Annotated in this window: 47 protein-coding genes and 1 riboswitch (2 of these 48 only partly in view); of the genes, 32 read left to right on the forward strand and 15 right to left on the reverse strand. The window is 69.0% G+C overall.

Features of this window, described 5'->3' with window-relative positions; translation table 11 throughout:
• The 4 genes from K8940_RS10430 to araD1 all read right to left on the reverse strand — a co-directional run.
• A protein-coding gene (locus K8940_RS10430; protein ID WP_223395311.1) for a TonB-dependent receptor crosses the window boundary here: on the reverse strand, window positions 1-331 show its 5' portion. It extends 2,066 nt beyond the left edge of the window; 331 of the gene's 2,397 nt are visible here — the first part of the coding sequence; it begins with the start codon at window positions 329-331; its stop codon lies beyond the left edge, outside the window.
• Between the two features lie 385 nt (window positions 332-716).
• Window positions 717-806: riboswitch (glycine riboswitch) on the reverse strand.
• A 110-nt stretch (window positions 807-916) separates the two neighbouring features.
• The gene (locus K8940_RS10435) at window positions 917-2,071 is read right to left on the reverse strand and encodes an aldose epimerase family protein (protein WP_223395312.1); all 1,155 of its coding nucleotides are present in this window, start codon (window positions 2,069-2,071) and stop codon (window positions 917-919) included.
• Between the two features lie 37 nt (window positions 2,072-2,108).
• Window positions 2,109-3,035, reverse strand: coding sequence for a Gfo/Idh/MocA family protein (locus K8940_RS10440; protein ID WP_223395313.1), 927 nt, complete (start codon window positions 3,033-3,035; stop codon window positions 2,109-2,111).
• Window positions 3,032-4,027 carry an AraD1 family protein gene (araD1, locus tag K8940_RS10445; RefSeq protein WP_223395314.1) on the reverse strand — a complete coding sequence of 332 codons (996 nt, stop codon included), beginning with the start codon at window positions 4,025-4,027 and terminating at the stop codon, window positions 3,032-3,034. The genes K8940_RS10440 and araD1 overlap by 4 nt, the downstream gene beginning before the upstream one ends.
• Before the next feature lie 302 nt (window positions 4,028-4,329).
• Here araD1 and K8940_RS10450 point away from each other — a divergent pair, with 302 nt between their 5' ends.
• Entirely contained in the window at window positions 4,330-5,088 is a 759-nt protein-coding gene (locus tag K8940_RS10450) for a FadR/GntR family transcriptional regulator (protein ID WP_223395315.1), read from the forward strand.
• A gap of 228 nt (window positions 5,089-5,316) precedes the next feature.
• Window positions 5,317-7,119 carry an IlvD/Edd family dehydratase gene (locus K8940_RS10455; protein ID WP_223395316.1) on the forward strand — a complete coding sequence of 601 codons (1,803 nt, stop codon included), beginning with the start codon at window positions 5,317-5,319 and terminating at the stop codon, window positions 7,117-7,119.
• Between the two features lie 17 nt (window positions 7,120-7,136).
• Here K8940_RS10455 and K8940_RS10460 read toward each other — a convergent pair whose 3' ends face one another.
• Together K8940_RS10460 and K8940_RS10465 are read right to left on the reverse strand one after the other, a co-directional pair.
• Window positions 7,137-9,452, reverse strand: a complete 2,316-nt coding sequence (locus K8940_RS10460; RefSeq protein WP_223395317.1) for a glycoside hydrolase family 127 protein — start codon at window positions 9,450-9,452, stop codon at window positions 7,137-7,139.
• 10 nt (window positions 9,453-9,462) lie between these two features.
• The gene (locus tag K8940_RS10465) at window positions 9,463-10,767 is read right to left on the reverse strand and encodes a sugar MFS transporter (protein ID WP_223395319.1); all 1,305 of its coding nucleotides are present in this window, start codon (window positions 10,765-10,767) and stop codon (window positions 9,463-9,465) included.
• Window positions 10,768-10,994: 227 nt separating this feature from the next.
• Between K8940_RS10465 and K8940_RS10470 the strand changes: the two genes are divergently transcribed.
• The 10 genes from K8940_RS10470 to K8940_RS10515 all read left to right on the forward strand — a co-directional run bounded on the left by K8940_RS10470 (window position 10,995) and on the right by K8940_RS10515 (window position 20,277).
• Window positions 10,995-12,560: an alpha-N-arabinofuranosidase gene (locus K8940_RS10470; RefSeq protein ID WP_223395321.1), complete on the forward strand. Its 1,566-nt coding sequence runs from the start codon at window positions 10,995-10,997 to the stop codon at window positions 12,558-12,560.
• 117 nt (window positions 12,561-12,677) lie between these two features.
• Window positions 12,678-13,979: an L-fucose:H+ symporter permease gene (gene fucP / locus K8940_RS10475; RefSeq protein WP_223395323.1), complete on the forward strand. Its 1,302-nt coding sequence runs from the start codon at window positions 12,678-12,680 to the stop codon at window positions 13,977-13,979.
• A 2-nt stretch (window positions 13,980-13,981) separates the two neighbouring features.
• Complete coding sequence (locus tag K8940_RS10480) at window positions 13,982-14,995, forward strand: zinc-binding alcohol dehydrogenase family protein (RefSeq protein ID WP_223395325.1); 1,014 nt, start codon at window positions 13,982-13,984, stop codon at window positions 14,993-14,995.
• Window positions 14,989-15,801 carry an amidohydrolase family protein gene (locus tag K8940_RS10485; protein ID WP_223395327.1) on the forward strand — a complete coding sequence of 271 codons (813 nt, stop codon included), beginning with the start codon at window positions 14,989-14,991 and terminating at the stop codon, window positions 15,799-15,801. The genes K8940_RS10480 and K8940_RS10485 overlap by 7 nt, the downstream gene beginning before the upstream one ends.
• Window positions 15,802-15,808: 7 nt before the next feature.
• The gene (locus K8940_RS10490; RefSeq protein ID WP_223395329.1) at window positions 15,809-16,576 is read left to right on the forward strand and encodes an IclR family transcriptional regulator; all 768 of its coding nucleotides are present in this window, start codon (window positions 15,809-15,811) and stop codon (window positions 16,574-16,576) included.
• Window positions 16,577-16,712: 136 nt separating this feature from the next.
• Window positions 16,713-17,687, forward strand: a complete 975-nt coding sequence (locus tag K8940_RS10495; RefSeq protein ID WP_223395331.1) for an aldo/keto reductase — start codon at window positions 16,713-16,715, stop codon at window positions 17,685-17,687.
• The gene (locus K8940_RS10500; protein ID WP_223395333.1) at window positions 17,684-17,989 is read left to right on the forward strand and encodes a UxaA family hydrolase; all 306 of its coding nucleotides are present in this window, start codon (window positions 17,684-17,686) and stop codon (window positions 17,987-17,989) included. The genes K8940_RS10495 and K8940_RS10500 overlap by 4 nt, the downstream gene beginning before the upstream one ends.
• On the forward strand, window positions 17,986-19,191 hold the full coding sequence (locus K8940_RS10505) for a UxaA family hydrolase (RefSeq protein ID WP_223395335.1): 1,206 nt from the start codon (window positions 17,986-17,988) through the stop codon (window positions 19,189-19,191). Before K8940_RS10500 ends, K8940_RS10505 begins: the two co-directional genes overlap by 4 nt.
• Window positions 19,192-19,202: 11 nt before the next feature.
• Entirely contained in the window at window positions 19,203-19,931 is a 729-nt protein-coding gene (locus tag K8940_RS10510) for an SDR family oxidoreductase (protein ID WP_223395337.1), read from the forward strand.
• A 1-nt stretch (window position 19,932) separates the two neighbouring features.
• Window positions 19,933-20,277: an L-rhamnose mutarotase gene (locus K8940_RS10515; RefSeq protein ID WP_223395339.1), complete on the forward strand. Its 345-nt coding sequence runs from the start codon at window positions 19,933-19,935 to the stop codon at window positions 20,275-20,277.
• Here K8940_RS10515 and K8940_RS10520 read toward each other — a convergent pair.
• Genes K8940_RS10520 through K8940_RS10530 form a run of 3 tightly spaced genes read right to left on the reverse strand, consistent with a single transcriptional unit; the run spans window position 20,274 to window position 24,929 of the window.
• Entirely contained in the window at window positions 20,274-23,366 is a 3,093-nt protein-coding gene (locus K8940_RS10520; protein WP_223395342.1) for a TonB-dependent receptor, read from the reverse strand. The genes K8940_RS10515 and K8940_RS10520 overlap by 4 nt on opposite strands.
• Entirely contained in the window at window positions 23,363-24,289 is a 927-nt protein-coding gene (locus K8940_RS10525) for a FecR family protein (RefSeq protein ID WP_223395343.1), read from the reverse strand. Before K8940_RS10525 ends, K8940_RS10520 begins: the two co-directional genes overlap by 4 nt.
• The gene (locus tag K8940_RS10530) at window positions 24,267-24,929 is read right to left on the reverse strand and encodes an RNA polymerase sigma factor (RefSeq protein ID WP_223395344.1); all 663 of its coding nucleotides are present in this window, start codon (window positions 24,927-24,929) and stop codon (window positions 24,267-24,269) included. The genes K8940_RS10525 and K8940_RS10530 overlap by 23 nt, the downstream gene beginning before the upstream one ends.
• A 414-nt stretch (window positions 24,930-25,343) precedes the next feature.
• On the opposite strand from K8940_RS10530, the gene K8940_RS10535 reads away from it, so the two are divergent.
• Genes K8940_RS10535 through K8940_RS10560 form a run of 6 tightly spaced genes read left to right on the forward strand, consistent with a single transcriptional unit; the run spans window position 25,344 to window position 35,600 of the window.
• The gene (locus tag K8940_RS10535) at window positions 25,344-26,213 is read left to right on the forward strand and encodes a rhamnogalacturonan acetylesterase (RefSeq protein WP_223395345.1); all 870 of its coding nucleotides are present in this window, start codon (window positions 25,344-25,346) and stop codon (window positions 26,211-26,213) included.
• Between the two features lie 14 nt (window positions 26,214-26,227).
• Entirely contained in the window at window positions 26,228-28,573 is a 2,346-nt protein-coding gene (locus K8940_RS10540; protein ID WP_223395346.1) for a glycosyl hydrolase family 95 catalytic domain-containing protein, read from the forward strand.
• Window positions 28,570-29,529 (forward strand): pectinesterase family protein, encoded by a 960-nt coding sequence (locus K8940_RS10545; RefSeq protein WP_223395347.1) that lies wholly within the window; start codon window positions 28,570-28,572, stop codon window positions 29,527-29,529. Before K8940_RS10540 ends, K8940_RS10545 begins: the two co-directional genes overlap by 4 nt.
• 13 nt (window positions 29,530-29,542) lie before the next feature.
• On the forward strand, window positions 29,543-32,662 hold the full coding sequence (locus K8940_RS10550; RefSeq protein WP_223395348.1) for a sugar-binding domain-containing protein: 3,120 nt from the start codon (window positions 29,543-29,545) through the stop codon (window positions 32,660-32,662).
• Between the two features lie 26 nt (window positions 32,663-32,688).
• Window positions 32,689-33,918 carry a polysaccharide lyase family 1 protein gene (locus K8940_RS10555; protein WP_223395349.1) on the forward strand — a complete coding sequence of 410 codons (1,230 nt, stop codon included), beginning with the start codon at window positions 32,689-32,691 and terminating at the stop codon, window positions 33,916-33,918.
• A 44-nt stretch (window positions 33,919-33,962) separates the two neighbouring features.
• The gene (locus K8940_RS10560; protein WP_223395350.1) at window positions 33,963-35,600 is read left to right on the forward strand and encodes an NAD(P)/FAD-dependent oxidoreductase; all 1,638 of its coding nucleotides are present in this window, start codon (window positions 33,963-33,965) and stop codon (window positions 35,598-35,600) included.
• 18 nt (window positions 35,601-35,618) lie between these two features.
• On the opposite strand, the gene K8940_RS10565 is transcribed toward K8940_RS10560, so the two are convergent.
• Window positions 35,619-36,692 (reverse strand): alkene reductase, encoded by a 1,074-nt coding sequence (locus tag K8940_RS10565; RefSeq protein ID WP_223395351.1) that lies wholly within the window; start codon window positions 36,690-36,692, stop codon window positions 35,619-35,621.
• Window positions 36,693-37,153: 461 nt separating this feature from the next.
• Between K8940_RS10565 and K8940_RS10570 the strand changes: the two genes are divergently transcribed.
• Genes K8940_RS10570 through K8940_RS10585 form a run of 4 tightly spaced genes read left to right on the forward strand, consistent with a single transcriptional unit; the run spans window position 37,154 to window position 41,565 of the window.
• Window positions 37,154-38,554, forward strand: a complete 1,401-nt coding sequence (locus K8940_RS10570; RefSeq protein ID WP_223395353.1) for an alginate export family protein — start codon at window positions 37,154-37,156, stop codon at window positions 38,552-38,554.
• 12 nt (window positions 38,555-38,566) lie between these two features.
• A complete protein-coding gene (locus tag K8940_RS10575) occupies window positions 38,567-39,859 on the forward strand; it encodes a CmpA/NrtA family ABC transporter substrate-binding protein (RefSeq protein ID WP_223395355.1) in 1,293 nt (430 codons plus the stop codon).
• A 14-nt stretch (window positions 39,860-39,873) separates the two neighbouring features.
• Window positions 39,874-40,767, forward strand: a complete 894-nt coding sequence (ntrB, locus tag K8940_RS10580) for a nitrate ABC transporter permease (protein ID WP_223395356.1) — start codon at window positions 39,874-39,876, stop codon at window positions 40,765-40,767.
• Between the two features lie 12 nt (window positions 40,768-40,779).
• Entirely contained in the window at window positions 40,780-41,565 is a 786-nt protein-coding gene (locus K8940_RS10585) for an ABC transporter ATP-binding protein (RefSeq protein ID WP_223395357.1), read from the forward strand.
• Here the strand turns inward: K8940_RS10585 and K8940_RS10590 are convergent.
• Complete coding sequence (locus K8940_RS10590; RefSeq protein WP_223395358.1) at window positions 41,562-42,944, reverse strand: FAD-containing oxidoreductase; 1,383 nt, start codon at window positions 42,942-42,944, stop codon at window positions 41,562-41,564. The genes K8940_RS10585 and K8940_RS10590 overlap by 4 nt on opposite strands.
• Window positions 42,941-43,405, reverse strand: a complete 465-nt coding sequence (locus tag K8940_RS10595; protein WP_223395359.1) for a DUF4126 family protein — start codon at window positions 43,403-43,405, stop codon at window positions 42,941-42,943. Before K8940_RS10595 ends, K8940_RS10590 begins: the two co-directional genes overlap by 4 nt.
• Before the next feature lie 307 nt (window positions 43,406-43,712).
• Between K8940_RS10595 and K8940_RS10600 the strand changes: the two genes are divergently transcribed.
• From K8940_RS10600 to K8940_RS10640, 9 genes are all read left to right on the forward strand, one after another.
• Window positions 43,713-44,285 carry an ANTAR domain-containing response regulator gene (locus tag K8940_RS10600; protein WP_223395360.1) on the forward strand — a complete coding sequence of 191 codons (573 nt, stop codon included), beginning with the start codon at window positions 43,713-43,715 and terminating at the stop codon, window positions 44,283-44,285.
• Complete coding sequence (locus K8940_RS10605; protein WP_223395361.1) at window positions 44,282-45,427, forward strand: CmpA/NrtA family ABC transporter substrate-binding protein; 1,146 nt, start codon at window positions 44,282-44,284, stop codon at window positions 45,425-45,427. Before K8940_RS10600 ends, K8940_RS10605 begins: the two co-directional genes overlap by 4 nt.
• Before the next feature lie 235 nt (window positions 45,428-45,662).
• Window positions 45,663-46,883 carry a nitrate/nitrite transporter gene (locus K8940_RS10610; protein ID WP_223395362.1) on the forward strand — a complete coding sequence of 407 codons (1,221 nt, stop codon included), beginning with the start codon at window positions 45,663-45,665 and terminating at the stop codon, window positions 46,881-46,883.
• A gap of 28 nt (window positions 46,884-46,911) precedes the next feature.
• Window positions 46,912-49,392, forward strand: coding sequence for a nitrite reductase large subunit NirB (nirB, locus tag K8940_RS10615; protein ID WP_223395364.1), 2,481 nt, complete (start codon window positions 46,912-46,914; stop codon window positions 49,390-49,392).
• Window positions 49,389-49,739 (forward strand): nitrite reductase small subunit NirD, encoded by a 351-nt coding sequence (nirD, locus tag K8940_RS10620; protein WP_223395366.1) that lies wholly within the window; start codon window positions 49,389-49,391, stop codon window positions 49,737-49,739. The genes nirB and nirD overlap by 4 nt, the downstream gene beginning before the upstream one ends.
• Window positions 49,739-52,420 (forward strand): nitrate reductase, encoded by a 2,682-nt coding sequence (locus tag K8940_RS10625; RefSeq protein ID WP_223395368.1) that lies wholly within the window; start codon window positions 49,739-49,741, stop codon window positions 52,418-52,420. The genes nirD and K8940_RS10625 overlap by 1 nt, the downstream gene beginning before the upstream one ends.
• The gene (gene cobA / locus K8940_RS10630) at window positions 52,410-53,180 is read left to right on the forward strand and encodes a uroporphyrinogen-III C-methyltransferase (protein WP_223395370.1); all 771 of its coding nucleotides are present in this window, start codon (window positions 52,410-52,412) and stop codon (window positions 53,178-53,180) included. The genes K8940_RS10625 and cobA overlap by 11 nt, the downstream gene beginning before the upstream one ends.
• Before the next feature lie 88 nt (window positions 53,181-53,268).
• Window positions 53,269-53,676, forward strand: coding sequence for a GFA family protein (locus K8940_RS10635; RefSeq protein WP_223395372.1), 408 nt, complete (start codon window positions 53,269-53,271; stop codon window positions 53,674-53,676).
• Between the two features lie 7 nt (window positions 53,677-53,683).
• On the forward strand, window positions 53,684-54,202 hold the full coding sequence (locus K8940_RS10640) for a DUF1905 domain-containing protein (protein WP_223395374.1): 519 nt from the start codon (window positions 53,684-53,686) through the stop codon (window positions 54,200-54,202).
• On the opposite strand, the gene metC is transcribed toward K8940_RS10640, so the two are convergent.
• Window positions 54,199-55,347 (reverse strand): cystathionine beta-lyase, encoded by a 1,149-nt coding sequence (metC, locus tag K8940_RS10645; RefSeq protein WP_223395376.1) that lies wholly within the window; start codon window positions 55,345-55,347, stop codon window positions 54,199-54,201. The two genes, K8940_RS10640 and metC, sit on opposite strands and share 4 nt — an antisense overlap.
• 74 nt (window positions 55,348-55,421) lie before the next feature.
• Here metC and K8940_RS10650 point away from each other — a divergent pair, with 74 nt between their 5' ends.
• On the forward strand, window positions 55,422-56,504 hold the full coding sequence (locus tag K8940_RS10650; RefSeq protein WP_223395378.1) for an amino acid ABC transporter substrate-binding protein: 1,083 nt from the start codon (window positions 55,422-55,424) through the stop codon (window positions 56,502-56,504).
• Here the strand turns inward: K8940_RS10650 and sseA are convergent, their stop codons facing one another.
• The gene (gene sseA / locus K8940_RS10655) at window positions 56,505-57,362 is read right to left on the reverse strand and encodes a 3-mercaptopyruvate sulfurtransferase (RefSeq protein ID WP_223395380.1); all 858 of its coding nucleotides are present in this window, start codon (window positions 57,360-57,362) and stop codon (window positions 56,505-56,507) included.
• Between the two features lie 73 nt (window positions 57,363-57,435).
• Window positions 57,436-57,671, reverse strand: the 3' portion of a protein-coding gene (locus K8940_RS10660) for a cysteine synthase A (protein WP_223395382.1). 775 nt of this gene lie beyond the right edge of the window; 236 of the gene's 1,011 nt are visible here — the last part of the coding sequence; the start codon falls outside the window, past its right edge; it ends in the stop codon at window positions 57,436-57,438.

The following is a 57,671-nucleotide window of genomic DNA, read 5'->3' on the forward strand; positions in this document are numbered from 1 at the left end:
TGCCGAACTCGTACATGCCCAGCGCGTCGTTGGCCTGGACGTTGAAGCCGGGGAGGGACTCCAGCATCTTCAGGCCGGTGATGCCCGCCGGAGCCGACAGCAGCGCCTCGCGGGTGATCGAGACCGTGGCGGTGGCGTGGTCGGTGCCGATCGCCACGCTGGCTTCGGACAGGCGCTTGCCGGTCACGACGACGGTGTCGACCTCGGAAACCTTGTCGGCCTCCTGCGCCAGGACGGGCGTCGCGCCTCCCAGAATCGAAGCGGTGAGAAGAAGCGCTCGCAGGCGGTGAGCCCCGCGCGACGGGTTACGAAAGGTCATCATTATCCCCAATCACTTTTTGACTGGGGGTAGCGTCGCCATGTGTCCCGTTCGGGTAAATTCAGAATTTCTCAGTCGGTGACGATATAATGACTAAGTCGAGATGCTGCGCAGACTTGTTCAATATATGAACAATGGAAATATAGATATGCTCATAAGCAGCATTTATTTCGCGAAAGTCTGATCGACGATCGCGTTCTCGGCTTTCTGGTCGAGAGGGATGGGCCGAGTTTGGTCAGTCTTGCATGAGCACGCGGGAGCTGGGCGCGCCGGTATGGCTCGCCTACGCACCCCCGCTGTCCTTGGCGCCTGAGAGATTCAGCGGCCCCCATCGCGTTGGCGGGGCGCGCCTTGCTCCTTCGGCGAGGGCGTCTGGCGCCCTGCTTTCCAGCGTTCAGAAGCCCGCGCGGTCCTTTTGCTTGAGCGTTTCCGGGGCGGTTTCGCCTTCAGCGTCGGGCCGGGGCCCGATCTCTCCCGCGAGAGCCAGGACAGCAAGCGACAGCAAGAACCCCGGGTCAAACGGATTGACCCGGGGTTCCTGGAGTTCGTAGCGATTGCGAACGAACGCGGCGCGCCTTGCCCGCGAAGGAGGCGCGGCTACTTCGCGACGGTCAGCCTGAAGACCATCGTATTGCTGTACTTCTGGCCCGGATCCAGGCGGACCGGCGCGAACTGCGGCTTGTTCGGCGCGTCGGGGAAGTGCTGCGGCTCCAGCGCGATGCCGTCGCCCTGGCGATAGATCTTGCCGCTCTTGCTGATGGTCGTGCCGTCGATGAAGTTGCCGGCGTAGAACTGGATGCCGGGCTGGTCGCTCAGGATTTCCAGCACGCGGCCGCTCTTCGGGTCGGCCAGGCGCGCGGCCAGACGCGGGGCGCCACCGGCCTTGCCGTTCAGGACGTAGTTGTGGTCGTAGCCGCGGCCGACCACCAGCTGCGGGTCGCTGGCGTCGCGGATGCGGTCGCCGACGGCCGTGGGCTTGCGGAAGTCGAAGGCCGTGCCGGCCACCGGCGTGATGGTCCCAGTCGGGATCAGCTCACCGTCGACCGGGGTGTAGCCGTCGGCCGGAAGGGTCAGGACGTTGCCCATCGCGCCCTCGGCGACGCCTTCGCCGGCGACGTTGAACAGGGCGTGGTTGGTCATGTTGACGATGGTCGGCTTGTCGGTCGTCGCGCCGTAGGTGATCGTCAGGTTGTTCTGCTCGTCCAGGGCGTAGGTCGCCGTGGCGGTCAGGGTTCCGGGATAGCCTTCGTCGCCGTCGGGGCTGACATGGCCGAAGGTCACCGACGCGGTCGGGCCCGACTTGGCGTCCAGCACCTTCCAGACGACCTTGTCGAAGCCCTTCACGCCGCCGTGCAGGGCGGCGACCTTGTTATTGTTCAGGGCCAGTTGATAGGTCTTGCCGTCCAGCGTGAAGCGGCCCTTGCCGATGCGGTTGGCGAAACGCCCGACCGAGGCGCCGAAATAGCTCGCGTTCTTTTCGTAGGTGGCGGCGTCGGCGTAGCCGAGGGCGATGTCGGCCTTCTTGCCCGCGCGGTCAGGCGCGATGAGCGACTGCAAGGTCGCGCCGTAGGTGATGATCGTTGCGCTGACGCCCTTGGCGTTCGTGAGGGTGATGGCTTCGACGGCCTCTCCGGATGCGATGGCCCCGAACGGCTTGCGCGACAGTTCCGCCGCGTTGGCCGATGCGGCGGCGACCAGGGCGAGCGCGCCGCCCGCCAAAAGCGAGTAGGGGGCGATGGTTTGCAGCTTCATGGTGTCTCTCCCTTTGTCGTTCTTTCTGGCCGTCGTTCTATTCGACGAAGGCCGGGGCCGCGACCCGCTCGCTAAGCAGGAACGCGTCGGCCACATGGCGCAGCGGGCTGACGTCGACGTCGCTGGCTCCGTCGGCGATCAGCCTGGCGAAGGCGTCGTAGAGGCCTGGATATTCGCGGTCGGGGCCTTCCTGGATCAGCTGGCCGTCGATGTAGAGCTTGGCGCCGCCGTTGGTCAGCTTCAGTTGGCCGTCGTCGGTGTCGACCTCGATGTCCCAGCTCTGCGGGCCCGTCTGCAGGAAGTCGAGCTCGGCGCGGATCGGGGCGCCGGCCGCGTCGCGGAAGTCGAGTTCGGCCTGGATCGGCGACTGCCGGTTCTCAGGTACGTGCAGCACGCCCTTCGACAGGAAGAAGGGGCGCGGCAGGATGCGGGTGACGATCGACAGGGCGTTGATGGCCGGGTCGAAGACGCCCAGGCCGCCGGCTTCCCAGATCCAGTCCTGGCCGGGGTGCCAGACGCGCACGTCTTCCTTCCAGTTGATCCGCACCGCCTTGATGGCGCGCTCGGCCAGCCATTCGCGGGCCGGTTCGACCCCGACGGCGTAGCGCGAGTGCCAGGTGGTCTGCAGGGTCAGGCTCCGGGCCGCGGCGGCCAGGCGAAGGTCCTCGACCTCGCTGAGCGTCGCGCCGGGCGGCTTTTCCAGCATCACGTGCTTGCCGGCGGCCAGGGCCAGGTGAGCCAGGGCGTGGCGCGGCTGGGGCGGGGTGCACAGGGCCACCGCGTCCACCGCCACGTCGCTGGCCAGGAGGTCGGCGAGAGCGGTGAAGTGCGCCACGCCGTCCAGCTCGGCGTTGCGGCTGACGATGGCGACCAGCGTAAAGCGCGGATCGGCGGCGATAGACGGCAGGTGCTGGTCGCGGGCGATCTTGCCCAAGCCGACCAGGGCGAGACGGATCGACGTCACAGCGATTTCACCGCGACCGGGCGTTCGGCCGCCTGGGCCAGCGGATTGCGCACCGGATAGCGGAACGGAGCGGCCTCAATCTCGAACACGTCGCCGACCTTGGTCTGGAAGCCTTCAGAGAACGACAGGGTGGCCGTACCGAAGAAGTGGACGTGCACGTCGCCCGGGCGGCGGAAGATGTCGTACTTGAAGTGGTGGTGCTCGAGGTTGGCGATGGTGTGGGACATGTTCGCCTCGCCCGACAGGAACGGCTTTTCCCAGACGGTGGCGCCATCGCGGACGATCCGGCTGGCGCCGCGCACGTCGGCCGGCAGCTCGCCCGTCAGCAGCTCGGGGCCCAGGGCCGCCTGGCGCAGCTTGGAATGGGCCAGCCACAGATAGTTGCCGCGCTCGATCACGTGGTCCGAGAACTCGTTGGCCAGGCAGAAGCCCAGGCGGTGCGGCGTCCCGTCGGGACCAATCAGGTAGACGCCGGCGATCTCGGGCTCCTCGCCGCCGTCCTTGGCGAAGCTGGGCGAGGTGAGGGGCTGGCCGGGCGCGGCCAGCTGGCCGCCGTCGCCCTTGTAGAACCATTCCGGCTGCACGCCTTCCTGGCCCGGCGCGGGCTTGCCGCCCTCGACGCCCATCAGGAACATGCGCATCGAGTCAGTCAGCTGCTCGCCGGATTGGGCGGCCTTGTGCATCTTGTCGCGACCCTCGGCCGAGCCGAGGTGGGTCAGGCCCGTGCCGGTCATCTGCAGGTGGGCGGGATCGGGATGGTCGATCGGGGCCAGCACGCGGCCCTCGGACAGGGCGGCGGCGATGTCGATGTCCTCGCCGAGCGGGCGGGCTTGGGCGGCCTCGGCCAGGGTCGCGTCCACCTTCAGGGCCACCTGGGCCAGGTCGTAGAGGGTGTCAGCGACCTCGACCTTGCGGGCGCGGCCCGAGTCGTCGACCGCGGCCAGCTGTCGGGCGCCGCCCGAGGTCTTCAATTGCACGAACCGGAACACCACGGCGGACGACCTTCTGAAGCTTTATAATAGTCTGACAAATAGCGTGGAGTGACGTCCTGTCAAACGGCGTTTCGCAATGACGAGGATCAAGCCGCCCCGGAAAATCGCGCCGTGATGAGCATGAGGCGTCTTTCTCCCGCTTCGGACGCGCGAATTCATCGTACTTATAGGGTGGTGTCGCGTTCCTGAGCGTCGCCGCCGCCCAGGCGAATTCGCTTGTTCTCCGACAATTGGTCTCGCTAGAGTCGCCGGTGGGGCATTCGACGTCGCCTCGATGGATTTGCAGCGGGAGCGAAGGACGCGTGTCGAGGGCCAAGGAAGCGGGCGGGGGCGCCGATACCGCGCACGAAGAGGGCTTTTCCGGCCGCATCCACGGATCGATCGCGCGGGCGCTCGGGATTGCTATCGTTTCGGGCCAGCACCAGCCCGGCGACGTCCTGAACAATGAGATCGACGCCAGCGAGCAACTTCAGGTCTCGCGCAGCGCCTATCGCGAGGCCATCCGGATCCTGGCCGCCAAGGGGCTGGTTGAGAGCCGTCCGAAGACCGGCACCCGGGTCAGTCCGCGCACGCGCTGGAGTCTGCTGGATCCCGAAGTCCTGGCCTGGTTCTTCGAATCGGAACCCAGCGAGGCGTTCCTGCGTGAGCTCTACGAACTGCGGATGATCGTCGAGCCGGCCGCTGCGGCCCTGGCCGCCGAGCGCCGCAACGACGCCCAGCTGGAGCGCATGCGCGCGGCCCTGGTGGCCATGCAGCACGAGACCCTGGCGACCGAAGCCGGGCAGGCCGCCGACCGCGACTTCCATGACACCGTGCTGGAGGCCACCGGCAACGCGCCGCTGTTCACGTTGAGCAGCAGCATCGGCGCGGCCGTGCGCTGGACGACGATCTTCAAGCAGCGCGACCGCGAGCTGCCGCGCGACCCCGTGCCCGACCACTGGAAGGTGTTCGACGCCATCGCCGCCGGCCGCGCCGACCAGGCGCGACAGGCCATGGAGCGGCTGGTCAATCTGGCGCTCGACGACACTCGCGCGGCGATGGAACGTCGCGCTGAGCGGTAGGCGCAATCATCGGACAATCGTTTGCCGGCGGACGAGGGGCGAGCGCAGAGAAGTCTCGGCTTTTGTGACGCACTCTCAATGCGGCCCGTCCTGATTGACGCTCCCTACGGCGCGGTATAGTCAGACAAATAAGATTTAAGCGAAGCCGCGAACGGGCGAGCGCGCAATTCCGCGCCTGGCCTGGAGGTTCGTCGGCGCTCGCGCCTCCCGTCGTCGCCAAGGATTGTCATGAGCGTTCCTCCCGTTTCGCCCCGCGCCCTGCGTTCGCGCGCCTGGTTCGACAATCCGGACAACATCGATATGACGGCGCTTTATCTGGAGCGCTATCTGAACTTCGGCCTGACGCTGGAGGAGCTGCAGTCGGGTCGGCCGATCATCGGCATCGCCCAGACGGGTTCGGACCTGTCGCCGTGCAACCGCCATCACCTGGTGCTGGCCGAGCGCGTGCGCGAGGGCATCCGCAGCGCCGGCGGCATCGTGCTGGAGTTCCCGGTCCACCCGATCCAGGAGACCGGCAAGCGTCCGACGGCGGGTCTGGATCGCAACCTGTCGTACCTGGGTCTGGTCGAACTCTTGTACGGCTATCCGCTGGACGGCGTGGTGCTGACCATCGGCTGCGACAAGACCACGCCGGCCTGCCTGATGGCGGCGGCGACCGTGAACATCCCGGCTATCGCCCTGTCGGTGGGCCCGATGCTGAACGGCTGGCACAAGGGCCAGCGCACCGGCTCGGGCACCATCGTCTGGAAAGCCCGCGAACTGCTGGCGGCCGGCGAGATCGACAACGCCGGCTTCATCAAGCTGGTGGCCAGTTCGGCCCCGTCGACCGGCTACTGCAACACCATGGGCACGGCCACGACCATGAACTCGCTGACCGAGGCGCTGGGCATGTCGCTGCCCGGCTCGGCGGCGATCCCCGCGCCGTACCGCGACCGCCAGGAGAACGCCTACCGCACGGGCCTGCGCATCGTCGACATGGTGCATGAGGACCTCAAGCCCTCGGACATCCTGACCCGCGAGGCGTTCCTCAACGCCATCGTCGTCAACTCGGCCATCGGCGGCTCGACCAACGCCCCGATCCACCTGAACGCCCTGGCCCGCCACATCGGCGTCGAGCTGTCCATCGACGATTGGCAGCAGAAGGGCGAGAACGTGCCGCTGCTGGTCAACCTGCAGCCGGCCGGCGAGTATCTGGGCGAGGATTACTACCGCGCCGGCGGCGTGCCGGCGGTGTTTGGCCAGCTGATCGAGCAGGACCTGATCCACGAGGACGTCAAGACCGTCTCGGGCCAGACCATCGGCGAGCAGTATCGCGGGGCCCAGATCGAGGACGAGGACGTCATCCGTCCGTTCTTGCGACCGCTGGTCGAGCGGGCCGGCTTCGTGGTCATGCGCGGCAACCTGTTCAACTCGGCGATCATGAAGACCAGCGTGATCAGCCAGGAGTTCCGCGACCGCTATCTGTCTAACCCCGACGATCCGGACGCCTTCGAGGGCGACGCCATCGTGTTCGACGGGCCCGAGGACTACCACCACCGCATCGACGATCCGTCGGTGGGCATTACGTCCAACTCGATCCTGTTCATGCGCGGCGCCGGCCCGGTCGGCTATCCGGGCGCGGCCGAGGTGGTGAACATGCGGGCCCCCAACTACCTGATCAAGCAGGGGATCCATCAGCTGCCGTGCATCGGCGACGGGCGCCAGTCGGGCACCTCCGGCTCGCCGTCGATCCTCAACGCCTCGCCCGAAGCGGCCGCGGGCGGCGGCCTGGCCCTGCTCAAGAGCGGCGACAAGGTGCGCTTCGACCTGCGCAAGTCGCGCGTCGACGTGCTGGTCTCGCCCAGCGAGATCGTCGAGCGCCGCAAGGCCCTGGAAGCCGCCGGCGGCTTTGCCTATCCCGAAAGCCAGACGCCCTGGCAGGAACTCCAGCGCGCCGTCGTCGGCCAGATGGAGACCGGCGCGGTTCTCGAACCCGCCGTCAAATACCAGCGCATCGCCCAGACCAAGGGCCTGCCGCGCGACAACCACTAGGGGGAGGGGCGGCGCGTCTAGCGCGCCGCCTTGAACACCCGGGCCTCGAAGAGCGCCGCCCACTGGTTGGCGGCCATCTCGAAGCTGACCGTCACCTTGTCTTTCCCGTCGGTCAGGGCTTGGGGCAGGGGATAGGTCTTCACGTTCAGCGTCGAGGCGCGCTCGCCGGGCAAGGTCTCGCGCGCCACCTCCTGGCCATCGACCAGGATCCGGAAATCCTTGTTCCTGGGCGAGCCGTCATAGCTCACTTGCAGGACGAGCGGTCCCGGCGCGGTCGCCATCTGGAACGCGATAGAACCCTTGTTCAGTATGCGGCTGCGGACCGTCAGGTTGCCGGTGTCCTGGGTGCCGGGACTGGCCTTCAGCGCGTGGTCGATCTCGGGCTGCTGCTCGCCGAAACGGAGGATGTCGACGGTGCGGTCGCGGATGTCGGCGCGAACCTTGGCCTCGGCCGTCAGGCGCGGCTCGGCCTCGGCCCATTGCGCCGGCGTCAGGCGGCGGAAATAGACCGCCGTGCGATTGTGGTGCTGCTCGAAATAGGGCCGCAGGGCCAGGTTGGTCGGGCGTCCGTGGTCGGCCAGGCTGAACCGCTGCGGCGCGCCGCCTGGTTTCAGCGAGGCGTCGCCGATCACCACCGGATCGAAGTCGTCCCAGGGCGGGTCGGCCGGGCCGAGGTCGGCGGCCAGCACCAGCGGGCCGTTCAGGAAGGCGATCAGGTCCGGGGCGTCCGGCATGCTCTCGGTCCGCACCGACATCGGCAGGGTCAAGGTCACCTTGTCGCCGGCGCGCAGGGTGAGGTCGATATAGCCGTTCTTGGCGGTTACGGACTGGACGCGGCCGTTGATCTTCACCGACGGCTTGCCGGACCAGCCGGGAACGCGCAGGGCGACCGGTGTCGGCGACCTAGCCTTGCTCAGCGTCAGGGTGACCTGGTCGCTGTAGGGGAAATCGGTGTCGATCTCGAACTTCGCGCCCTTCTCGGTCCAGTCCAGGGTCGACGGATAATAGAGATTGACCCGCACCCGCTCGCCGTCGCGCCAGAAGATGCTGTCGCCCAGCTTGGCGTAGTTCTCCATCCCCGTACCCACGCAGCACCAGAACGAGTCTGTCGGCGTCGAATGGCCCCGCGCATAGCCCGAGGCCAGGGGCGAGAAGTAGGTGAACATCCCGGTGTCGGGATCCTGCTGCGACAGGATGTGGTTCAGATGGGCGCGTTCGTGGAAGTCGAAGTAGCGGCTCTCGCCGGACCAGGCGTGCAGATGCCGGGTCAGCTTCAGCATGTTGTAGCTGTTGCAGCACTCGCAGGTCTGCTGGCCCAGGCGAGCCGACAGCTGGCGTGGCTTGCCGAAGTGCTCGAACTCGGAATTGCCGCCGATGACGTAGGAATGGTCGTGGACGACCGTCTCCCAGAAGAACATCGCGGCCTTGGCGGCGTTCGTGTCGCCGCCGGTCTCGTAAAGCCGGGCTTCGCCGATCAGCTTGGGGATCTGGGTGTTGGCGTGCTTGCCGGCCAGGTCGTCGCGACCGGAGACCAGGGGATCGATGACGTCGTCGTGCTGGACGCGCCGCGCCAGGTCCAGCCAGCGTGGCTGGCCGGTGCGGGCGTGGAGTTCGGCGTAGCTCTCGACGATGCCGCCGTGTTCGACGCGCAGCACGGTCTGGACCTGCTGGGCGTCCAGCGCCTCGAACATCTTGCCCAGGTAGTCGCCGAGACCGATGGCGACGGCCAGGGCCTTGGGATCGCCGCAGTAGAGGTGAGCGTCCAGCGCCCCTGCCAGGACCTTGTGATAGGTGTAGATCGGCACCCAGCCGTCGTTGAGGCCGCCCGAGGTGTCGATCCTGCCCGCGCGAATCTCCTCGTAGACGACCTTGCCGTCGACGGTCTTGCCGCCGCGCTCGACCGTCGTGCCGCCCGCGTAACCGTCGCCGTTCGCGGCCTGGCAGGCGGCCAGTTCCTCGACGATGTAGGCGGCGCGTTGCTTGAACGCCGGATCGCCGGTCTGGGCCCACATCAACGAGACCGCCGACAGGTAGTGGCCCAGGCTGTGGCCGGCGATGCCCGCCGCTTCCCAGCCGCCATAGACCGCGCCCTTGGGTTCGAGGCCCGCGCCAGCGCGGAAGTTGTGCAGCAGGCGGTCGGGCTCCAGCGACAGCAGGTAGCGCTGATTGGTCTGCTGGGCGGTCAGGAACCGCGAGGGCTTCAGTCGCACCTGCGATAGCGGGAAGGGTTCCAGCTTGGTCTTGACCGCGTGGGCGAAAGCGGGGGAGGCCAGGGCCGCCGCGCCGAGCGCGGCCCCGGTCTTGAGCGCTGAGCGGCGCGACGGTCCGGTCATGGCGCGGTTCCTATTCGACGTGCTGGTCGGGCAGGGCGTTCGTCGGTTTCGAGCCCCACAGCGCGTAGAAGAGCACATAGATCTCGCAGGCTGCCGTCAGCAGGAACGACCACTGCAGGCCGAAGGTGTCGGCCAGCCAGCCCTGCACGATCACCAGGGCCCCGCCGGCGATGGCCATGATCAACAGGCCCGAGCCTTCCTCGGTCAGCGGGCCCAGGCCCTTGATGCCCAGGGTGAAGATGGTCGGGAACATGATCGAGTGGAAGAAGCCGACCGCGATCAGCGACCACATGGCCACCGGGCCGTGGGCGAAGGTGGTGATCAGCATCACCGCGAAGGCGCCGATCGAGAAGGCGGCCAGCACGTGCTCGGCCGGGAAGCGGCGCATCAGCACGCTGCCCAGGAAGCGGCCCACCATCATGCCGCCCCACAGGATGGCCAGGTAGCGCGAGGCCTCCTCGTGTGTGATGGCGGCGATGTTCGGCTGCGAGACGAAATTGATGAACAGGTTGGCCACCCCGATCTCGGCGATCAGATAGATGAAGATGGCCGGCACGCCGAAGACCAGATTGCGGTGCGACCACAGCGACAGGCTCTTGCGGGCCTCGCGCGAGGTGCGCTGGGTGGCCTGTCCGATGGCCGGCAGCTTCACCCGGCCCATGACCAGGGCCAGCAAAACGAGGGCGATGGCGACGATCACATAGGGCAGGATCACCGACTGGGCGTCGGCGTAGCGCTCGGCCTGGGTCAGCACGACGTCGGTTCCCGCCGTTCCGCTCTTGGAGCGACCCAGGATAAGGTAGCCGGCGAACAGCGGCGCCAGGGTGGTGCCCAGGGAATTGAAGGCCTGCACCAGGTTCAGGCGCGCCGAGCCGGTCTCGGGTGGGCCGATCACGGCGACATAGGGGTTGGCCGCTACCTGCAGCAGGGTGATGCCGCTGGCGATCACGAACAGCGCAGTCAGCACCAGGGCGTAGGAGGTCAGGATCGCGGCGGGAACCATCATCGCCGCGCCGACCGCCATGCCCAGAAGGCCGACGACGATGGCCTTCTGGTAGCCGATCCGCTCGATCAGCTTGGCCGAGGGGATCGAGGCCACGAAATAGGCGATGAACCACACCGACTCGATCAGGGTCGTGCGGGTGTAGTCCAGCACGAACACGCTGCGCAGGTGCGGCAACAGCGTGTTGTTGATGACCGTGATGAAGCCCCACATGAAGAACAGGCTGGCCAGCAGGCTCAGGGCCGAGCCGTATCGCTGTCGCGGGGCGTCGGCGGGCGCCGCGGGCGGCGCGCTTTGGGGAATGGCGGGCATCGTTTCCTCTTTCGTCGACGCGGACTTCGGCGGCTGCTCGCCGCTCTGGATGTTTTGTCCGAGTATATTGTCGCCGACAAGTCGTCAACGCACGAGCCATGGCTAACGCTTCAAGCTGACATCGCTAGAAACGTTGCCGGTTATTGTAGGACAAAAATAAGCCTGCTACCAAGCTGCCGACGATTTCCAGGGAGCGGCGTACAGCTCCCATCGATAGGGAGAAGAGCATGGCGAAGAGGTTCCTGGGCGCGGCGGTCGCGCTCCTGGCGATGGCGGCGGCGAGCGTCCCCGCAGGCGTTCAGGCCGCTGAATTGGCCGCCACGGCGACGCTGAAGGCCGACCAGCCCGGCACCCCGATCTCCCGCTATATCTACGGCCAGTTCTCCGAACATCTGGGCGCGGGCATCTATGACGGCGTCTGGGTCGGGCCCGACTCGAAGATCCCCAATGTGCGCGGCATCCGCACCGACGTGGTCACGGCCTTGAAGGACATCCACGTCCCGGTGATCCGCTGGCCGGGCGGCTGCTTCGCCGACGAGTACCGCTGGCGCGACGGCATCGGCCCGCGCGCCAAGCGCCCGTCGCGCAAGAACAACTGGTGGGGCGGCTCGCCCGAGACCAACGCCTTCGGCACCCACGAATTCATGGACTTCGCCGAACAGGTCGGCGCCGACCCCTACGTCTCGATCAATGTCGGCTCGTCCGATCCGACCGAGATGCGCGAGTGGATCGAGTACATGACCTCGCCGGGCGACGACACCTTGGCCCAGGAGCGCCGCGCCAACGGCCGCGACAAGCCGTTCAAGGTGCCGTTCATCGGCATCGGCAACGAGAGCTGGGGCTGCGGCGGCGAGATGACGCCGGAGTACTACGCCAACGAATACCGCCGCTTCTCGGCGTTCTTCCACAAGAACGACGACAACCCCGCGGTCCGGGTCGGCTCGGGCGCCAATGCGTTCAACACCAACTGGACCGACGTGGTGACCAAGAACGCCGGACGGTTCATGGACGCCATCTCGCTGCACTACTACACGCTGCCGACCGGCGACTGGAAGACGAAGGGCGCGGCCACCGGCTTCGACAAGGCCGCCTGGGGCAAGACCATGGCCCAGACGCTGCGCATGGACGACCTGATCAAGCAGCACATCGTGGTCATGGATAAGAACGACCCGACCAAGCGGATCGGTCTTTATGTCGATGAATGGGGCACCTGGTACGACGTCGAGCCGGGCACCAATCCGGGCCACCTCTACCAGTTGAACACCCTGCGCGACGGCGTCGTGGCGGCGGCCAATTTCAACATCTTCCACCGCTATACTGACCGGGTGAAGATGACGAACATCGCCCAGACCATCAACGTTCTGCAGGCGATGATCCTGACCCAGGGCGACAAGATCGTCCTGACGCCGACCTACTACGCCTACAAGATGTACGTGCCCTTCCAGGACTCGACGGCCATTCCGCTGGACGTCACCGCGCCCGAGATCGACGTGGCGGGAACCAAGATCCCGGCCTTCAACGCCTCGGCCGCCAAGGGCAAGGACGGCAAGACCTATATCGCCGTGGCCAACATGTCGCCGGACGACGGCGTGAAGCTGTCGGTCGCGCTGGGGTCGCTGAAGGCCAAGGCCGTGTCGGGCCAGGTGCTGACCGCCGACAAGATGGACGCGATGAACGCCTTCGGCGCCAAGCCGGCCGTCGCCCCGGTCGCGTTCAAGGGCGCCAAGCTGGCGGGCGACAAGCTGACCTTGGACGTCCCGTCCAAGTCGGTGGTCGTGGTCGCGGTCGAATAGGCCCTGCGGGAGCGCCGTCGCCGGCGGCGCTCCCATGATTTCATATTTGACGATCTAATTCATATATGATGTCCATTCCTCAGGCGCTCCGTCAGAGAGCCGCCGGAGGAAACATCCATGTCTCAAGGCTCGAGCCAGCGTACGGGCTGGGCGCCGCTGGTGCTCATCGTCGCCCTGTTCTTTCTCTGGGGCGTCGCCAACAACCTCAACGACGTTCTGATCCCCCACCTGAAGAAGGCCTTCTTCCTGACCGACCTGCAGTCGGGCCTGGTGCAGTCGGCGTTCTATCTGGGCTACTTCTTCCTGGCTCTGCCGGCCGGCCTGCTGATGCGTCGCTATGGCTACAAGGCCGCGGTGATCGTGGGGCTGGCGCTGTTCGCCGTCGGGGCGCTGCTGTTCTGGCCCGCGGCCGAGCTGCGCCGCTACGAGTTCTTCCTCTCGGCCCTGTTCGTCATCGCCTCGGGCCTGGCGTTCCTTGAGACCTCGGCCAATCCGCTGATCACCGTGCTGGGCGATCCGGCCAAGGCCGAGCAGCGGCTGAACCTGGCCCAGGCCTTCAACCCGCTGGGCGCGATCACCGCCGTGGTCGTCGGCCGCCAGTTCATCCTGTCGGGCGTCGAGCCCACGAAGGCGCAGTTCGCGGCCATGTCCCCGGCCCAGCTGTCGGCCTTCCAGGCGGCCGAGGCCAAGTCGACCCAGCTGCCGTACCTGATCATCGCCGCCGTGGTGCTGCTGTGGGTGGTGCTGGTGGCGATCACCAAGTTCCCGCCCCAGGCCAGCCGTCCTTCCGCCGAGGATCAGCACCAGGAGCGCGTCGAAAAGCCGATCCTGGGCCTGTTCGCGCGTCCGCGCTTCCTGTTCGGCGTGGCCGCCCAGTTCTTCTATGTCGGCGCCCAGGTGGGGGTGTGGAGCTACATGATCCGCTACGCCCAGGACCAGGTCCCGGGCATGGGCGAGAAGACCGCCGCCGCGTACCTGTCGTGGTCGCTGGTTGGCTTCATGGCCGGACGCTTCGCCGGGACCGCCCTGATGAGCCGCGTCGATCCCTCGCGCCTGATGGCCGCGTTCGCCACGGCCAATGTCGGCCTGACCCTGGTCGCTGTCGTGGTGGGCGGACATCTGGGCCTGCTGGCTCTGGCCGCGACCAGCTTCTTCATGTCCATCATGTTCCCGACCATCTTCGCCAGCTCGCTGAAGGGGCTGGGTCCGCTGACCAAGACCGGCTCGTCGTTCCTGGTCATGAGCATCATCGGCGGGGCGATCCTGACGGCGGTGATGGGCGCGGTGTCGGACGCCAGCGCCATCCGCTTCGCCATCCTGGTGCCGTGCGCCTGCTTCGCCATGGTCGGCCTCTTCGCCCTGACCGCCAAGCGGCGCGAGGTCACCGCCCACGACGCGGTGCTGGCCGGGGGGCACTGAAGATGATGGACGTGCTGGTCTGCGCCGCGCCAGGCGACCTGCGGGTCGAGCGCCGGCCCGCGCCCGAGCCCGGTCCGGGCGAGGTGCTGCTGCGCGTTCGCCGGGTCGGCATCTGCGGCACCGACATGCACATCTATCGCGGCACTCAGCCCTATCTCAGCTATCCGCGCGTGATGGGGCACGAACTGTCGGGCGAGGTGGTCTCGGCGCCCGAGGACAGTGGGCTGGAAGAGGGCGACCACGCCTATGTCATGCCCTATCTGTCGTGCGGGACGTGCCGGGCCTGCGCCAAGGGCAAGCCCAACTGCTGCATGAACATCCGCGTGCTGGGCGTGCACATAGATGGCGGGCTGTGCGAGTACCTGGCCGTGCCGGCCGGCTTCGTGCGCAAGGTCGAGGGCGTCGGCCTGGACGAGGCGGCCATGGTCGAGTTCCTGGCCATCGGCGCCCACGCCGTCCGCCGCGCCCGGATCGAGCCCGGACAGTCGGTGCTGGTCGTCGGCGCCGGGCCGATCGGCATCGCCGCCACCCTGTTCGCCAAGCTGGCGGGCGCCGAGGTGACCGTGCTGGACCCACGAGCCGACCGGCTGGCGTTCTGCCGCCAGCACCTGGGCGCAGATCGCATCATCGCGCTCTCCGACGAGACGCCGCGCGCGCTTTCGGACGTGACCGAGGGGGTGTTCTTCGACGCGGTGTTCGACGCCACGGGCAGCCCAGCGGCCATGCAACAGGGGTTCGCCTATGTCGCTCATGGCGGGACCTATGTGCTGATCTCGGTCGTCTCGGCCGACATCACCTTCTCGGACCCCGAGTTCCACAAGCGCGAGATGTCGCTGCTGGCCAGCCGCAACGCCACGATCGAGGACTTCGACCACGTGCTGTCGGCCATCAAGGCCGGCCAGGTGCCAACGGCGGCGCTCAACACCCATAAGGCGGCGCTGAAGGATCTCTCCGAGGCCCTGCCGGGCTGGATGGAGCCGTCGGCGGGAGTCATCAAGGCCATCGTCGCGTGCTGATCGACGCCCACTGCCACGTCTGGCGGATCGGCGAGAACGACCACGCGTGGCCGACGCCGGACCTGACGGCGATCCATCGGAACTTCGACCTGAGCGACCTGGCGCGCGCGGCGGGCGATGCGGGATTATCCGGCGTGGTCCTCGTCCAGTCGCAACCGAGCGCGCGCGACACCGAATGGTTGCTAAGCTTGGCGGCCGCCGAGCCGCTAGCCCTCGGCGTCGTCGGCTGGGCGGACCTGACCGCGCCGGACGCGCCGGAGCGGATCGCGGCCCTGGCGCGTGATCCCTGGCTCAAGGGGCTGCGGCCCATGCTGCAGGACCTGGCCGACGACTGGATCCTCGACCCCAGGCTCGACGGCGCGATCGCGGGGATGGCCGAGGCGGACCTGGCGTTCGACGCCCTGGTCCGGCCGCGTCACCTGCCGTCCATCCTGGCGTTCGTCCGCCGCTGGCCCGCGGTGCGCCTGGTGATCGACCACGGGGCCAAACCGCTGATCGCGACCGGTGAACTGGATCCTTGGCGCGAACAGATGGCGGCGCTGGCCGCCGAGCCCGGCGTCCATTGCAAGCTGTCGGGTCTGCTGACCGAGGCCGGCGAGACCCCGACCGCCGAGGCCGTCGCGCCCTATGCGGCGCACCTGATCGAGACTTTCGCGCCCGATCGCCTGATGTGGGGGAGCGACTGGCCGGTGCTGAACCTGGCCGGCGACTACGGCGCCTGGCGCGCGACGTGCGCGGCCTGGGTCCCGCCGGAACGCCAGGCGGCGCTATTCGGCGAGACGGCGCGCCGATTCTACCGCTTATAGAGAGGCCATGTCCGACGTGCCCGCCAAGAAGCGAGAATACCGCGCGCCCGCCCTGGAAAAGGGTCTCGACGTGCTGGAGCTGCTGGCCGCCCATCGCGGCGGCCTGACCCTGGCCCAGATCTCGAACGCCCTGGACCGTTCGTCCAGCGAGCTGTTCCGCATGGTCCAGGTGCTGGAGGCGCGGGGCTATGTCGGCCGCGCCGCCGACGAGGACGGCCTCGTCCTGACCAACAGGTTGTTCGCCCTGGGCATGACGCGCGCGCCGGCCAAGGACCTGCTGGAGGCGGCCCTGCCGGCCATGCGGGCGGTCGCCCAGCGGATCGGTCAGTCCTGCCACCTGGCGGTGGCCAGCGGCGACCAGATGGTCGTCGTCGCCCGCATCGAGGCGCCGGGCGACCAGGGCTTCTCGGTCCGGGTCGGCTATCGCCGCAAGATCGTCGAGGCGACCTCCGGCCTGGTGCTCTACGCGTTCCAGCCGGAAGGCGTTCGCCAGCGCTGGGCCGAGATGCTGAAGCCCGAGGCCTCGGCGGTGGCCTGGAAGACCTTTGAGGCCAACGCCGCCCAGGCTCGCAAGGACGGTTTCGTGCGGGCGGGCAGCTACGTGACCAAGGCCGTAATCGATCTCTCCGTGCCGATCTACGGCCCCGAGGGCGTGGCGGCGGCGCTGACCTGTCCCTATGTCGACATGCCCAACGCCATTTCGATGGATGATACGGTCGCCGACCTGCGGCGGGCCGCCGCCGAGATCACCAGCGAGATCCGTCCGACCGCCTAGAGGGCTGGAGGCCGGCGGCGGTCGATTGACTTGCTGTGATTGGAATGGAATTTTATCAGCAACATCGATTTTATAAATAAATGGGATGGAAGCGAGAATGGCAGGCGGCGAAAGGCGGTCGGAGACCTTGGCGCGCTTGCCGCGACTGGGGTTCGGCGGCGCGTCCGTCGGCAATCTCTACGCGCCCGTGTCCGACGCTGACGCCCGCGCTGTCATCGACGCCGCCCTGGCCGCCGGGATCACCTATTTCGACACCGCGCCGCACTACGGGTTCGGTCTCAGCGAGACGCGTCTGGGCGAAGCGCTGGCCGGACGGAACGTGATCATCTCGACCAAGGTCGGCCGTCGCCTCGAGCCGATCGCGACGATACAGCGTGAGCGCCACGGCTTCGTCGACGCCGCGCCCTTCGAGCCGACGTTCGACTACACCCACGACGGCGTCATGCGGTCGTTTGAGGACAGCCTGCGCCGCCTGAAGCGCGATCGGATCGACGTGCTGCTGGCCCATGACCTGGGCCGGATGACCCATGGCGAGGCGAACGCCGGCCATATGCGCGACTTCCTGGATGGCGGCTACCGCGCCATGCGCGCGCTGAAGGACGCCGGCGCGGTCGGGGCGATCGGCCTGGGCGTCAACGAGCAGGCGGTCTGCGAGGAGGTCCTGGATCACGCGGATGTCGACGGCTTCCTGCTGGCCGGCCGCTATACGCTGCTGGAGCAGACCGCGCTGGAGGACTTCCTGCCGCGCTGCGTGGCGCGGGGTGTCGGGATCATCATCGGCGGGCCATTCAATTCCGGCGCCTTGGTCGAGACCGGCGAGACGCTGCACTACAACTACGCGGCCGCGCCGGCCGGGATCGTCGAGCGGGTGGGGCGCTTGCGCCGGGTCTGCGCCGCCCACGGCGTCCCGCTGGCCGCGGCCGCCCTGCGATTTCCGCTGGCGCATCCGGCGGTGCTGAGCGTCATTCCGGGCATGGCGACGCGAGATCAAGTCGTCGAGGCGACCCGCTGGTTCGAGTTCGCCATTCCGGACGCCCTCTGGTCCGACCTGCGCGCCGAGGGGCTGATCCGCGCCGACGCCCCGACGCCCGCCACGCGAGCCGCCGCATGAAGCCGATCCTGCTGCATCCCGACGACAATGTCCTGGTGCTGGCCGAGCCGATCAGGGCCGGCCAGACGATCGAGATCGACGGCCAGGCGCTGGTCGCGCCCGGCGACGTCGCCGTCGGCCACAAGATCGCCCGCCGCGCGCTGGTCGCCGGCGAGAAGATCCTGAAGTATGGCGCGCCGATCGGCTCGATGACCGCCGCCGCCGAGGCTGGCGCGCATGTCCACATGCACAACATGAAGAGCGACTACATCGCCAGCCACACCCGGCAGGTGGTCGGCGGAACCACGGGTGAGGCCCAATGAGCATCCAGGGCTATCTGCGCGCCGATGGCCGCAAGGGCATCCGCAACGTCGTGGCCGTGGCCTATCTGGTCGAGTGCGCCCACCATGTGGCCCGGGCCATCGTCACGAAGAGCGATGATCCAGACGTCCACCTGATCGGCTTTCCCGGCTGCTATCCGAACGCCTACGCCCTGAAGGTCATGGAGGCGATCGGGACCCATCCGAACATCGGCGGCGTGCTGTTGATCTCGCTAGGCTGCGAGAGCTTCAACCGCGAGGCCCTGCGCGCGGCCGTCGCCGCCAGCGGCCGGCCGGTCGAGACCCTGGTGATCCAGGACAGCGGCGGCACCGCCGAGACCATCCGCAAGGGCGTCGAGGCCGTGGCGCGGCTGAAGGCGATCGCCGACCGGACGCCGCGCGTTCCGATGGATGTCTCGGAACTGGTCATCGGCACCATCTGCGGCGGGTCGGACGGCACGTCGGGCATCACCGCCAATCCCGCCGTCGGCCGCGCCTTCGACCGCCTGGGCGCGGCCGGGGCGGCCTGCGTCTTCGAGGAGACCGGCGAACTGGTCGGCTGCGAGAAGATCATGGCCAGCCGGGCGATCACGCCGGAATTGGGCGAGGCGCTGGAAGCCAGCGTCCGCAAGGCCGAGGCCTACTATACGGTCATGGGCTACGGCAGCTTCGCGCCCGGCAACGCCGAGGGTGGGCTGACGACCCAGGAAGAAAAGTCGATGGGGGCCTATTCCAAGTCGGGCTCGGCCCCGATCGTCGGCATCCTCAAGCCCGGCGACTTGCCGCCCTCCGGCGGGCTCTACCTGCTGGATGTGGTGCCGGACGGCGAGGTGCGGTTCGGCTTCCCCAACATCTCCGACAACGCCGAGATCGTCGAGCTGATCGCCTGCGGGGCGCATCTGACGCTGTTCACCACCGGGCGCGGTTCGGTGGTCGGTTCGGCCGTCTCGCCGGTGATCAAGGTCTGCGCCAATCCCGAGACCTACCGCAAGCTCGCCGGCGACATGGACGTCGACGCCGGCCGGATCATGGAAGGTCGGGGCACGCTGGACGAGGTCGGCGACGAGATCTTCGACCTGGTCCTGGCCGTCGCCGGCGGCCAGCGGACGGTGTCCGAGGCTTTGGGCCACCAGGAATTCATCCTCACCTACAAGGCCTTCGACCCGATCGGTCCGGCCTGCCTGCCGCTGCGGCGCGCGAGTTAAGGGGCGTATCCATGGGTAGACTTTCGGGCAAGACCGCCCTGGTGACGGCGGCGGCGCAGGGCATCGGCAAGGCCAGCGCCGAGCTGTTCGCCCGCGAGGGCGCGCGCGTCATCGCCACCGACCTCAACATGGACCTGCTGGCCAAGGTCGAAGGCTGCGAGGCCCGTCGGCTGGACGTGCTGGACCCGGGCGCCATCACCGCCCTGGCCGCCGAGCTGGGTGCGATCGACGTGCTGTTCAACTGCGCCGGCTACGTCCACGCCGGCACGATCCTGGACTGTGACGAAAAGGCCTGGGCATTCTCGAACGACATCAATGTCACGGCCCAGTACCGCACGATCCGCGCTTTCCTGCCGGCCATGCTGGCGGCGGGGAAGGGTTCGATCGTCAACATGTCTTCCGTCGCCAGCTCGATCAAAGGGGTTCCCAACCGCTTTGCCTACGGGGCCACCAAGGCGGCCGTGATCGGTCTGACCAAGGCCGTGGCCGCCGACTTCGTGGGGCAGGGAATCCGCTGCAACGCGATCTGCCCGGGCACGGTCGACACGCCGTCGCTGAACCAGCGCCTGGCCGAAACCGGCGACTACGAGGCCGCCCGCAAGGCCTTCACCGCCCGCCAGCCGATGGGCCGCCTGGGCAAGCCGGAGGAACTGGCCCAACTGGCCCTGTACCTGGCCAGTGACGAGTCGGCCTTCACCACCGGCCAGATCCACATCATCGACGGCGGCTGGATCAACTGACGTGCGCCACTGCCTGGCCCTGGACCTCAAGGATGATCCGGCGCTGATCGAACGCTACGAGGCCTGGCACGCGCCGGGCGCCGTGCCGCCGGCGGTGATCGCCTCGATCCGCGCCGCCGACATCCGCGACATGCAGATCTGGCGGCTGGGGACGCGGCTGTTCATGATCATGGAGACCGGGCCGGACTTCTCGCCCGAGGCCAAGGCCGCCGCCGACCTGGCGTCCGAGGACGTCCAGGCCTGGGAACGCCTGATGTGGGAGTTCCAGCAGCCGCTGCCCGACGCAGTCGACGACGAGAAGTGGCTGCCGATGCGCCGGATCTTCGCCCTCGACGAGCAGCCCTAGAGGTAGCGGTAGCGCAGGCCCAGCCGGAACTCGCGTCCCGTGCGGTGCTGGTAGTTGGGGATCTGGCTGCGGTCGATGAACTGACGCGACACCCTGTCCGTCAGGTTGGCGCCGTCCGCCGTCAGGGTCAGTTGCGGGGACAGCCGATAGCGCACCGAGACGTCCACCGTGGTCAGGGCGCCGAAGCCGTCGGCGTCCCCGCCGGTCTGGGCGGGAACCGAGGCCAGGTAGCGGCCTCGGTGACTGATGGCGGCGCGCGCGTCGAGGCGACGGCCGGCGTAGACCAGCGCCAGATTGCCGACCAGGCGGGGGCCACCCAGGGAGTCCTCGATGGCCTGGATCTGGCCGTCGGGCATCCGGTAACGGACGCTCGAGCGGGTGTAGGCCGCAGACCCCTGCAGTCGCCAGGGCGCCAGGGCCGAACCCGGCGCGCCCAGCGGCGTGACCGCCGAGATCTCCAGGCCGTTCAGCCTGCCCTTGCCGGTGTTGGCGGGGCGGATGAACTGCCAGATGGGTAGGGCCGGATCGCAGCCCACTGCGCCGCCGCAGGCCAGGACCGCGACGCTGTCGGGCAGGCCGTACGGGTTGGCCGAGAATGGCGCGGGCTGGGTGATCGTCTGCTGGACCACCGACTGGATCGACTTGTGATAGGCCGCGATCGTGACCGCGCCGCCGTTCGGGACGAGCCATTCGACGGCCAGGTCCAGGTTCGTCGCGCGCGTCGGCGTGAGGTCCGGATCCCCCGCCGAGACCATCTTCAGGCTGGTGGTCGCGATGGTGAAGCCCGGCCGCAGGCTGCGCAGGTCGGGGCGCACCATCACCCGCGCCGCACCGAAGCGGACGGTCAGGTCGTCGGCAGGCTCCCAGACCAGGTTCGCCGACGGCAGGACGTCGCCATAGTCGCGGCGCACGCGGACGGGCTTCAGCGCGCCGTCGGCCTGGAGCTGCGAGCCGGTCGAATCCTGGCCCGTGCGGGCCAGGCGAAGTCCGACGTCGCCCCAGAGCTGTCGCCCGGCCTGGCGCGGACGGGAGATCAGCACATAGGCCGCGTCGTCCTGTTCGGTGATCGCGTAGTTGGTGCCGGCCACCGGCTCGGGACCCAGGCGGAAGGCGTCGCAGCCTGTTCGGGCGCAGGCCTGGCGCAGCAGCGTCAAGCCGCGCGTGACGTCCGGCGTCAGCCACCCGGCGGGCGGATCGACGACGCCGAACGCGGCGCCCCCGCCGACCATGCGCACATAGTCGGCGACCGGTATGGCGGCCAACGCCGCCGGCAGCACGCCATTGAGGTTGGCGATCGCGCCGTTCGATCGCGACAGGGTGACGGCCTCCGTGCGGTAGTCCTTGTGCAGCACCCCCGCGCGCCACTCGACGCCGCCCGTCTCGCCCTTCAGGTCGAGGCCGGCGGTCTTGAAGCTGTTGTCGACCCAGTTCGGATCGTCGCGGAACTCCGACAGCGTCCAGGCCGAGGCTCGATCCAGGACGGCGTCGCCATAGCCGACGAAGGGATGGGCGCGGTCGCGAAAGTCGTAGGCGAAGCCGTTCACGCCGTACTGGTCCAGGTGCAGGGTGTTCTGCACCGGGTTGCTGAAGTCCGAGCGCGAGAAGCCCAGCAAGGCCGTGGCCTCGACGCCGCCTGGGAGCCGGCGGCTGGCCGACAGGGTCGCCTGGCGGAAGATGGTGTCGAGCTCGTCGTAGCGGGCCTCGGACTTGACGTCGACGCCGTCGAACCGGCCCGCGATCAGCACGGCGGGGCCCTGGCCCGTACGGATCACCGGATCGATCGCGGTCACGGCGTTCAGGCCGCAGGCCGGCGCGGCGGCGGGGCCGCAGGCGCCGGCCGTGCGGAAGGTGAAGCTCTCCAGCAGGAACTCGTTCCGCTTGGACCTCAGGGTCGCGTACAGCAGGTCCAGCGCCACGCGCGTCCCGTCCGCCGGTCGCCATTCCAGCGCGGCGGTCAGGCCAAGGCGCGACTGCTCGGCGGTCATCAGTTCCAGGCGCGGGATGCGGGCGTGCAGGGCGGCGTTGACCTCGGCCAGGCTGGCGCCGCCCGTGGTCGCGCCGAAACCCGGAGAGATCGCGTCGCCCGATTGCCAGCCGCCGGCCGTGCTGCCCGCGTCGACGGCGTAGCGGCGGGAATAGGCGGCCGAGACCAGGACGCCCAGCCGGTCGTCGGCGAGGCGTCGCGACAGCACGATCGAGCCGCGCGGCGACAGGCGATCGGCGCGGCTGTTCCAGGTCTGCTCGCCGTACAGGAGGATGCTCTTGTCGCGCAGGTCGAACGGCGAGCGGGTCGATATGTCGATCGTAGCTCCCAACGAACCCTCGTCGACATCGGCCGTCGCGGTCTTCTGCAGGCGGATCTGCCGGAAGAGGTCGGCGGCGAATACGTTGTAGTCGAAGGCCCGGCCCCGGTTGGTGCCGCCGCCGGCGTTGGCCCCGCCGAACGTCGCCAAGGTCTCCATGCCGTTGATGCGCACGCGGGTGAAGCGGCTGGCCACGCCCCGGACGGCGATCTGGCGCGTCTCGCCGCCGTCATTGACCGCTGCGGCGCCAGGCAAGTCGCGCAGGGCGTCGCCCAGGCTGAGCGCGCCGGAGCGCGCGATCTCGTCCTCGGTCAGGATGTCGATGGGCGAGGGCGTGCGGCGCTTCAACAGAGCCGGCTGACCGGCCAGGGGCGCGGCGGTCACCCTGATTGAGGCCACCTCGGCCGGGGTCTCGTCGACCCGACGCGGCGGCGGGAGCGGCAAGGGACGGGCTCGGGACGTCGGCCGGGCGTTCGACGGCGCCGGCGCGATGGTGACCACGCCGTCCGCGCCGATCACGAAGCTCAGGCGCGCGCCGGCCAGCAACGTCCCCAGCGCGGCCGGCAGCGACATGGTCCCGCGCAGCGCCGGGGCCGGGCGCCCCGCCACCAGCGGCGCGGGGGCCAGCACCACCGCGCCCGTCCGCTCCGACAGGGCCAGCAGCGCGCTGGCTAGGGGCTGGGCGGGCTGATCGAAGGCGAAGACGGCCGGACGCTGGGCCGCCAGGGCCGGAGCGCCCGCTAGCATCAGGGCCAGAGCCGTGGCCGAGACGAGGGCCGGTCTCATCGCGCGCGGATCAGCAGGCCGCCGTCGGCTTCGCGGGCCACCGTGACCGGCAGCGCGCGCGGCAGGCCGGCGACGAAGGGGGCCGCCTGATCCGGGCGCAGGCCCGCCGTCACCTTCAAGCGCGCGGCGCCGGGCGTGACCCTGGCCCGAAGACCGTAGCGGTTCAGATCGGCGACCACCTCGCTCAGTGGCGCGGCGGCGTAGGCCAGGCGCCCGGCGCGCCAGGCGCCGACGTCCTCAGTCCGCGCCAGGGGAGCGGCGCGAACGCCCGAGGCGTCAGCCAGGGCGCGCTGGCCAGCGCTGACACGCGCCACCAAGGCGCCGCCGGCATGGGCCCGCGAGACCTCGACCAGGCCTTGCTCGACCTCGACCCGCACGCGGTCGTCCGGCGCGCGGTGGACGTCGAAACGGGTCCCCAGCACGCGGACCTTGGCCGAGCCGGCGGCGACGGTGAACGGATGGGCCGGGTCGTGGGTGACGGCGAAGAAGGCCTCGCCGCGTTGCAGGACATAGGCCCGACGCGACCATCGCCAGCGGGGCCGCAGGCTGGACCCGGGGGCCAGGGTTACGGGACTGCCGTCAGCGAGGACGACCGCGCGCGTCTGGCCCGGGGCCGACTGGAGCGCCGGCGGTGGCGTGGCCAGCACGGCGGCGACCAGGCCGGCGGCGATGGCGAGGCCGGGCCACATCCAGCGGCGCGGCCAGGGGGCGGGGAGAGCCACGATCGGTGCGGCGAGGGCCTGGTCCAACAGCAGCAGCGTATGCTCGGCCTGCTCGTAGGCTTGCGCGTGGCGCGGGTCGGCCTTCAGCCAGGCTTCCAGCTGGGCCGAGCGCGCGGGCGGGAAATCCTCGCCGCTCACCGCCAGGACCCAGTCGCGGGCGCTGACGCCGATCGCCGAGTCAGGATCGACGGGTGCGTTCACGCGACAGGCCTCGATAGTCGATGGTTCCGCGCGCGATGGCGCGCTGGCAGACGGCGGCGGCTTCGTCCACGGTCTTGCGAACGAGGGACTCGGAGACGCCATGGCGGCGGCCGATCTCGGCGAAGCTCAGGCCGTCCACGCGGTTGGCGGTCAGATACTGGCGATGCCGCTCGGGCAGGCCGGCCAGCACCTTCTGGAGCAGGCGCACCTGCTGCTTGGCGATCAGGGCGCGCTCAAGATCGGGGTCCGCGTCGGCGGCCAGGCCAGCGCCGTCGCCCAGGGCCGCCGAGGCGCGCCGCAGCTGGCGACGAGCGTCGTGCATCAGGTTGATGGCGATACGGAAGACGAAGGCGCGGGGGCTTTCCAGCTGGCGGTTCGCGGTCTGCTCGCCCAGCTTGAAGAAGGCCTGCTGGGCGACGTCCTCGCAGTCGGGCGGGCCAGGGCCGAACCGGGCGCGCAGGAATGCGCAGAGGTCCCGCCACTCCTTGGCGTAGACGGCCGGGTAGGCCGGGTGATCACGCCAAACCTCCTCCCGGACGATTCGAAGCTTCGGCCGCTCCGCCTGGGACACCGCCACTCCCCGATTGTTCTCGGCATCCTCGTTGGGCGCGACGATGCGGTCGAACGCCGTGTCGATCAATGGCGCGTCGGGATTTTCGGGCGATCCGGAACTTTTTCGTGCGGATCGGCGGGCGGAAATCGTCGTTATGGCCAAGCTCCTCCGGGGTGGGGAAAATCCAGGGATTTCCGAAAGTTACCGGTAACTTTCCGCTTTTGTCAGCTCCCTGGGCATGCTTATCTCAAATGACACCGGTGACAGCAATCCGGTGAAAGACGGTCCCAAGGGCCGCGGAAAAATGGGGAGGTCACGATGTTCACGCCGTCGAGTCGCGCCGCGAAAGGCGCATCCGGTGAGACGATCATCGTCGACGCTCCAGCCACCTTCTCCTTGAACAATTCGCCGCTCTAGGCGCCAGGACCGTCTCCCCCGAGACGCCAAACTGGGCGGCGCTGGTCCTTTCCCCGCGTCGCCCATCCTTCTTCGGAGTCGCGCATGCGTTTGAAGGCCCTGACCCTGGCGACCGCCCTGGCGCTGACGCCGTTGGCGGCGCACGCCCAGACGGCGGAGCCCGCGCCGGCGAAGTTCAAGGCCATCAAGATCGTGCTGGTCGGCGACTCCACCACGGCCGTGCTGGGCGGCTGGGGCCCCAGCTTCTGCGGCTGGCACGTGACCTCGTTCGCCGCCTGCATCAACCTGGCGCGCGGCGGGCGCTCCAGCGGCAACTACCGCGCCGAGGGCTCGTGGGCGCTGGCCATGGACGAGATCAAGTCCGGCGGCTTCACCGACACCTACGTGCTGATCCAGTTCGGCCATAACGACCAACCGGGCAAGCCCGGCCGCTCGACGGACCTGGCCACCGAGTTTCCGGCCAACATGAAGCGCTATGTCGAGGAGGTGCGGGCGGCCGGCGGCAAGCCGGTCCTTGTCACGCCCCTGACGCGCCGCCAGTTCAAGGATGGCAAGCTGATCGACGATCTGGGACCGTGGGCCGAGGCCGTGCGCAAGGTCGCCGTCGAGACCGGTACGCCGCTGGTCGACCTGCACGCCCGCAGCCAGGCGGCCGTCCAGGCCATGGGACCGGTCGAGGCCATGCAGTTCGCCCAGCGTCCGCCGTCGGCCGAGGTGGTCGAGGCCGCGACCAAGACCGGCACGACCATCGCCGCCAGCACGGGCGTCCCGGTCGCGCCCGGCGCGCCGGCGCAGAACCAGCAGAACAACGCCGCCGTCGAGCCGATGGGCCAGGCCAGGCTGTCGTTCGACTACACGCATCTGGGCGTCGTCGGCGCGGACTACTTCTCGACCATCGTCACGGACGAGCTGTCAAAGTCCGTTCCGGCCCTGCGCCGCTACCTGATTCCGTAAGCCTAGGTTTCGTCATGACCCTGACCCGCCGCTCTACGCTCGCCGTCCTCGGCGCCACGACGGCCCTGGCCGGAACCTCGGCCCGCGCCGCCGCGCCCAAGGCCTCGCCGCTGCGCCTGTGGTACCGCCAGCCGGCCAAGGAGTGGGTCGAGGCCCTGCCGGTCGGCTCGGGCAAGCTGGGGGCGATGATCTTCGGCGGCGTCGCGGCCGAGCGGCTGCAATTGAACGAGGACACCCTGTGGGCGGGCGGTCCGTACGAGCCGATTAATCCGGAGGCTCATGCGGCCTTGCCGGAGATCCGCCGCCTGATCGACGCGGGCGAATACGCCAAGGCCACCGACCTGGCCGACGCCAAGTTCATGGGCGTTCCCAAGCGCCAGATGTCCTACCAGACGATCGGCGATCTCAAGCTGGACTTCCCGGGCCTGGGCGAAGCGAGCGCCGACTATGTCCGCGACCTCGACCTCGACGGCGCCATCGCCACGACCCGCTTCACGGCCGGCGGCGTCCGCCATGTCCGCGAGGTGATCGGCAGCGCGCCGGACGGCGTGATCGCCGTGCGCCTGACCGCCAGCAGGAAGGGCGCGATCAATGTCGACCTCAGCTTCGCCAGCCCGCTGAAGTCCAAGCTGGTCTCGTCGGTCGAGGGCGCGCACCTGATCCTGGCCGGGACCAACGAGCCGTCGCAGGGCGTCGACGCCAAGCTGACGTTCGAGTGCCGCGTCGAGGTCAGGGCCAAGGGCGGCAAGGTCAGCGGGCAGGGTGGTGTCTTGTCGGTGAAAGGCGCCGACGAGGTCGTGCTGTTGATCGCCGCCGCCACCAGCTATCGCCACTATGACGACGTCTCGGGCGACCCGACCGCGCTGAACAAGGCGACCCTGGCCAAGCTTACCGGCAAGCCGTGGGCCAAGATGCTGGCCGAGCACCAGGCCGACCACCGGGCCCTGTTCCGCCGCGTCGGCGTCGACTTCGGCCGCACTCGCGCCGACCTGCTGCCGACGGACGAGCGCATCAAGCAGTCGCCGACCACCGACGATCCGTCCCTGGCGGCGCTGTACTACCAGTACGGCCGCTACCTGCTGATCGCCTGCTCGCGGCCGGGCAGCCAGCCGGCCAACCTGCAGGGGATCTGGAACGACAAGACGTTCGCGCCGTGGGGCGGCAAGTACACGATCAACATCAATACCGAGATGAACTACTGGCCGGCCGAGCCGACCGGCCTGCCGGAGCTGGTCGAGCCGCTGATCGCTCTGGTGAAGGACATCTCCGAGACCGGTACGCGGATGGCCAAGGCCATGTACGGCGCGCGCGGCTGGGTCACGCACCACAATACCGATCTGTGGCGGGCCACCGCCCCGATCGACGGCGCCAAGTTCGGGGTCTGGCCGACCGGCGGCGCTTGGCTCTGCAAGCACGTCTGGGATCGCTACGACTATGGTCGCGACCAGGCCTATCTCGAGCGGGTCTATCCGCTGATGAAGGGCTCGGCGCGGTTCTTCCTCGACACCCTGGTGGTCGATCCCAAGTTCGGGGTTCTGGTCACCAGCCCGTCGATCTCGCCGGAGAACGACCACGGCCATGGCTCGTCCCTGGCCGCCGGCCCGACCATGGACCAGGCGATCGTCCGCGACCTTTTCGACAACTGCCTGAAGGCCGAGGCCATCCTGGGGGCGGACGCAGCCTTCGTCGCCGAGCTGAAGGCCGCGCGTGACAAGCTGGCCCCCTACAAGATCGGCAAGGACGGCCAGTTGCAGGAGTGGCAGGAGGACTGGGACGCCGACGCCAAGGACATCCACCACCGCCACGTCTCGCACCTCTACGGCCTGTTCCCGTCGGACCAGATCTCGATCGACACCACACCCAAGCTGGCGGCGGCGGCCAGGCAGACCCTGGTCACGCGCGGTGACCTCTCGACCGGCTGGGCCATCGCCTGGCGTCTGAACCTGTGGTCGCGGCTGGGCGATGGCGACCACGCCCACGGCATACTGAAGCTGCTGCTGGGCCCCGAGCGGACCTATCCGAACATGTTCGACGCCCACCCGCCGTTCCAGATCGACGGCAATTTCGGCGGGACCTCGGGCATGACCGAGATGATCCTGCAAAGCCGCAACGACCGCATCTACCTGCTGCCGGCCCTGCCATCGGCCTGGCCGACCGGCCACGTCACGGGTCTGAGGGCGCGCGGCGCTGTCGGCGTCGACGTGCGTTGGACGGGCGGCAAGCTGTCCGAAGCGGTGCTGACCGCCAAGGCCGACGGCAAGCACACGGTGGTGCTCGCAGGCTCGACCCTCGACCTCGACCTCAAGAAGGGCCAGAGCGCGCGTCTTGTCGCCCGCGACGGCGCCTTGGTGCGGGCATGATCGGCAAGCGCATCTTCCTGGGCCTGCTGCTGGCCACGGCCCTGGCGGATGTCGCCTCGGCCGAGACCCTGCGGGTGGGGCCCAAGGCGGCCTACAAGACCCTGACCGCCGCCGTCGAGGCGCTGCCGGAGGACGGCGGCACGATCGAGCTGGCGCCGGGCGAGTACCGGGAGAAGGTGACGATCGCCAAGCCGAATGTCCGCCTAATCGGCAAGGGCGCGCGGCCCCAGGACGTGGTCGTCGTCTGGAGCGACGGGGCCCTGACGGCCGGCGGCACCTTCAAGTCGTTCACGATGAACGTCTCGGGCGACGGCTTCCGGGCCAGGAACCTGACGATCCAGAACGACTATCACCTGAAGGACCCGCGTCCGTCCCAGGCTGTGGCGCTGGCCATCACCGCCGATCGCGCCGTGCTGGAGAAGGTGCGGCTGCTGGGCGCGCAGGACACGCTCTATGCCGCGTCCAAGAAGGACAAGCCTAGCCGGCAGTATTTCAAGAACTGCTATGTCGAGGGGCACGTCGACTTCATCTTCGGCGACGCCAAGGCCTTCTTCGATCGCTGCCACATCCATGGCGTCGCCCACGAGACGGTGATGATCACCGCCCAGAGCAAGGTGCGGCCCGACCAGGACAGCGCCTATGTCTTCGACCGTTGCCTGATCACCGCCGACAAGGACGCCAAGTCGATCTGGTTCGGCCGCGCCTGGCGACCCCTGGCGACGGTGGTCTTCATGCGCTCGCGCATCGAGGCTCCGCTGGAGCCGGCCGGCTGGCGCGAGTGGACGCCGGGCAAGACCGAGACCCTGAACACCGCGACCTTCGCCGAGTACGCCTCGACCGGTCCGGGGGCGAGCCCCAAGACCCGCGAGCCGCGCACCAAGCAGCTGACCGCCGACCAGGCCAAGGCCTGGAGTCGCAAGACCTTCCTGGCCGGCTCCGACGGCTGGACCCCGTAAAGCAGAGTATCCCATGCGTATCGATCGCCGCGGTTTCCTGACCACCAGCCTGGGCGTCGCCGCCGCCACGGGCCTGACGCCGGCCGTGGGCCTGGCCGCCGAGCCGTCCCTGGCCATTCCCGACGACGGCTGGTCGCTGTGGATCGACCGGGACGCGGCCTGGAAGGATGACGTCATCCACCTACCGGGGACGTTCGAGCTGGCCAAGCTGCCCGTGAACCCGCCAACCGGCGGCTGGCGCGCGCTGGGCTCGGGCGAGGCGATCAAGGTCAACCTGCCGACCACGGTCGAAGAGCATTTCTGGGGCGCGTTCGGCACGCGGCCCTACGGCGCCGACGAGTATCGCTACGCCGAGGACGACGACGTGCCGCGCTATGGCGCCTACAAGGGCGTGTCGTGGTGGAGCCGGACGATCGACATCCCGGCCTCGGCCAAGGGCCAGCGGGTGATGCTGAACATCCGCGGCGCGCGGATGCGGGCCGAGGTGTTCCTGAACGAGCGGCTGGTCGGCTACTCGATCATGTCGGAACTGCCGATCGCCTGCGATCTCTCCGAGGCTATGCGGCCCGGCGAGGCCAACCAGCTGTCGATCCGCATCACCAATCCCGGCGGCCGCTTCGACTGGCGCGATTCCACGACCATGATGTGGGGCAAGCTGCGGTTCTTCGCTTCGCACGGCTTTGGCGGTCTCGACCGGGGCATGACCCTGAGCGTCCACCCGCGCGCGGCGCGGATCGATGACGCCTGGGTGTTGAACACGCCCAATCCGCGCCAGGTCACCGGCTTCATGGAAGTGGTGCTCGATAGGCCGCTACCGAAGGCGGGTCTCGACAGGCTGAAAACCAAGGCCGCTGTCGCGCTGACTGACGACAAGGGCGCGCCCGTGGCGGCGACGACCATGATCGAGGCCGTCGAGGCGCTGGACGAGCGCCGCCTGCGGGTCCGCTTCTCGGTCGCCGCGCCGAACGCCTCGCTGTGGGACTTGAAGACGCCCATCCTGCACCGGCTGCGCTTCCGCTGGACCGAGGCCAAGGGCGTGGTCGACACGCGCGAGGTTCGCTTCGGCTTCCGCTGGTTCGGCGTCGACGGGGTCGGGACCGACGCCCTGCTGCGCCTGAACGGCCGCCGCGTGCGGCTCTATTCGGCGATCTCCTGGGGCTATTGGGGCTTCAACGGCCTGTGGCCGACGCCGGAACTGGCCCGGCGCGAGGTCACCTCGGCGCACAAGCTGGGCCTGAACGCGCTGCACTTCCACCGCAACGTCGGCAAGCCCGAGGTGTTCGACGCGATGGACGAGATGGGCCTGCTGCGGGTGATGGAGCCCGGTGGGGGGCGTCACGCCATCGGCCGCGACCTCAAGCCCGGCGAGACGCTGTCCGAGGCCGACGCCTTCAGTCGCGCCTTCCTGGTCGAGAAGTGCAAGGCCATGGTCCGCGCATTCCGCTCGCGGCCATCGCTAGTGCAGTACACCCTGCAGAACGAGATCGGCGCCAACCTGGCCAATCCCGACGTCCAGGCTGTGCTGAAGGCCATGCACGACCTGGACCCCAGCCGGGCGGTCGTGCTGAACGACGGCTTCGTCAAGCGTGGCGCGGCCCAGGCCATGTACCTGCCGTACAACGACCACTACTACCGCTCGGACGTCGAGGAATGGGGCGGCTGGTGGGTCGAGCACCAGGGGGCCGGCGACCAGTGGTACGACAAGTTCTACCGCTCCAAGGACGACTACATCCACATGCAGAAGGGCAAGCCCTTCATCGTCGAGTTCGGCGAGATGCAGGGCTGCGCCACGGCTGACAACCACGAGGCCATGGTCGTGGAGATCCTGGCCAGGGGCGGCAAGAGCTACGACCTGCAGGACCACAAGGACATCGTCGCGGCGACCAACAGTTATATCGAGCGGTGGGGCTTCAAGTCGGCCTTTCCGACCAGCGAGGCGCTGTTCCTGTCGGTGGGGCGCAAGGTCTATGAGTCCTGGCGCAACTACCTGGAGAACATCCGCCTGGGCGAGACCGTCGACGTGGCGGCGATCTCGGGCTGGGAAAGCACCGCGATCGAGAACCATTCGGGCATCGTCGACGTCCTGCGCGGCTTCAAGGCCGATCCAATCCTGATGAGCCAGGCTCTACGGCCGGTCATGGCGATCGCCAAGCCCCGGGCTTTGGCCTATGCGGCCGGCGAGACCGCCGAGCTGGACATCTGGCTTTTCAACGACAGCGGCCAGGCCGCGACGGGCGACGTCGTGCTGAGCCTGGTGGGCGAGGGCGGTCAGGCCCAGGAGCTGGGCCGCTGGCCCGCGCCGGCCCAGACGCCGGACCAACTGAGCTATCTGCTGACCGAGCGCTTCCGAACGCCGGCCCTGACCCGTGAGGGACTCAACACGATCCGCGTGACGTTCGGCGACGTCGTGTCCGATCGCGAGATCTGGGTGACGGCCGAGGCGCCCAAGCCCGTCAAGCCGATCAGGATCGGCGTCTCGGGGATCGCCAGGAGCCTGCGGGAACAGTTGCTGGCCCTGCCGAACGTGATGGTCGAGGACTTCAAGCCGGGCGTGCGCTACGCCGGCATCGTCGCTTCGGGCCTGAAGACCGACGAGATCGTCCGGCGTCAGGTCGGCGAGCAGACCGGCCTTGAGGCCCAGCCCAAGAAGGGCGAGAAGCCGGTGGTCGTCCTGGGCGAGCTGCCGCCCGAGGTGCTGGCCGCCGCCAAGGCCGGTGCGCCGCTGCTGGCCATAGTCCAGGAAGACGGCCTGGCCGACGGCGTCGCCAAGCAGCTCTCGGGCCTGGGTCTCTTCGACTATGCCGGCCAAGTCGGTGGCCTGCGCGCGCCGTGGATGGGCAACTGGAACTATGTGCGAGCGCATTCGACCTTCGCCGGCCTGCCGGCCGACATGGCCATGAGCGTGCTGCACCAAGTCGAGGGACAGCCCTCGAACGGCCTGATCATTGACGGCCAAGGCGTCGACGTTATCGCCGGCTACAGCCGCGACCACGACCGCAAGAACGGCGCGGCCAGCTTCGTCGTCCGCAAGGACAAGGCCCGCGTGCTTGTTCACCGCCTGCCGGACATGGTGGGGCCGCTTCAGCGGCGCTGGTTGGCCAACGCGGTCGGCTGGCTGGCGACCGACGCCTGAGACCAAGAACAAGAGGGAGGGCTACCATGATCACCCGTCGCGACACCCTGCTGGCCGCCGCCCTGGCGGCCACGCCTGGCCTCGCCCTGGCCTCGCCCCGCAAGGCGCCGTTCGAGCGCCTGGGCTGGGCCGGCAAGACGCCCGGCGGCGACGCCGGCAAGGTGATCCGGGTCAAGACCCTGGCCGGCGGCGGTCCGGGCTCGCTGCGGGAAGCTATCGCCGCCAAGGGGCCGCGCACGATCGTGTTCGACGTCGGCGGGGTGATCGACCTGGCGCGTCACAGCCTCAAGGTCACCGAGCCGTTCTTGACCATCGCCGGCGAGACCGCGCCGTCGCCGGGGATCACCCTGATCAAGGGCAGCCTGGCCATCGAGAGTCACGACGTCATCATCCGTCACATCCGCGTGCGCGCCGGCCGCGACGGCGAACCCAGCAAGAGCGGCTGGGAGGTTGACGGCATCACCTGCTGGAAGGCGCGCGACGTCATCGTCGACCACTGCTCGACCAGCTGGGCCACGGACGAGAACCTGTCGGCCTCGGGCCCGCGCTTCTCAGGTGGCGAGGATCCGGCCGGTTGGCGCGATGGGACCTCGCACCGCATCACCTTCAGCAACAACATCGTCGCCGAAGGCCTGTCGAACGCCAGCCACGTGAAGGGCGAGCACTCCAAGGGCAGCCTGATCCACGACAACGCCTACGAGGTGCTGATCGCGCGGAACCTCTACGCCCACAATCGCGAGCGCAACCAGCTGTTCAAGGGCGGGGTCGAGGCGGTGACGGTGAACAACCTGATCTACGACCCCGGCACGCGCTGCATGCACTACGCCCTGAACGCCAGCGAGTGGGTCGGCCACCAATGGCGCGTCGGCCAGTTGGCCATCGCTGGCAATGTGGTGAAGGGCGGGGCCTCGACGCGGCCGGACCTGCCGTTCCTGATTGTCGAGGGGCAGGGGGATCTGGAGCTCTATGCCTTCGACAACCCGGCCCACTACGCCGACGGGACCGAGATGCCGCCAGTGCGGATCCTCAACACCGACCCGTTCCCGAAGATCAAGCATCTGACCAAGCCGCCGTTCTGGCCGGCGGGGCTGAAGCTGATGCCGTCCAGCCAGGTCGAGGCCCATGTCCTGGCCAATGCCGGGGCGCGGCCGTGGGACCGCGACGCCGTCGACCGTCGGATCGTCCGCGAGGTGAAGGCGGGTACGGGGCGGGTCATCGACGACGAGCAGGAGGTCGGCGGCTATCCGAAGGGCTGAGCGCCGAGTAGCGCGGCGGCGCGCTTCCGGCTAAGACCCGCGCCATGCTGCGTATTTCGGAATTGAAGCTGCCGCTCGGCCATCCGCCGGAGGCCATGGCGCCGGCCATTGTCGAGCGCCTCGGCATCGCGCCCGAGGACCTGCTGAGCCATGGGGTCGCCCGGCGCGCCCACGACGCGCGCCGCAAGTCGGCGATCCTGATGGTCTATTCGGTCGACGTCGAACTGCGCGACGAGGCCGAGGTGCTGCGCCGCTTCGAGGGCGACCACCATGTGCGCGTCACGCCCGACACCGATTACAGGTTCGTGGCCAAGGCGCCGGAAGGCTTCGACGGCCCACGCCCGGTGGTCATCGGCGCCGGCCCCTGCGGCCTGTTCGCCGGCCTGATCCTGGCCCAGATGGGCCTCAAGCCGATCATCGTCGATCGCGGCAAGGTCGTGCGCGAACGAACCAAGGACACCTGGGACCTGTGGCGCAAGAGCGAGCTGAACCCGGAATCCAACGTCCAGTTCGGCGAGGGCGGGGCGGGGACCTTCTCGGACGGCAAGCTGTACAGCCAGATCAAGGACCCGCGCTTTCTGGGCCGCAAGGTGCTGGAGGAGTTCGTCGCGGCCGGCGCGCCGGAAGAGATCCTGACAGAGGCTCACCCGCACATCGGCACCTTCCGCCTGGTGCACATGGTCGAGCAGATGCGCGCGCTCATCGAGAGCCTGGACGGCGAGTATCGCTGGCGGCACAAGGTCGAGGACTTCGACATCGAGGTCGCCGCCGACGGCGCGCGCCAGCTGAAGGGGCTGCATATCGCCGGGGAAGGCTACCTGCCGGCCCGTCACGTGGTCATGGCCCTGGGCCATAGCGCGCGCGACACCTTCCAGGTGCTCTATGATCGCGGCGTCCACATCGAGGCCAAGCCGTTCTCGATCGGGGTGCGGATCGAGCATCCGCAGTCGTGGATGGATAAGGCCCGGTTCGGGGCCTGCGCCGGCCACCCCGATCTGGGCGCGGCCGACTACAGCCTGTCGCACCACTGCAAGAACGGCCGCACGGTCTACAGCTTCTGCATGTGTCCGGGCGGCACGGTGGTTGCAGCGACGTCGGAGCCCGGACGGGTCGTGACCAACGGCATGAGCCAGTATTCCCGCAACGAGCGGAACGCCAATTCCGGCTTCGTCGTCGGCATCGATCCCGAGCGTGACTATCCGGGTCATCCGCTGGCGGGCGTCGAGTTCCAGCGCAAGTGGGAGAGCCTGGCCTATGTCGCCGGCGGCTCCAGCTACAAGGCGCCGGGCCAGAAGGTCGGCGACTTCATGGTCGGCCAGCCGTCGACGGAATTCGGCGAGGTCCTGCCGTCCTACAAGCCGGGCGTGACCCCGACGGACCTGTCGGCCTGCCTGCCGGACTTCGTGATCGAGGCGATGCGCGAGGCCTTGCCGGTGTTCGGTCGCCAGATCGCCGGCTACGACCATCCGGACGTCATCCTGACTGGCGTCGAGACCCGGACGTCCTCGCCGATCCGGATCACGCGGGGCAAGGACTTCCAGAGCCTGAACACCGCCGGCCTGTTCCCGGCCGGCGAGGGCGCGGGCTATGCTGGCGGCATCCTCTCGGCGGCGGTGGACGGCATCAAGGTCGCCGAGGCGGTGGGGCGCGCCTACATGGCCGAGGGGCTGATCCCGGCCTAGAGGGCGCGCCCGCGGGCCTTATTCGGCCAACTCGCTGACCTGCTCAAGCGTCGGATAGTCGGTATAGCCCTTGGCGTCGGAGCCGTAGAACGTCGCGAAGTCGGGCGCGTTCAGCGGCGCGCGCTTTTGTAGGCGTTCCACGAGGTCCGGATTGGCGATGTAGGCCTTGCCGAACATCACCGCGTCGGCCTTGCCGGTTGCGATCGCAGCGTTGGCGCTGTCGAGGTCGAACTTCTCGTTGGCGAAGTAGAGCCCGCCGAACGCGGCCTTCAGCGCCGGACCCAGGCTGTCGGCGGCCTCGTATTCACGGGCCGAGACGAAGGCGATCTTACGCTCGCCCAGGGCCTTGGCGACGTAGCCGAAGGTGGCGGCCAGGTTGCTGTCGCCCATCGAGTGGCTGTCGGCGCGCGGGGCCAGGTGGACGCCGACGCGACCGGCGCCCCACACGGAGACAACCGCGTCGACGACTTCCAGCAGCAGGCGGGCGCGGTTCTCGATCGAGCCGCCATACTGGTCGGTGCGAGTGTTGGAGCCGTCCTGCAGGAACTGGTCGAGCAGGTAGCCGTTGGCGCCGTGGATCTGCACGCCGTCGAAACCGGCGGCCTTGGCGTTCTGGGCGCCCTTGCGGAAGGCCTCGACGACGCCGGCGACTTCCTCGGTCGAGAGGGCGCGCGGCGTGGGGTAGGGGCGTTCGGGGCGCAGCAGGCTGACATGGCCCTTGGCGGCGATGGCGCTGGGGGCGACGGGCAGCTCGCCGTTCAGGTGCGACGGGTCGGAGATCCGGCCCACGTGCCAGATCTGCATAAAGATGCGGCCGCCCTTGTCATGCACGGCCTTGGTGACCTGCTTCCAGCCTTCCGTCTGGTCCTGCGACCAGATGCCAGGCACGCCGGCGTAGCCTACGCCCTGCGGCGTCACCGGCACGCCTTCGGTGATCAGCAGGCCCGCCGAGGCGCGCTGGCCGTAGTACTCGGCCATCAGGGCGTTGGGGATCTGGGTCGGGCCGGCGCGCAGCCGGGTCAGCGGCGCCATGACGACGCGGTTGGGCAGGGTAAGCTCGCCGACGCGCAGCGGGTCGAACAGGTTGGGCATAGAAGACTGTCCCTCAGGAAAGGGGCGCCGACCCTCCGTCGGCGTCTGCGCAGCTATCTGGGGGTGTCGCGCCCTATCGCAACCGCAACAGGATCTATTTCGTCTGAAAGGGAGGCGGTGAAAATCTGAAAATCTAAAGGCCCTGAATCGCGGATGGGCCGGGTTCTGACGGTTGAAACGCGGAATTAGCGTGCAGAGCGCTGCCGGGAGCTGCTTTGCTGCTGTGCAAAACGACACTGTTTGCGGGTCGTAGCCGCTGAGAACGCGGTTTTGCGATTGCCGGTTCGAGGTATCGGCCGCCTCCTGTTCACGACACGGGGGACAACGACGTTTCCCGTTGGCCTGCAAGGGCCGCCGTCGGCGCCGTAGCCGTCTGGCAAGCTTGGACAACGACGTCCGGAGAGACCACTGCGCGTGGTCTCGCCGGGCGTCTTTTTGTTTTGGCCTTAGGGGATGAAGGCATGAAATCCGTTCGACTTTTGCTGCACTGCGGTGCGGCCGCGATGGCGCTCGCCTGTAGCACGGCGGCCTGGGCCCAGGCGGCTCCCGACCCGGCGCCCAAGCCGGCCGAGGAACCGGCGGCCGAACCCGCCGCCGAGGCCGCGCCCGAGCCGGCGGCCGAACCACCGCCGCCACCCGCGCCGCCGCCGACGATCAGCGACCAGATCGGGGCCGGCAAGCTGATCCTGGAGGTCCGGGCTCGCTACGAGACCGTCGACCAGACCCGCACCGCCACCCTGCTGGACAAGGCCGACGCCTTTACCGTCCGCACCCGCCTGGGCTGGGAGACCGCCGAGTTCAAGGGCTTCAAGGGTCTCGTCGAGTTCGAGGATGTCCGCCAGATCGGCAACGAGCATTACGCCGTCAACGTGCCGGGCGCGGCGACCGCGCCGTTGAACGGCGCCGACAAGGCCCGCTATCCGATCGTCAACGATCCGGACGTCACCGAGCTGAACCGCGCCCAGCTGACCTGGACGCCCAGCGCGGTGCTGCAAGTCACCGCCGGCCGCCAGCGCATCCTGCTGGACGACCAGCGCTTCGTCGGCAATGTCGGCTGGCGCCAGGACGAACAGACCTTCGACGCCGTCCGCGCCGACGTGGCCCTGGGCCGCTTCAAGGCGACCTACGCTTATGTCACCCACATCAACCGCATCCTGGGCGAGCTGCGTGACTGGGACAGCGACAGCCACCTGTTCAACGCCACCTGGTCGCCGGCCGAGGCGCTGAGGCTGCAAGGCTTCGTCTACGCCCTCGACTTCGGCAACTCGGCGGTCAACTCGTCGATCACCAAGGGCGTCAAGGCGTCGGGCAAGACGTGGCTGGGCCTCTACCAGCTGTCCTACAACGCCACCTTCGCTCGCCAGTCGGACTATCGCCACAACACGGCGAACTTCGACCTCGACTATTTCAGCGCCGACCTGGCCGGGACCTTCGACATCTACACGGCCAAGATCGCCTACGAGAGCCTCGAAGGCGACGGGACACGCGGCTTCACCACGCCCCTGGCCACGGTCCACGCCTTCAACGGCTGGTCCGACGCTTTCGTCTCGCCGGGCGGCAACAAGAGCTTCGTCGATGGGATCGAGGACCTCAACTTCGGCCTGAACATCAAGCCGCGCTTCCGGGCGACGTACTTCTTCAACACCGACATCGTGGCCCGCTACCACGACTTCGACGATCAGCGGACCGGCGCGAACCTGGGCCACGAGTGGGACCTGCAGTTCACCGCCGCCATCACCGCCAAGCTCTCGGTCCAGCTCAAATACGCCGACTTCCAGCGCGTGAAAACCGTCCCGGTCGGCACGGCCGCGCCGCCGGCCTCGCGGACCAAGACCTGGCTCACCCTCGAATACAAGTTCTAGCCCTCAGGAAGCATGACCATGAGCAAGACCGACACCAAGACGTCCGGCCTGACGCGTCGCCACGCCCTGATGGGCGCGGCCGCCACGGTCGCCGCCGCCAAGGCCGCCTTCCCGGCGGGGGCCCACGCCGCCGGCGCCGGACCCGAGACCGCCAAGGCCCGCCTGGGCTTCATCGCCCTGACCGACAGCTCTCCGGTGATCATCGCCAAGGAGCGCGGTCTGTTCGCCAAATACGGCCTGCCCGACCTCGAGGTGGTCAAGCAGGCCTCGTGGGCCGCCACCCGCGACAACCTGGTGCTGGGCTCCGAGCGAGGCGGCATCGACGGGGCGCACATCCTGTCGCCCATGCCCTATCTGATGACGACCGGCGCCATCACCAACGGCGTCCCGACGCCGATGTACATCCTGGCCCGCCTGAACACGAACGGGCAGGGGATCTCGGTCGGCAACGACCTGAAGAGCGTCAAGGTCGGGCTGAACAGCGCCGGCGCCAAGGCCAAGTTCCAGCAGCTCAAGGCGTCCGGAAACATCGCCAAGATCGCCATGACCTTTCGGGGCGGCACCCATGACCTGTGGGTCCGCTACTGGCTGGCGGCGGGCGGCATCAATCCGGACGTCGACGTCGCGACCATCGTGATCCCGCCGCCGCAGATGGTGGCCAACATGAAGGCCGGCACTCAGGACGCCTTCTGCGTGGGCGAGCCGTGGAACGGTCAGTTGGTCAACCAGCATGTCGGTTATACCGCCTGCCTGACCTCCGAACTGTGGATGAACCACCCGGAGAAGGCGCTGGGCATGCGCGCGGCCTGGGTCGACAAGTATCCCCGCGCCGCCCAGGCGATCACCGCCGCCGTGCAGGAGGCGCAGCTGTGGTGCGACAAGGCCTCGAACCTGCCGGCCATGTGCTCGATCGTCTCGGGCCGCCAGTACGTCAACGTGCCGATCGGCGACATCCTGCCCCGCCTGCAGGGCACGGTGGACTATGGCGACGGCCGGACCCTGAAGAACTCGCCGCACCGGATGAAGTTCTGGGCCGACAACGCCAGCTTCCCGTTCAAGTCCCACGACCTGTGGTTCCTGACCGAGGACATCCGCTGGGGCGTGCTGCCGCAGAAGACCAACACCAAGGCCCTGGTCGACAAGGTCAATCGCTCGGACATCTGGCGCGCGGCGGCCAAGACCATCGGCCAGGCCGGTCCGGCCGGCGACAGCCGCGGCGTCGAGCGGTTCTTCGACGGCAAGGTGTTCGACCCGGCCAATCCGGGCGCCTACCTGGCCAGCCAGCCGATCAAGAAGCTGGTCTGAGGAGAGGGCGCGCCATGACCTATCCCAAGCCCTCGTTCACCCCCGCGGCCCCGGCGCCCGCGCCGGCGGTCGCCGTCGCGACCATCGCGCCGGCCAGGCCGTCGCCGCTGCCGGAGCTGGGCCGCCGGGCCAAGGCCGTCGCCGGCGTCGCGATCCCGCCGGTCCTGACCCTGCTGGTCGTTCTGGGTCTCTGGCAGGCGATCGTTGGCGACTCCTATGCCGGCCTGCCGTCGCCCAAGCAGGTGTGGCTGGAGTCCAAGGATCTGATCCTGCATCCGTTCTACGATAACGGCGGCGTCGACAAGGGCCTATTCTGGCACGTGTTCACCAGCCTGAAACGCGTCGGGGTGGGCTTCTCGATCTCGGCGGTCTGCGGGATCCTGCTGGGCGTCTTCGTCGGCTCCAACCGCTGGGCGCATCGGGGGCTCGACTCGATCTTCCAGGTCCTGCGCACCGTGCCGCCGCTGGCCTGGCTGCCGATCTCGCTGGCCGCCTTCCACCAGGCCCAGCCCTCGGCCCTGTTCGTGATCTTCATCACCGCGATCTGGCCGATCATCATCAACACCGCCGTCGGCGTGCGGAACATCCCCAGCGACTATGTCAACGTCGCCAAGGTGCTGCGCCTGTCGCCGGTGGAGTACTTCTTCAAGATCCTGCTGCCGGCCACCACGCCCTACATCTTCACGGGCCTGCGGATCGGCATCGGCATGAGCTGGCTGGCCATCGTCGCCTCGGAAATGCTGCTGGGCGGCGTCGGCATCGGCTTCTTCATCTGGGACCAGTACAACGCCTCGCGCATCGCCGACATCATCGTGGCCCTGGCCTGGGTCGGCGTGACGGGCTTCTTCCTCGACCGCCTGGTGGCCCTGGTCGGCCACTTCGTCTCGCGCGGCAGCGCCGCCAGCTAGGGAGCCATGCACATGGCCAAGGCCTATCTTTCCATCGAGAACGTCGGCGTCACCTTCACCAAGGGCGCGGCTCGCACCGAGGTGCTCACGGGCGTCGACCTGAAGGTCGAGAAGGGCGAGTTCGTCTCGATCATCGGCCACTCCGGCTGCGGCAAGTCCACCCTGCTGAACGTGGTGGCGGGTCTCACCCCGGTCACGACCGGGGCGGTGATCCTGGATCGGCAGGAGGTCAACGCGCCCGGTCCCGACCGCGCCGTGGTCTTCCAGAACCACTCGCTGCTGCCGTGGCTGTCGGTGCGCGAGAACGTCTCGCTGGCGGTCGACAAGGTGTTCGGCGGAGCCAAGTCCGCCGCCGAGCGCCGCGACTGGACGCTGCACAATCTGGAGCTGGTCAAGATGACCCACGCCCTGGACAAGCGTCCGTCCGAGATCTCCGGCGGCATGAAGCAGCGGGTCGGCATCGCCCGAGCCCTGTCCATGGAGCCCAAGGTGCTGCTACTGGACGAGCCGTTCGGGGCCCTGGACGCCCTGACCCGCGCCCACCTGCAGGACAGCGTCATGGAGATCCACGCGGCGCTGAACAACACGGTGCTGATGATCACCCACGACGTGGACGAGGCGACCCTGCTGTCGGACCGCATCGTGATGATGACCAACGGCCCGCGCGCCTGCGTCGGCCAGGTGCTGGACGTTGACCTGCCGCGCCCGCGCGATCGCTTGGCCGTGGCCGAGCATCCGACCTATGTCCACGCGCGGGCGGCGGTGATCGAGTTCCTTTACGCCCGCAGAGCCGCCTAGGCGGGCTTCAGCTCCTGCAGCGTCGTCGGGATCAGTTCGGACACCGTCGGATGGATATGCACCGCCCGCGAGATCACCGTGTAGGGCGCCTTGGCGTACATCAGGTCGATCATGCCGTGGATGGCCTCGTCGCCGTTCAGGCCCAGGATGGCGGCGCCGAGGATCTGCTTGGTCTCGGCGTCAACCACCACCTTCATGAAGCCTCGCGTCTCGCCCTTCTCGACGGCGCGGCCGACGCGGGTCATCGGGCGCTGGCCGATCAGCAGCGGGCGGCCGGTGGCTCGGGCCTCGGCCTCGGTCATGCCCACACGGCCCAGCGGCGGATCGACGAACAGGCCATAGCAGCTGATGCGGTCGCTGACCTTGCGCGGATCATTGTCCAGCAGGTGGGCGGCGATGATCTCGAAGTCGTTGTAGGCCGTGTGGGTGAAGGCGCCCTTGCCGTTGCAGTCGCCCATCGCCCAGACGCCGGGGACATTGGTGCGCAACTGGTCGTCGACGACGACATAGCCGCGCTTGTCGATCTCGATCCCGGCCTTGTCGAGGCCCAGGTCGTCGGTGTTGGGCCTGCGGCCCACGGCCAGCAGCACGTGCGAGCCGACGACCTGCGGCGCGCCGGCCTGGCAGGTGACGTGGACGCAGACGCCCTCGTCGAGGTTCGAGAAGCTGATGCACTCGGCGTTCAGGCGGAAGGTGACGCCTTCGGCCTCCAGGATCTCGCGGATCGCATCCGAGACCTCGGGGTCCTCTCGGCCGATCAGGCGCGGGCCCATCTCGACCACCGTCACCTGGCTGCCGAAGCGCCGGAACATCTGGGCGAACTCCAGACCGATATAGCTGCCGCCGACGATGACCAGGTGCTCGGGCAGCGTATCCAGCTGCATCATGCCGACATTGCTCAGATAGGCGATATCGTCGACGCCCGGCATGTCGGGGACATTGGCGCGGCCGCCGACGTTCAGGAAGATCTTCGGCGCGGTCAGCAGGTCGTCGCCGACGCGGACGGTGTCGGCGCTTTCGAAGCGGGCGTGGCCCTGGATCACCGTCATGCCGGGCATGCCGCGCAACCAGGTCTCGACATTGCCGCGGGCGTTGCGGACGACGGTCTGCTGGCGTTCCTTGACGTGCTTCATGTCGACGCCGACCTGGCCGTCCAGCACCACGCCGTAGTCGGCCGCGCGGCGGGCCAGGTGGGCGGCGTAGGCGCTGGCCACCAGGGTCTTGGTCGGCATGCAGCCGGTGTTGACGCAGGTTCCGCCGAAGTCCTTCCGCTCGATCAGGGCCACGGTCTGGCCCGCGGCGGTCAGCCGGCCAGCCAGCGAGGGGCCGGCCTGGCCGGCGCCGATGATGATCGCGTCGAAGGACCTGGCGGTCGTCACAGGGCCACCGCGAAGATCGCGAAGGCGCCGATCACGGCGATCGCGTCCTCGATCAGGGCGGCCGGACGATCCTTGCCGAACTTGGCGGCCAGACGAGCGCGGAACTCGGCGCCGACCAGAGTGCCGATCACCGCGCCGACCGCGCCGAGCGCCGCGCCGCGCACCCAGTGGGTGGCGGGCATCATCAGCACCGCGCCGCTGAAGGCGCCGGTCAGCACGCGGGTGATGAACTGATGCGGGACCTTGCGGCTGGGCGTCTTGGGAAGCTGGTCGGCGACCAGTTCGAGCACGGCCAGAAGGCTGAAGGCGACGATGGGAATCCAGCCGCCCAGCCAGGCCAGCGGGTAGCCCGCCAGCGGGACCCAGCCCAGGCGCGCCCCCCAGGCGGCCGCGGCGACGGGGCTCATGGCGCGCAGGCCCGCGACGGCGCCGATCAGCAGGGCCAGCAGGTAGAGAGTCATCGAGAAGGCTCCGCTCAAGCTTATGTCGCCGGATCTGGCGCCGTCGCAGGGGACAACGCAAGGTGGATTTGGGGTCTTGTACGTTTTGGTTGCACCGGGAACGCGACAACGCAACGGGCGGCAAGGCCTTGCGGGTCCGGACGCTGTCACGGCACGGGCGCGCGGCGCAAGGCGCTGGACCGGCACGGCTTGCCGATTTGCTCAAGGAGAAGTCTTCGGCGCCTGCATTTCGTGCAATCCTCTGCGTGGACGCCCCCAGTGGGGGAAAGTTCCCCCGCGCGGCGCGGCGCCGCTTAGGACGGAGCCGATGCGGGTGCTCGTCATTGATCCAGATACCGCGCGCGCCGCGCTCGTGGCCCAGGGGCTGGAGGGCGTGCAGCCGCTCGAGGTGCGCCGTTCGGCCGTCTATGACGAGGCCGAGGTTCTGGCCTTCGCGCCGGACGTGGTGGTCATCGCCGCCGAAAGCCCCGACCGCGACACCCTCGATAGTCTCAAGGAGTCCAGCGCCGGGCACGCGGTCGTGATGTTCGTCGATCGCTCCGAGCCCGGTCTGGCCGAGCAGGCCGTGCGCGCCGGCGTGGCGGCCTATGTCGTCGATGGCCTGGCTCCCAACCGGGTGCGCTCGATCCTCGATGTCGCCATGAGCCGCTTCGCCCTGACGCAGCAACTGCGCGGCGACCTGGCCAAGGCCAAGGCCGATCTGGAATCGCGCAAGACCGTCGAGCGGGCCAAGGGCCTGCTGATGAAGGAGCGCGGCCTGGACGAGGACGGCGCCTATCGCCTGCTGCGCAAGCTGGCCATGGACCGGGGAAAACCGATCGGCGCGGTCGCCGCCGACCTGCTGGCCTTCGCCGGAGTGCTGAAGGGAGACGGTCAATGAGCGGCCTCTCGGACCTGCGCCTGGGATTCATCCCGCTGACCGATTGCGCGCCGCTGGCCGTGGCGCAGGCCCTGGGCTTCTTCGAGGAGGAAGGGCTGAGCGTCACCCTGGAGCGTGAGGCCTCGTGGGCCACCATCCGCGACAAGGTCGCCGTCGGCGCGCTGGACGGCGCCCACATGCTGGCGCCGATGGCCCTGGCCGCGACGGCCGGCGGCGAGGGCGAGATCCTGGCCCCGTTGGCCCTGAACCAGAACGGCAGCGCCGTCACCGTCTCGATCGCCCTGGCCGAGGAGATCGGCGCGATCGCCCTGAAGGACTTTTCCGGACCGCCCGTCACCGCCGCGGCCCTCGCCAAGGTGGTCGCCGCGCGCCGCGCGCGCGGGGAGGGCCCGCTGACCTTCGCCGTGGTCTTCCCCTACTCGATGCACAACTACCTGCTGCGCTACTGGCTGGCCCAGGGCGGCGTCGATCCCGACCGCGACGTGCGGATCGTGGTCATTCCGCCGCCGCGCATGGTCGAGCGGATGCGGGCGGGCGAGGTCGACGGCTTCTGTGTCGGCGCGCCGTGGAACGCGGTGGCCGACGCCGAAGGCGTGGGCCGGATCCTGGTCGCCGCCTCGCAGTTCTGGCCCGGCGGTCCCGACAAGGTGCTCGGCGTGCCCGCCGCCCTGGCCAGGCAGCGACCAGACGAGCTGCGCGCCTGCCTCCGCGCGGTGATGCGCGGCGCGGCTTGGGCCGACGCGCCGGAGAACCGCGAGGCGCTGGTCGAGCTCCTGGCGCGCCCCGACCGCGTGGGCGCGCCCCCCGCCGCCATCGTCCGCGCCCTGGGCGGCGAGATCGTCTTCCATCGCGACGCCGCCGGCCTGCCGCGCCGCGAGCACGGCCTTTGGTTCCTGTCGCAGATGACCCGCTGGGGCCAGATCGGCGCCGAGCACGACCTGCAGGCTCTGGTCGATCGGGTCTATCGGCCCGACCTCTATCGCGACGCGGCCCTGTCGCTGGGGCCGATTCTGGAGCCGGCCCTGGCCTTCGCCGACGCCGCCGGTCCCGTGGAGGCGCGGCTGTTCGACGGCCGGGCGTTCGATCCCAAGGCCGTGCGCGACTACGCCGCCGGCTTCGCCATCGGCCGGATGCTGGCCTGATCTGCCTGCTTCGTGGGCGCCGCTCGTGCATAAATGCTGAGCAATCGTGCGCCGCAAACCGCGTTGGCGCCGCAGCGCGGTATGGCGGTGACATGAAGCCCGTCACCCGTCTTCTATAGCCTCAAGGCCAACGAACAACGGCGTTCGCGGCTGCCAGAGGACCGCTCGGATGCGGTCAGCCACCCGGGGCGACGACGCCCCGCTCTCGCAGACACGCAATCCGTCGAGGCCGACAATGATCTCCCGCGATTTCCTGAAGGCCGGCCATGCGCCGACCCTGTTCGCCGCCTTCCTGTATTTCGATCTCAGCTTCATGGTCTGGGTGATCCTGGGTCCGCTGGGCGTCGCCATCGCCAAGGACTTCCACCTCGATCCCGCCCAGAAGGGCCTGATGGTCGCCATCCCCGTGCTGGCCGGCGCCGTGTTGCGCCTGGTCAACGGCGTGCTGGTCGACCGGATCGGGCCGAAGAAGACCGGCATGATCGGTCAGCTGATCGTGCTGGCCGGTCTGGTCCTGGCCTGGCTGGTCGGCATCCACAACTACCAGCAGGTGCTGGCCCTGGGCGTCATCCTGGGCGTGGCCGGCGCCTCGTTCGCCGTCGCCCTGCCGCTGGCCTCGCGCTGGTATCCGCAGGAGCATCAGGGCCTGGCCCTGGGCATCGCCGGCGCCGGCAACTCGGGCACGGCCCTGGCGGCTCTGTTCGCGCCGGCCCTGGCCAAGATGTTCGGCTGGCAGACCGTGATCGGCCTGGCCGCCATCCCGCTGGCCGTCGCCTTCGTCGTCTACATGCTGCTGGCCAAGGACGCGCCCGAGCAGCCGGCGCCCAAGAAGCTGGCCGAGTACATGGACGTCCTGAAGGTCCCTGACGCCTGGTGGCTGATGCTGCTGTACGGCGTGACCTTCGGCGGCTTCGTCGGCCTGGCCTCGTCGCTGACCATGTACTTCAACTCGGAGTACGGCCTGGATCCGGTCATCGCCGGCTTCTTCACCGCCGCCTGCGTCTTCGCCGGTTCGTTCATCCGTCCGGTCGGCGGGGCCCTGGCCGACAAGTTCGGCGGCGTGCGCACCCTGAGCTTCGTCTACATCCTGGCCGCCCTGGGCCTGGCCGTCGCCAGCTTCCAGCTGCCGTCGCCCTTCATCGCCCTGGCCGTGCTGCTGTTCTCGATGATGGTCCTGGGCGCGGGCAACGGCGCGGTGTTCCAGTTGGCCCCGCAGCGCTTCCGCAAGGAGATCGGCGTCATGACCGGCCTGATCGGCATGACGGGCGGCATCGGCGGCTTCTACCTGGCCTCGACCCTGGGCATGGCCAAGAAGATGAGCGGCTCCTACCAGCCGGGTTTCATCGGCTTCGCCCTGCTGGCGCTGTTCGCCTTCTTCGCCCTCCACGGCCTCAAGGCCCGCTGGCGCGCCGTGTGGCCGACCCTGCACGGCGACGCCGCCGCGGTCCGCGTCTGATCCACCTCCTCCGACAAGCGAGATAGCCATGACCAAGGCCAAAGAGCCTAAGGAACGTCTGGTCGTCATCGGCAACGGCATGGCCGGTTGCCGGGCGGTCGAGGAAGTGCTGAAGCGCGATCCTTCCCGCTACGACGTCACCATCTTCGGCGCCGAGCCGCGGGTGAACTACAACCGCATCATGCTGTCGCCGGTGCTGGCGGGCGAGAAGACCTTCGATGACATCGTCATCAACGACGAGGCCTGGTACCGCGACAACGCCATCACCCTGCACGCCGGTCGCACCGTCACGGCGGTGGACCTGGACGGTCGCAAGGTGGTCGCCGAGGGCGGTCTGGAAGTCGCCTACGACAAGCTGATCCTGGCCACCGGCTCGGACCCGTTCCGCCTGCCGCTGCCGGGCGCGGACCTGAAGGGCGTGGTCACCTTCCGCGACCTCGACGATGTCGAGGCCATGGTCGAGGCCTCCGGCAAGCCCGGCGCCCGCGCCGTGGTCATCGGCGGCGGTCTGCTCGGCCTGGAAGCCGCCTACGGCCTGGCCCGTCGCGGCATGGCCGCCACGGTCGTCCATCTGATGGACGTCCTGATGGAGCGCCAGCTCGACGAGAGCGCCGGCTACCTGCTGCGCGAGGCCCTGGCCGAACGCGGCGTCGAGACGGTGCTGGGCGCCCATTCGGACGAGATCGTCGGCGAGGATGGCAAGGTCGCCGGCCTGAAGCTCAAGGACGGCCGGATCCTGCCGTGCGACCTGCTGGTCATGGCGGTCGGCATCCGTCCGAACGCGACCCTGGGCAAGGCCGCTGGCCTACAGGTCAATCGCGGGATCATCGTCGACGACGCCATGCGCACCTCCGATCCGGCCGTGTTCTCGGTCGGCGAATGCGTCGAGCACCGGGGCAATTGCTATGGCCTGGTCGCGCCGATCTGGGACATGTGCCGGGCCCTGGCCGAGGCGCTGACGGACGGCGAGGGCGCCTATGCCGGCTCGGTGCTGTCGACCCGCCTGAAGGTCTCGGGCGTCGACGTCTTCTCGGCCGGCAAGTTCGCCGGCGGCGACGGCTGCGAGGACATCGTGTTCCGCGACGCCGCGCGCGGTGTCTACAAGCGCGTGGTTATCGAGGACGGCAAGGTCGCCGGCGCTGTGCTGTTCGGCGACGCGGCCGACGGCGGCTGGTACTTCGACTTGATGCGGGCGGGGACGGACGTCGCCGAGATCCGCGAGACCCTGATCTTCGGGCAAGCGATCACGGAGGGCCTCTCGGGCCTGGACCCTAGCGCGGCCGTTGCGGCCATGCCCGACACGCAGGAAATCTGCGGCTGCAACGGCGTCTGCAAGGGTGCGATCACCTCGGCCATCACGACCCAGGGCCTGACCACGCTGGACGACGTCCGCGCGGTGACCAAGGCCTCGGCCTCGTGCGGGTCCTGCACGCCGCTGGTCGAGCAGGTCATCCGCCTGACCCTCGGCGACGGCTTCAAGGCCCAGACCGGCCCCAAGCCGATGTGCAAGTGCACGCACCATCCGCACGGCGACGCGCGCGAGGCGATCGTCGCGCTCGAGCTGAAGTCCATGCACGCCGTCTTCCAGACGATGGAATGGACCACGCCCGACGGCTGCGCCTCGTGCCGGCCGGCCCTGAACTACTACCTGCTGTGCGCCTGGCCGGGCGAGTACCAGGACGACAGTCAGTCGCGCTTCATCAACGAACGCGTCCACGCCAACATCCAGAAGGACGGCACCTATTCGGTCGTGCCGCGCATGTGGGGCGGCATGACCAGCCCCGCCGAGCTGCGCGCCATCGCCGACGTCGCCGACAAGTACGACATCCCGTCGGTCAAGGTGACGGGCGGCCAGCGCATCGACCTGCTGGGCGTCAAGAAGGACGACCTGCCGGCGGTGTGGGCCGACCTCAACAAGGCCGGCATGGTCAGCGGTCACGCCTACGCCAAGGGCCTGCGCACGGTGAAGACCTGCGTCGGCAGCGACTGGTGCCGGTTCGGCACCCAGGACTCCACGGGCCTGGGCATCAAGCTCGAGAAGTTCATGTGGGGCTCGTGGGCCCCGGCCAAGGTCAAGCTGGCCGTGTCGGGCTGTCCCCGCAACTGCGCGGAGTCGACCTGCAAGGACATCGGCGTCATCTGCGTCGACAGCGGCTACGAGATCCACGTCGGCGGCGCCGCCGGCCTGCACATCCAGGGCACCGAACTCCTGACCAAGGTTCCGACCGAGGAGGAGGCGATCCAGGTGATCTCGGCGGTCATGCAGATGTATCGCGAAGGCGGCTGGTACCTGGAGCGGATCTACAAGTGGATGGCCCGTGTGGGTCTCGACACGATCCGCACGGCGACCGTGGACGACCTCGACAACCGCGCGGCGCTCTTCGCTCGCTTCGTGAAGTCGCAGGAGACCGCCCAAATCGACCCCTGGGCCGAACGCGCCACCGGCGGCGTGGCGGCCGGCGAGTTCAAGCCCATGGCGACCCTTCCCCTGGAGATGGCGGCCGAATGACCCTCCAAGCTCATATCGATCCCGACTGGCGCGACGTCGGCGCCGTGACCGACATCCCCGAGCGCGGCGCGCGTCGGGTGGCCACGGCCCAGGGCGACGTCGCCGTGTTCCGCACCGGCGACGGCCAGGTCTTCGCCCTGGTTGACCGCTGCCCGCACAAGCACGGCCCCTTGAGTCAGGGCATTGTCCACGGCCATGGCGTAACCTGCCCGCTGCACAGCTGGGTCATCGATCTGGCCACGGGCCAGCCCACCGGCGCCGACGCCGGCAAGGGCTGCACGCCCGTCGTGCCAGTCCTCGTCAAGGACGGCCGCGTCCTGCTGGCCCAGCCGGTGATGGCGGACTGATGGCCGACGGCTCCCCCGCGCTCCCGACGATCAAGACCACCTGTGCCTATTGCGGCGTCGGTTGCGGCGTCGCGGGCATGGTGGGCGAGGGGCGGTCGGTGTCGGTCGCCGGCGACGCCGTCCACCCGGCTAATTTTGGACGCCTGTGCTCCAAGGGTTCGGCCCTGGGTGCGACGGTCGGACTGGAAGGGCGGATCCTGGAGCCGACCATCGGCGGCAAGGTCGCCAGCTGGGCCGAGGCCACCGCCCTGGTCGCCAGGCGGTTCAAGGAGACGATCGCCCGCCACGGCCGCGACAGCGTCGCCTTCTACGTTTCGGGTCAGCTGCTGACCGAGGACTACTACGTCGCCAACAAGCTGATGAAGGGCTTCATCGGCTCGGGCAATATCGACACCAACAGCCGCCTCTGCATGGCCTCGGCCGTCGCCGCCCACAAGCAGGCCTTCGGCGCCGACCTGGTGCCGGGCTGCTACGAGGACCTGGACCAAGCGGACCTGGTGGTGTTCAGCGGCCACAACGCGGCCTGGACGCACCCGGTGCTGTTCCGCCGCATGGAGGCGGCCAGGGCGCGTGGCCAGAAGCACGTGGTCATCGACCCGCGCCGCACCGACACCGCCGAGGGCGCGGACCTGCACCTGGCCATCGCCCCGCAGAGCGACGTGCGTCTGTGGAACGGCCTGCTGGCCGAGCTGATCCGGCGCGGCGCGATCGATCGCGACTACATCGCCGAGCACGTGAACAATTTCGAGCAAGTCATCGCCGCGCTTGCGGAAAATGACCAGTCGATCACCGCTGTCGCCGCCGACTGTGGCGTGGCGGTCGAGGACCTGCGGACCTTCTACGACCTGTTCGCCGCCAACGCGCGGACGGTCAGCCTGTTCTCGATGGGCGCTAACCAGTCGGCCCAGGGCGTGGCCAAGGGCCTGGCGATCATCAACGCCCACCTGGCCACCGGTAGGATCGGCAAGCCAGGCGCGTGCCCGTTCTCGATCACCGGCCAGCCCAACGCCATGGGCGGACGCGAGACCGGCGGCATGGCCAACACCCTGGCCGGCCACATGGACTTCGCGCCCGAGGATCGCGACCGCGTGGCCCGCTTCTGGGGGGCGCCTGACACGGCGCGCGCGCCGGGCCTGAAGGCCATCGACATGTTCGAGGCCGTCCGCGACGGGCGGATCAAGGCGATCTGGGTGATGGCCACCAACCCCGCCGTCAGCCTGCCCGACAGTGGCGCGATCCGGGAGGCCCTGGCCAGGTGCCCGTTCGTGGTGGTCTCCGACTGTGTCGAGACCGACACCACCGCCTTCGCCGACGTCAAGCTGCCGGCCCTGGGCTGGGGCGAGAAGGACGGCACGGTCACCAATTCCGAGCGCCGCGTCTCGCGCCAGCGGGCCCTGTTTCCGGCCCCGGGCCAGGCGCGCGCCGACTGGAAGATCATGGCCGACGTCGCCACGGCCATGGGCTTCGACGGCTTCGGCTGGACGAGCAACGCCAGCGTCTTCCGCGAATGGGCCCGCCTGACGGCCTATGAGAACGAAGGGCGTCTGTTGAATCTGTCTGGCCTTTCGGCTTTGACGCCAGAGGCTTACAACGAACTCCTACCGGTCCAGTGGCCCGTGGGGGGTGACAGCAAGGGCACGCCGCGCCTGTTCGCCGACGGCCGCTTCCAGACGCCCGATGGCCGCGCCCGGATGGTCCCGGTCAAGCCGAAGGGGCCGGCCGAGGCGACGGGCGACGCGTTTCCGATGTCGCTGAACACCGGCCGCATCCGCGACCAGTGGCACACCATGACCCGAACGGGTCTGGCCCCGGACCTGTGCCGGCACGCTCCGGAACCCTATGTCGAGATCCATCCCGACGACGCCGAGGCCCTGGGATTGAAGGACGGCGCCCTGGCGCGGGTGACGACCTCGCGCGCCGAGGCCGTCGCCGTGGCCAAGGTCAGCGACCGCCAACGTCGTGGCGGGCTGTTCATGCCCATGCACTGGACCGACGCCTTCGCGCCGTCGGGCCGCGCCAACGCCCTGGTCGCGTCGCACGTCGACCCGACCTCGGGCCAGCCGGAATTCAAGCACACGCCCGCCCGCGTCCGCGCCTATCGCGAGACCTGGAAGGGTTTCTTCCTGAGCCGGTCCGCCCTGATTTCCCCGGTCGGGACGGACCTCGTCTGGCGGCGTATTCCCCACGACGCCTGCCAGCAGCACGAGTTCGCCGGCCGGGGCGACGCTGTCGAGCGCGACGCCCTCCGCAAGGCCCTGACCAAGGGGCTGGCCGGCGAACTCGTCAGCTACGAGGACCCCGCGAGCGGCGCGCGCCGCCAGGCCTGGGTCGAGAACGGGCGGCTGATCGCCGTCCTCTACATGACCACCTCGGGCCGCCTGCCGCCGCGCGACTGGCTGGCCGAGCTATTCGGCGAAGAGACCCTGACCGCTGAGGCGCGCTCGGCCTTGCTGTTCGGCCGTCCGCCCGGCGCGCCGGTCGACAAGGGGCCGATGGTCTGCGCCTGCCTCAAGGTCGGCGCCAAGGCGGTCAACCTCGCCATCGCCGCCGGGGCCGATACGCCGGACGCCGTCGGGGCGGCCACGGGCGCGGGGACCAACTGCGGGTCCTGCCGTCCGGAGATCGCCCGCATGATCAAGGCTTTGGCCGCAACTCCCAAGGAGCCCGCCCATGTCGGTTGAGAGCAAGCTCGGCAAGGTCCTGCTGGTCGGCGCCGGTCCGGGACCCGTGGACTTGATGACCGTCCGCGCCTTCCGCGCCGTCGAGAGCGCCCAGGCGCTGCTCTACGACGCCCTGTGCTCGGAGGAAGCCATCGCCCTGGCGCCGCCCGGCTGCGTGCGCATCCAGACCGGCAAGCGGGCCGGCAAGCCCAGCATGAAGCAGGACGAGATCAACCGCCTGATGCTGCGCCTGGCGCGCAAGGGCCTGCGGGTGGTGCGGCTGAAGGGCGGCGATCCGTCGATCTTCGGCCGGGTGGGCGAGGAGGCCGCGTTCCTGAACGGCTTCGGCGTCGAGACCGAGGTCGTGCCCGGCGTCACCGCCGCCTGCGCCGCCGCCGCCCAGTTCGGTTTCCCCCTGACCCATCGCGGCGAGGCCCGCCGGGTGGTCTTTACCACCGCGCGGCTGGAGGCCGGCAAGCTGTCGGGCGACTGGAGCGCCGCGGCCGATCCCGAGGCGACCCTGGCCGTCTATATGGGCGGCGACGTCGCGGGCGACCTGGCCCAGCGGATGATCGCGGCCGGCCGGCCGGCCGACACCCCCGCCGTGGCCGTCGAGAAGGCGGGCGGCGCGGACGCCAGGCTCTATCCGGCCACCTTGGCCACCCTGGCCGAACGCGTGGCGGAAGCCGGCGACGGGCCGCTGCTGATCGTGGTCGGCGAGGTCGCCGCCCAGGCCCACGCGGTCTCCGAGATCGTCGAGCGAGGCCGCCGCACGGCCTGACGCCCGCAATACTGACAGTAGGGTGGCAGCAGGCCCTCTCTAGAACGGTGTCCAGCGAGCGAACGACGCCAATCGAGAGGGACGACCCATGCTGAAGACCTATACCGGCGGCTGCCACTGCGGCGCGGTCCGTTACGAGGCCAAGATCGACCTGGCGGCCGGCACGGGTCGCTGCAACTGCTCGATCTGCGCCAAGACCCGCTCGTGGGGCGCGCTGCTCAAGCCGGACGCCTTCCGCCTCCTGGCCGGCCGGGACCATCTGGGCGCCTATCAGTTCGGCACGATGAGCGGCGACCATCGCTTCTGCACGACTTGCGGCGTGCGGGTGTACGGCGAGGCCAATGTCGAACAGTTGGGTGGTGAGGTCGTCTCGGTTCAGGTGGCCACGCTGGACGCCGATCCCGAGGAGTTGGCCGCCGCGCCGATCAACTACGGCAACGGTCGTGACAATCTCTGGTGGGAGCAGCCCAGCGCGGCGGAAATGCGCTACCTGTAGGGCCGCCATGACCAGCCTTCGCTTCCAGGCCCGGATCGAGATCAACGGCATAAACCCGTTCGTTCCGGTCGAACCTGGACAGGCCGCGCGCCTGCGCGAAGGCTGGCGCAAGCCGATGCCGGTGCGGGTCCAGATCAATGGCGCGCCCGCCCAGCCCTGGCGGATCAACATGATGCCCCGGGGCGATGGCGGCTTCTTCCTCTATCTGCACGGCGAGGTCCGCGAAGCGGCCGGCGCGGCGGTGGGCGACACGGTCGAGGTGTCCATCGCCTTCGACGACGCCTATCGTGGCGGTCCGGCCCATCCCATGCCCGAGGCGTTCTCGGACGGGCTGAAGCGGGACCAGGCCGCCGCCAAGGCCTGGGCGGCCCTGACGCCCAGTCTTCAGAAGGAAGCGCTGCGCCGCTTCGCCAGCGTGAGGTCCGAGGCCGCCAAGGCGCGCAACATCGAGGCGGCCCTGGCGGTGCTGGGCGGCGAGGCGGGTCGGTTCATGGCCCGCGACTGGAAGGGCGGCGCGGTCGTCTAGACCAGCTTCTCGAACGCCTGATCGAGATCGGCCTTCAGGTCGTCGACGTTCTCGAGGCCAATGTGCAGGCGCAGCAGTGGCCCTTCCAGCTCCACGGGAACCGAGCGGTTCTTCAGCTGCGGGTCGCAGTGGATGGCCAGGCTTTCGTAGCCGCCCCACGAGAAGCCCAGGCCGAACAGCTGCAAGGCGTCCAGGAAGGCGTGGACGGCGCGCTGCGAGCGGGGCTTCAGTACGACGCCGAACAGGCCGCAGGCGCCGCTGAAGTCGCGCTTCCACAGGGCGTGGCCGGGATCGTCGGGCAGCGCGGGGTGCAGCACGCGCGACACCTCCGGCCGGCCTTGCAGCCAGCGGGCGATCGCCAGGCCGCTATCCTGGTGCCGCGCCAGGCGAGTCGACAGGGTCCGCAGGCCGCGCAGCATGGTGTAGGCGTCGTCGGGCGAGACCGACCAGCCGATGTCCCACATGGCGTCGCCAAGCTGGTTGCCGATCACCGTGTCCATGGTGGTCGCCGATCCCATGAAACAGTCCGAATGGCCGCCGACATATTTGGTCAGGGCCTGGACGCTGATCGTCACGCCGTGCGCTAGCGGCTTGAAATAGAGGCCGGCCGCCCAGGTGTTGTCGATCAGGGTGATGATGCCCCGGTCGTTGGCGGCCTTGGCGATGGCCGGGACGTCCTGCATCTCGAAGGTCAGGGAGCCGGGCGCCTCCAGCAGGATCAGCCGTGTCTTGGGCGTCGCCAGGGCCATCAGGGCGTCGGGCGCCAGGGCTGGGTCGTAATAGGTCGTCGTGACGCCGAAGCGGGTCAGCACGCGGTCGCAGAACCGGCGGGTGGGCTTGTAGGCGCTGTCGACCACCAGGATCTCGTCGCCAGCCTTCAGCACCGCCAGCATGGCGCCGGTGATCGCCGCCAGGCCCGACGGATAGAGCGTCACGTCCGGCGAGCCCTCCAGCTCGGCCAAAGCCCTCTGCAGGGCGGCGGGCGAGGAGAGGCCGGTGATGCCGTAGGTGATCTGGTTGTCGTCGTACAGCGACGCGGCGTTGGGCAGCAGGACCGTCGAGCCGCGCTGGATCGGCGGATTGACCACCCGGGCCAGGTTTGTCGGCTCGGAGCCCTTGCGGATCAGGCGGGTTTCTTCATCCATGGGGGCACTCTTCGGCGACGCGGCGTAGAGCTTGTGGTTTAAGGCCAGCCGCGCGCGGTTCAAGGAGCGATCGGGTGTCGACGCGTTTCAGTTTGGCGATTTTGGCGGTGCTGGCCCTGGCCAGCTGCGATCGTCCCGCATCGTCTCCCGATCCCGCGCCGGCCGAGACGGTCGCCCCGCTGAAGATCAAGCCCGCCGCGCCCAGCCCGACCCTGAAGGCCGTCCGCGCGCGCGGGACCCTGCGCTGCGGGGTCAATCCCGAGCTGCCGGGCTTCGCCTTCCGTGACAATGGCGGCCGCTGGCGCGGATTCAATGTCGACTTCTGCCGAGCCCTGGCCGCCGCCGTGCTGGGCGAGCCCGACAAGGTGACCTTCGTTCCCCTCGGCAACGACGAGCGGATCTCGGCCCTGCGCTCGGGCAAGGTCGACGTCCTGTGGCGCAATACCTCGTGGACCTTCTCGCGCGACGCCGGCGACCAGCTGGACATGGCGGCGATCTCCTATTTCGATGGCCAGGGTTTCCTGGTCCGCCGCAGCCTGAACCTGACCAGCGCCGTCGAGCTGAACACCGCCAAGATCTGCGTCCAGAGCAACGCCACCTCGGCCCAGAACCTGGAGGACTTCTTCCGTTCACGCGGCATCGCCTACACGGCCATGGTGTTCGACAGCGAGGAGCAGACCCGCGCGGCCTACCAGGCTGACAAGTGCGACGCCCTGACCGCCGACATCTCGGCCCTGGCGGCGGCGCGGTCGGTGCTGGACGATCCGGGCGCGCATGTCATCCTGCCCGACGCCATCTCCAAGGAGCCGTTGGGGCCGCTGGTGCGCCAGGATGATCCGGCCTGGACCGGCATCGTCCGCTGGACCCTCGACGCCCTGATCCTGGCCGAGGAGCATGGGGTGACCAAGGCCAACGCCAAGGAGATGAAGGCCGGCGCCGATCCCGAGGCGCGGCGGCTGCTGGGCGAGGGCGGCTACGGCGCCATGCTGGGCCTGGACGCCGACTGGGCCTATCGCGCCATCACCGCCGGCGGCAACTACGGCGAGATCTTCGAGCGCGACATCGGCGGTGGGTCGGCGCTGAAGCTGGACCGCGGCCTGAACGCTCTGTGGAACGCCCAGAAGCCCGGCCTGCTGTACGCGCCGCCGATGCGGTGATCAGGTCGCGGGGCCCGTGGCCACCGGCGTATCCGCCAGGCCGCCCCATTCGGTCCACGAGCCGTCGTAGACGGCCGAGCGCGGCCTGCCCATGCGGAACAGGGCCAGGGCCACGACCGAGGCGGTGATGCCCGAGCCGCAGGTCGAGACGATCGGCTTGTCGATGTCGACGCCGGCGGCCTCGAACACCGTCTTCAGCCTGTCGGCCGGCAGCATCGTGCCGTCCGGGGCGATCAGGGCCGAGAGCGGGATGTTACGGGCGCCGGGCATGTGGCCGCCGCGCAGGCCAGCGCGGGGTTCGGGATCGCGGCCCTCGAAGCGGCCGGCGGCGCGGGCGTCGATGATCTGCTCGTCGCCGGTCTCGACGACGCCGCGCATCTGCTCCAGCGAGCGATAGATGTCGGCCTGCCAGCGCGGGGTGAAGTGACGTTCCTGCGGCGAGGCGGGACCGTCCTCGATCGGACGGCCCTCGGCGATCCATTTGGGCAGGCCGCCGTCCAGCACCACGACATCCTCGTGGCCCATGGCGCGGAAGTGCCACCAGGCGCGGGCGGCCGGCAGGATGCCGGTGGTGTCGTAGACGACGATCCGCGACCCGTCGCCCAGGCCCAGCTTCTTGACCCTCGAGGCGAACTTGGTCGCCGTCGGGATCATGTGCGGCAGGTCGCTGGTCTCGTCGGAGATGTCGTCGATGTCGAAGAACACCGCGCCGGGGATGTGGGCGGCCAGGAACTCCTTGCCCGGATCGCGCTGGGCGGCCGGCATGTGCCAAGAGGCGTCGACCACGCGCACGTCCGGCGCGTCGAGATGGTCGGCCAGCCAGGCGGTGGAGACCAGCGGATCGGACGGGGTGCTCATGGGGACGCCTTCTCAGGATCTGACTCGCGGCAACATCGCCGCCGAGCGCCGCGATCGCAAGCGTGATCCAGGCCTAGATCCAAGGCGGCGTCGGCAGGCCCTTTTCCGCGAGGAACTCGGGATTGAACAGCTTGGACTGATAGCGCGAGCCGTGGTCGCACAGGATGGTCACGATGGTGTGGCCAGGGCCCAGTTCCTTGGCCAGCTTGATCGCGCCGGCGATGTTGATGCCCGACGAGCCGCCCAGGCACAGGCCCTCGTATTGAACGAGGTCGTAGATGACGTGCAGCATCTCCTCGTCGGTGACGC

The organism is Caulobacter segnis, from assembly GCF_019931575.1.
Classification (GTDB): Bacteria; Pseudomonadota; Alphaproteobacteria; order Caulobacterales; family Caulobacteraceae; genus Caulobacter; species Caulobacter segnis_C.

Excerpts from the sequence above, each read along its gene's own strand:
- K8940_RS10600 (WP_223395360.1), top strand. The coding sequence starts at position 43,713 with ATGCGGGTGCTCGTCATTGATCCAGATACCGCGCGCGCCGCGCTCGTG.
- K8940_RS10500 (WP_223395333.1), top strand. The coding sequence starts at position 17,684 with ATGAAGCCGATCCTGCTGCATCCCGACGACAATGTCCTGGTGCTGGCC.
- ntrB (WP_223395356.1), top strand. The coding sequence starts at position 39,874 with ATGACCTATCCCAAGCCCTCGTTCACCCCCGCGGCCCCGGCGCCCGCG.
- K8940_RS10585 (WP_223395357.1), top strand. The coding sequence starts at position 40,780 with ATGGCCAAGGCCTATCTTTCCATCGAGAACGTCGGCGTCACCTTCACC.
- K8940_RS10570 (WP_223395353.1), top strand. The coding sequence starts at position 37,154 with ATGAAATCCGTTCGACTTTTGCTGCACTGCGGTGCGGCCGCGATGGCG.
- K8940_RS10510 (WP_223395337.1), top strand. The coding sequence starts at position 19,203 with ATGGGTAGACTTTCGGGCAAGACCGCCCTGGTGACGGCGGCGGCGCAG.
- metC (WP_223395376.1), bottom strand. The coding sequence starts at position 55,347 with ATGGATGAAGAAACCCGCCTGATCCGCAAGGGCTCCGAGCCGACAAAC.
- K8940_RS10540 (WP_223395346.1), top strand. The coding sequence starts at position 26,228 with ATGACCCTGACCCGCCGCTCTACGCTCGCCGTCCTCGGCGCCACGACG.
- K8940_RS10545 (WP_223395347.1), top strand. The coding sequence starts at position 28,570 with ATGATCGGCAAGCGCATCTTCCTGGGCCTGCTGCTGGCCACGGCCCTG.
- K8940_RS10640 (WP_223395374.1), top strand. The coding sequence starts at position 53,684 with ATGACCAGCCTTCGCTTCCAGGCCCGGATCGAGATCAACGGCATAAAC.
- K8940_RS10455 (WP_223395316.1), top strand. The coding sequence starts at position 5,317 with ATGAGCGTTCCTCCCGTTTCGCCCCGCGCCCTGCGTTCGCGCGCCTGG.
- K8940_RS10560 (WP_223395350.1), top strand. The coding sequence starts at position 33,963 with ATGCTGCGTATTTCGGAATTGAAGCTGCCGCTCGGCCATCCGCCGGAG.
- K8940_RS10470 (WP_223395321.1), top strand. The coding sequence starts at position 10,995 with ATGGCGAAGAGGTTCCTGGGCGCGGCGGTCGCGCTCCTGGCGATGGCG.
- cobA (WP_223395370.1), top strand. The coding sequence starts at position 52,410 with ATGTCGGTTGAGAGCAAGCTCGGCAAGGTCCTGCTGGTCGGCGCCGGT.
- K8940_RS10555 (WP_223395349.1), top strand. The coding sequence starts at position 32,689 with ATGATCACCCGTCGCGACACCCTGCTGGCCGCCGCCCTGGCGGCCACG.
- K8940_RS10550 (WP_223395348.1), top strand. The coding sequence starts at position 29,543 with ATGCGTATCGATCGCCGCGGTTTCCTGACCACCAGCCTGGGCGTCGCC.
- K8940_RS10505 (WP_223395335.1), top strand. The coding sequence starts at position 17,986 with ATGAGCATCCAGGGCTATCTGCGCGCCGATGGCCGCAAGGGCATCCGC.
- nirD (WP_223395366.1), top strand. The coding sequence starts at position 49,389 with ATGACCCTCCAAGCTCATATCGATCCCGACTGGCGCGACGTCGGCGCC.
- sseA (WP_223395380.1), bottom strand. The coding sequence starts at position 57,362 with ATGAGCACCCCGTCCGATCCGCTGGTCTCCACCGCCTGGCTGGCCGAC.
- K8940_RS10635 (WP_223395372.1), top strand. The coding sequence starts at position 53,269 with ATGCTGAAGACCTATACCGGCGGCTGCCACTGCGGCGCGGTCCGTTAC.
- K8940_RS10565 (WP_223395351.1), bottom strand. The coding sequence starts at position 36,692 with ATGCCCAACCTGTTCGACCCGCTGCGCGTCGGCGAGCTTACCCTGCCC.
- K8940_RS10460 (WP_223395317.1), bottom strand. The coding sequence starts at position 9,452 with ATGACCGGACCGTCGCGCCGCTCAGCGCTCAAGACCGGGGCCGCGCTC.
- K8940_RS10435 (WP_223395312.1), bottom strand. The coding sequence starts at position 2,071 with ATGAAGCTGCAAACCATCGCCCCCTACTCGCTTTTGGCGGGCGGCGCG.
- K8940_RS10575 (WP_223395355.1), top strand. The coding sequence starts at position 38,567 with ATGACCATGAGCAAGACCGACACCAAGACGTCCGGCCTGACGCGTCGC.
- fucP (WP_223395323.1), top strand. The coding sequence starts at position 12,678 with ATGTCTCAAGGCTCGAGCCAGCGTACGGGCTGGGCGCCGCTGGTGCTC.
- K8940_RS10625 (WP_223395368.1), top strand. The coding sequence starts at position 49,739 with ATGGCCGACGGCTCCCCCGCGCTCCCGACGATCAAGACCACCTGTGCC.
- K8940_RS10605 (WP_223395361.1), top strand. The coding sequence starts at position 44,282 with ATGAGCGGCCTCTCGGACCTGCGCCTGGGATTCATCCCGCTGACCGAT.
- nirB (WP_223395364.1), top strand. The coding sequence starts at position 46,912 with ATGACCAAGGCCAAAGAGCCTAAGGAACGTCTGGTCGTCATCGGCAAC.
- K8940_RS10610 (WP_223395362.1), top strand. The coding sequence starts at position 45,663 with ATGATCTCCCGCGATTTCCTGAAGGCCGGCCATGCGCCGACCCTGTTC.
- K8940_RS10480 (WP_223395325.1), top strand. The coding sequence starts at position 13,982 with ATGATGGACGTGCTGGTCTGCGCCGCGCCAGGCGACCTGCGGGTCGAG.
- K8940_RS10520 (WP_223395342.1), bottom strand. The coding sequence starts at position 23,366 with ATGAGACCGGCCCTCGTCTCGGCCACGGCTCTGGCCCTGATGCTAGCG.
- K8940_RS10465 (WP_223395319.1), bottom strand. The coding sequence starts at position 10,767 with ATGCCCGCCATTCCCCAAAGCGCGCCGCCCGCGGCGCCCGCCGACGCC.
- K8940_RS10490 (WP_223395329.1), top strand. The coding sequence starts at position 15,809 with ATGTCCGACGTGCCCGCCAAGAAGCGAGAATACCGCGCGCCCGCCCTG.
- K8940_RS10535 (WP_223395345.1), top strand. The coding sequence starts at position 25,344 with ATGCGTTTGAAGGCCCTGACCCTGGCGACCGCCCTGGCGCTGACGCCG.
- K8940_RS10595 (WP_223395359.1), bottom strand. The coding sequence starts at position 43,405 with ATGACTCTCTACCTGCTGGCCCTGCTGATCGGCGCCGTCGCGGGCCTG.